This is a genomic window from Streptomyces sp. NPDC017936 (assembly GCF_044328485.1).
Lineage (GTDB): Bacteria > Actinomycetota > Actinomycetes > Streptomycetales > Streptomycetaceae > Streptomyces.
On the sequence record NZ_JBIRHK010000005.1, the window covers coordinates 386,201 to 443,871 of the forward strand.

45 protein-coding genes and 1 tRNA gene (1 of these 46 cut by a window edge) are annotated in these 57,671 nt (G+C 71.5%); 22 read left to right on the top strand and 24 right to left on the bottom strand.

Annotation, left to right across the window (positions count from 1 at the left end; all coding sequences use genetic code 11):
* Window positions 1-115: 115 nt before the first annotated feature.
* Window positions 116-3,598: a DNRLRE domain-containing protein gene (locus tag ACH4F6_RS13460; RefSeq protein WP_397960245.1), complete on the bottom strand. Its 3,483-nt coding sequence runs from the start codon at window positions 3,596-3,598 to the stop codon at window positions 116-118.
* Between the two features lie 512 nt (window positions 3,599-4,110).
* Between ACH4F6_RS13460 and ACH4F6_RS13465 the strand changes: the two genes are divergently transcribed.
* The 4 genes from ACH4F6_RS13465 (at window position 4,111) to ACH4F6_RS13480 (ending at window position 14,265) form a co-directional block, all read left to right on the top strand.
* Entirely contained in the window at window positions 4,111-11,862 is a 7,752-nt protein-coding gene (locus ACH4F6_RS13465) for a ricin-type beta-trefoil lectin domain protein (RefSeq protein WP_397960247.1), read from the top strand.
* A 28-nt stretch (window positions 11,863-11,890) separates the two neighbouring features.
* Entirely contained in the window at window positions 11,891-12,322 is a 432-nt protein-coding gene (locus ACH4F6_RS13470; RefSeq protein WP_397960248.1) for a hypothetical protein, read from the top strand.
* Window positions 12,323-12,413: 91 nt separating this feature from the next.
* Window positions 12,414-12,998: a hypothetical protein gene (locus tag ACH4F6_RS13475; protein WP_397960249.1), complete on the top strand. Its 585-nt coding sequence runs from the start codon at window positions 12,414-12,416 to the stop codon at window positions 12,996-12,998.
* Window positions 12,999-13,155: 157 nt separating this feature from the next.
* Window positions 13,156-14,265, top strand: a complete 1,110-nt coding sequence (locus ACH4F6_RS13480; RefSeq protein ID WP_397960250.1) for a hypothetical protein — start codon at window positions 13,156-13,158, stop codon at window positions 14,263-14,265.
* Window positions 14,266-14,292: 27 nt separating this feature from the next.
* Here ACH4F6_RS13480 and ACH4F6_RS13485 read toward each other — a convergent pair whose 3' ends face one another.
* Both ACH4F6_RS13485 and ACH4F6_RS13490 read right to left on the bottom strand, forming a co-directional pair.
* Window positions 14,293-14,496 carry a DUF397 domain-containing protein gene (locus tag ACH4F6_RS13485; RefSeq protein WP_397960251.1) on the bottom strand — a complete coding sequence of 68 codons (204 nt, stop codon included), beginning with the start codon at window positions 14,494-14,496 and terminating at the stop codon, window positions 14,293-14,295.
* Window positions 14,497-14,505: 9 nt separating this feature from the next.
* On the bottom strand, window positions 14,506-15,357 hold the full coding sequence (locus ACH4F6_RS13490) for a helix-turn-helix domain-containing protein (protein ID WP_397960252.1): 852 nt from the start codon (window positions 15,355-15,357) through the stop codon (window positions 14,506-14,508).
* A gap of 199 nt (window positions 15,358-15,556) precedes the next feature.
* Here ACH4F6_RS13490 and ACH4F6_RS13495 point away from each other — a divergent pair, with 199 nt between their 5' ends.
* Together ACH4F6_RS13495 and ACH4F6_RS13500 are read left to right on the top strand one after the other, a co-directional pair.
* Window positions 15,557-15,958, top strand: a complete 402-nt coding sequence (locus ACH4F6_RS13495; protein ID WP_397960253.1) for an ATP-binding protein — start codon at window positions 15,557-15,559, stop codon at window positions 15,956-15,958.
* A gap of 173 nt (window positions 15,959-16,131) precedes the next feature.
* Entirely contained in the window at window positions 16,132-16,443 is a 312-nt protein-coding gene (locus ACH4F6_RS13500) for a hypothetical protein (RefSeq protein WP_397960254.1), read from the top strand.
* A 551-nt stretch (window positions 16,444-16,994) separates the two neighbouring features.
* Here ACH4F6_RS13500 and ACH4F6_RS13505 read toward each other — a convergent pair.
* Both ACH4F6_RS13505 and ACH4F6_RS13510 read right to left on the bottom strand, forming a co-directional pair.
* On the bottom strand, window positions 16,995-17,369 hold the full coding sequence (locus tag ACH4F6_RS13505; protein WP_397960255.1) for a hypothetical protein: 375 nt from the start codon (window positions 17,367-17,369) through the stop codon (window positions 16,995-16,997).
* Between the two features lie 36 nt (window positions 17,370-17,405).
* Window positions 17,406-19,085 carry a sodium:solute symporter family protein gene (locus ACH4F6_RS13510; RefSeq protein ID WP_397960256.1) on the bottom strand — a complete coding sequence of 560 codons (1,680 nt, stop codon included), beginning with the start codon at window positions 19,083-19,085 and terminating at the stop codon, window positions 17,406-17,408.
* 131 nt (window positions 19,086-19,216) lie between these two features.
* Here ACH4F6_RS13510 and galT point away from each other — a divergent pair, with 131 nt between their 5' ends.
* The 4 genes from galT to ACH4F6_RS13530 all read left to right on the top strand — a co-directional run bounded on the left by galT (window position 19,217) and on the right by ACH4F6_RS13530 (window position 23,145).
* Window positions 19,217-20,278, top strand: a complete 1,062-nt coding sequence (galT, locus tag ACH4F6_RS13515) for a galactose-1-phosphate uridylyltransferase (RefSeq protein ID WP_397960257.1) — start codon at window positions 19,217-19,219, stop codon at window positions 20,276-20,278.
* Window positions 20,275-21,243, top strand: a complete 969-nt coding sequence (gene galE, locus ACH4F6_RS13520) for a UDP-glucose 4-epimerase GalE (RefSeq protein WP_397960258.1) — start codon at window positions 20,275-20,277, stop codon at window positions 21,241-21,243. The genes galT and galE overlap by 4 nt, the downstream gene beginning before the upstream one ends.
* Window positions 21,244-22,401, top strand: a complete 1,158-nt coding sequence (gene galK, locus ACH4F6_RS13525; protein WP_397960259.1) for a galactokinase — start codon at window positions 21,244-21,246, stop codon at window positions 22,399-22,401.
* 117 nt (window positions 22,402-22,518) lie between these two features.
* A complete protein-coding gene (locus ACH4F6_RS13530) occupies window positions 22,519-23,145 on the top strand; it encodes a Uma2 family endonuclease (protein WP_397960260.1) in 627 nt (208 codons plus the stop codon).
* Window positions 23,146-23,154: 9 nt separating this feature from the next.
* Here ACH4F6_RS13530 and ACH4F6_RS13535 read toward each other — a convergent pair whose 3' ends face one another.
* Window positions 23,155-23,610, bottom strand: coding sequence for a GNAT family N-acetyltransferase (locus ACH4F6_RS13535; protein ID WP_397960349.1), 456 nt, complete (start codon window positions 23,608-23,610; stop codon window positions 23,155-23,157).
* A gap of 260 nt (window positions 23,611-23,870) precedes the next feature.
* Between ACH4F6_RS13535 and ACH4F6_RS13540 the strand changes: the two genes are divergently transcribed.
* Window positions 23,871-24,644, top strand: a complete 774-nt coding sequence (locus ACH4F6_RS13540; protein ID WP_397960261.1) for a LuxR C-terminal-related transcriptional regulator — start codon at window positions 23,871-23,873, stop codon at window positions 24,642-24,644.
* 135 nt (window positions 24,645-24,779) lie between these two features.
* On the opposite strand, the gene ACH4F6_RS13545 is transcribed toward ACH4F6_RS13540, so the two are convergent.
* Window positions 24,780-25,277, bottom strand: coding sequence for a MarR family winged helix-turn-helix transcriptional regulator (locus ACH4F6_RS13545; RefSeq protein ID WP_397960262.1), 498 nt, complete (start codon window positions 25,275-25,277; stop codon window positions 24,780-24,782).
* 89 nt (window positions 25,278-25,366) lie between these two features.
* Here ACH4F6_RS13545 and ACH4F6_RS13550 point away from each other — a divergent pair, with 89 nt between their 5' ends.
* The gene (locus ACH4F6_RS13550) at window positions 25,367-26,173 is read left to right on the top strand and encodes a trans-aconitate 2-methyltransferase (protein WP_397960263.1); all 807 of its coding nucleotides are present in this window, start codon (window positions 25,367-25,369) and stop codon (window positions 26,171-26,173) included.
* 6 nt (window positions 26,174-26,179) lie between these two features.
* On the opposite strand, the gene ACH4F6_RS13555 is transcribed toward ACH4F6_RS13550, so the two are convergent.
* From ACH4F6_RS13555 to ACH4F6_RS13570, 4 genes are read right to left on the bottom strand one after another with little or no spacing between them, the layout of a single operon-like run.
* Entirely contained in the window at window positions 26,180-26,428 is a 249-nt protein-coding gene (locus ACH4F6_RS13555) for a type II toxin-antitoxin system RelE/ParE family toxin (protein ID WP_397960264.1), read from the bottom strand.
* Window positions 26,425-26,676 carry a type II toxin-antitoxin system Phd/YefM family antitoxin gene (locus ACH4F6_RS13560; protein WP_397960265.1) on the bottom strand — a complete coding sequence of 84 codons (252 nt, stop codon included), beginning with the start codon at window positions 26,674-26,676 and terminating at the stop codon, window positions 26,425-26,427. Before ACH4F6_RS13560 ends, ACH4F6_RS13555 begins: the two co-directional genes overlap by 4 nt.
* A gap of 40 nt (window positions 26,677-26,716) precedes the next feature.
* On the bottom strand, window positions 26,717-27,394 hold the full coding sequence (locus ACH4F6_RS13565) for a TetR family transcriptional regulator (RefSeq protein ID WP_397960266.1): 678 nt from the start codon (window positions 27,392-27,394) through the stop codon (window positions 26,717-26,719).
* Window positions 27,391-28,401, bottom strand: a complete 1,011-nt coding sequence (locus ACH4F6_RS13570) for an acyl-CoA desaturase (RefSeq protein ID WP_397960267.1) — start codon at window positions 28,399-28,401, stop codon at window positions 27,391-27,393. Before ACH4F6_RS13570 ends, ACH4F6_RS13565 begins: the two co-directional genes overlap by 4 nt.
* Before the next feature lie 292 nt (window positions 28,402-28,693).
* On the opposite strand from ACH4F6_RS13570, the gene ppc reads away from it, so the two are divergent.
* On the top strand, window positions 28,694-31,423 hold the full coding sequence (gene ppc / locus ACH4F6_RS13575) for a phosphoenolpyruvate carboxylase (RefSeq protein ID WP_397960268.1): 2,730 nt from the start codon (window positions 28,694-28,696) through the stop codon (window positions 31,421-31,423).
* A gap of 73 nt (window positions 31,424-31,496) precedes the next feature.
* On the opposite strand, the gene ACH4F6_RS13580 is transcribed toward ppc, so the two are convergent.
* The 8 genes from ACH4F6_RS13580 to ACH4F6_RS13615 all read right to left on the bottom strand — a co-directional run bounded on the left by ACH4F6_RS13580 (window position 31,497) and on the right by ACH4F6_RS13615 (window position 38,125).
* Window positions 31,497-32,192 (bottom strand): LPXTG cell wall anchor domain-containing protein, encoded by a 696-nt coding sequence (locus tag ACH4F6_RS13580; protein WP_397960270.1) that lies wholly within the window; start codon window positions 32,190-32,192, stop codon window positions 31,497-31,499.
* A 138-nt stretch (window positions 32,193-32,330) separates the two neighbouring features.
* Window positions 32,331-32,951, bottom strand: a complete 621-nt coding sequence (locus tag ACH4F6_RS13585) for a hypothetical protein (protein WP_397960271.1) — start codon at window positions 32,949-32,951, stop codon at window positions 32,331-32,333.
* A 42-nt stretch (window positions 32,952-32,993) separates the two neighbouring features.
* On the bottom strand, window positions 32,994-33,596 hold the full coding sequence (gene pth / locus ACH4F6_RS13590; RefSeq protein ID WP_397960272.1) for an aminoacyl-tRNA hydrolase: 603 nt from the start codon (window positions 33,594-33,596) through the stop codon (window positions 32,994-32,996).
* 82 nt (window positions 33,597-33,678) lie between these two features.
* Window positions 33,679-34,275: a 50S ribosomal protein L25/general stress protein Ctc gene (locus ACH4F6_RS13595; RefSeq protein ID WP_397960273.1), complete on the bottom strand. Its 597-nt coding sequence runs from the start codon at window positions 34,273-34,275 to the stop codon at window positions 33,679-33,681.
* A gap of 228 nt (window positions 34,276-34,503) precedes the next feature.
* Window positions 34,504-35,478 (bottom strand): ribose-phosphate diphosphokinase, encoded by a 975-nt coding sequence (locus tag ACH4F6_RS13600; RefSeq protein WP_397960274.1) that lies wholly within the window; start codon window positions 35,476-35,478, stop codon window positions 34,504-34,506.
* A gap of 135 nt (window positions 35,479-35,613) precedes the next feature.
* Window positions 35,614-37,062: a bifunctional UDP-N-acetylglucosamine diphosphorylase/glucosamine-1-phosphate N-acetyltransferase GlmU gene (gene glmU, locus ACH4F6_RS13605; RefSeq protein ID WP_397960275.1), complete on the bottom strand. Its 1,449-nt coding sequence runs from the start codon at window positions 37,060-37,062 to the stop codon at window positions 35,614-35,616.
* Between the two features lie 113 nt (window positions 37,063-37,175).
* Window positions 37,176-37,246: transfer RNA gene (locus tag ACH4F6_RS13610), tRNA-Gln, on the bottom strand.
* 6 nt (window positions 37,247-37,252) lie between these two features.
* On the bottom strand, window positions 37,253-38,125 hold the full coding sequence (locus tag ACH4F6_RS13615) for a helix-turn-helix domain-containing protein (protein WP_397960276.1): 873 nt from the start codon (window positions 38,123-38,125) through the stop codon (window positions 37,253-37,255).
* Between the two features lie 166 nt (window positions 38,126-38,291).
* Here ACH4F6_RS13615 and ACH4F6_RS13620 point away from each other — a divergent pair, with 166 nt between their 5' ends.
* Window positions 38,292-39,581, top strand: coding sequence for a sensor histidine kinase (locus tag ACH4F6_RS13620; protein WP_397960277.1), 1,290 nt, complete (start codon window positions 38,292-38,294; stop codon window positions 39,579-39,581).
* Window positions 39,582-39,623: 42 nt separating this feature from the next.
* Here ACH4F6_RS13620 and ACH4F6_RS13625 read toward each other — a convergent pair whose 3' ends face one another.
* Complete coding sequence (locus ACH4F6_RS13625; RefSeq protein WP_397960278.1) at window positions 39,624-40,118, bottom strand: SUKH-3 domain-containing protein; 495 nt, start codon at window positions 40,116-40,118, stop codon at window positions 39,624-39,626.
* Between the two features lie 61 nt (window positions 40,119-40,179).
* Window positions 40,180-40,692 carry a YwqJ-related putative deaminase gene (locus tag ACH4F6_RS13630; protein WP_397960279.1) on the bottom strand — a complete coding sequence of 171 codons (513 nt, stop codon included), beginning with the start codon at window positions 40,690-40,692 and terminating at the stop codon, window positions 40,180-40,182.
* 310 nt (window positions 40,693-41,002) lie between these two features.
* On the opposite strand from ACH4F6_RS13630, the gene ACH4F6_RS13635 reads away from it, so the two are divergent.
* The 3 genes from ACH4F6_RS13635 to ACH4F6_RS13645 all read left to right on the top strand — a co-directional run bounded on the left by ACH4F6_RS13635 (window position 41,003) and on the right by ACH4F6_RS13645 (window position 45,818).
* Complete coding sequence (locus tag ACH4F6_RS13635) at window positions 41,003-41,998, top strand: SMI1/KNR4 family protein (RefSeq protein WP_397960280.1); 996 nt, start codon at window positions 41,003-41,005, stop codon at window positions 41,996-41,998.
* A gap of 7 nt (window positions 41,999-42,005) precedes the next feature.
* Window positions 42,006-44,741: an SUKH-4 family immunity protein gene (locus ACH4F6_RS13640; RefSeq protein ID WP_397960281.1), complete on the top strand. Its 2,736-nt coding sequence runs from the start codon at window positions 42,006-42,008 to the stop codon at window positions 44,739-44,741.
* A 192-nt stretch (window positions 44,742-44,933) separates the two neighbouring features.
* Window positions 44,934-45,818 carry a cellulose-binding protein gene (locus ACH4F6_RS13645; RefSeq protein ID WP_397960282.1) on the top strand — a complete coding sequence of 295 codons (885 nt, stop codon included), beginning with the start codon at window positions 44,934-44,936 and terminating at the stop codon, window positions 45,816-45,818.
* Between the two features lie 31 nt (window positions 45,819-45,849).
* On the opposite strand, the gene ACH4F6_RS13650 is transcribed toward ACH4F6_RS13645, so the two are convergent.
* Window positions 45,850-47,451: an MFS transporter gene (locus ACH4F6_RS13650; protein ID WP_397960283.1), complete on the bottom strand. Its 1,602-nt coding sequence runs from the start codon at window positions 47,449-47,451 to the stop codon at window positions 45,850-45,852.
* A 441-nt stretch (window positions 47,452-47,892) separates the two neighbouring features.
* Between ACH4F6_RS13650 and ACH4F6_RS13655 the strand changes: the two genes are divergently transcribed.
* From ACH4F6_RS13655 to mfd, 3 genes are all read left to right on the top strand, one after another.
* The gene (locus tag ACH4F6_RS13655) at window positions 47,893-48,681 is read left to right on the top strand and encodes an ABC transporter ATP-binding protein (RefSeq protein ID WP_397960284.1); all 789 of its coding nucleotides are present in this window, start codon (window positions 47,893-47,895) and stop codon (window positions 48,679-48,681) included.
* Window positions 48,678-51,257: an ABC transporter permease gene (locus ACH4F6_RS13660; protein WP_397960285.1), complete on the top strand. Its 2,580-nt coding sequence runs from the start codon at window positions 48,678-48,680 to the stop codon at window positions 51,255-51,257. The genes ACH4F6_RS13655 and ACH4F6_RS13660 overlap by 4 nt, the downstream gene beginning before the upstream one ends.
* A 338-nt stretch (window positions 51,258-51,595) precedes the next feature.
* Window positions 51,596-55,129 carry a transcription-repair coupling factor gene (gene mfd, locus ACH4F6_RS13665; protein WP_397960286.1) on the top strand — a complete coding sequence of 1,178 codons (3,534 nt, stop codon included), beginning with the start codon at window positions 51,596-51,598 and terminating at the stop codon, window positions 55,127-55,129.
* A 137-nt stretch (window positions 55,130-55,266) separates the two neighbouring features.
* On the opposite strand, the gene ACH4F6_RS13670 is transcribed toward mfd, so the two are convergent.
* Window positions 55,267-55,830 carry a TetR/AcrR family transcriptional regulator gene (locus tag ACH4F6_RS13670; RefSeq protein ID WP_397960287.1) on the bottom strand — a complete coding sequence of 188 codons (564 nt, stop codon included), beginning with the start codon at window positions 55,828-55,830 and terminating at the stop codon, window positions 55,267-55,269.
* Window positions 55,831-55,941: 111 nt separating this feature from the next.
* On the opposite strand from ACH4F6_RS13670, the gene ACH4F6_RS13675 reads away from it, so the two are divergent.
* Complete coding sequence (locus ACH4F6_RS13675; protein WP_397960288.1) at window positions 55,942-56,862, top strand: hypothetical protein; 921 nt, start codon at window positions 55,942-55,944, stop codon at window positions 56,860-56,862.
* A 188-nt stretch (window positions 56,863-57,050) separates the two neighbouring features.
* On the opposite strand, the gene ACH4F6_RS13680 is transcribed toward ACH4F6_RS13675, so the two are convergent.
* A complete protein-coding gene (locus tag ACH4F6_RS13680) occupies window positions 57,051-57,242 on the bottom strand; it encodes an antitoxin (protein WP_397960289.1) in 192 nt (63 codons plus the stop codon).
* 202 nt (window positions 57,243-57,444) lie between these two features.
* On the opposite strand from ACH4F6_RS13680, the gene ACH4F6_RS13685 reads away from it, so the two are divergent.
* Window positions 57,445-57,671, top strand: the start of a protein-coding gene (locus ACH4F6_RS13685) for an HNH endonuclease family protein (RefSeq protein WP_397960290.1). The gene runs 526 nt beyond the window's last position; 227 of the gene's 753 nt are visible here — the first part of the coding sequence; the start codon lies at window positions 57,445-57,447; its stop codon lies beyond the right edge, outside the window.

Consider the following 57,671-nt stretch of genomic DNA (forward strand, 5'->3'; position numbering starts at 1 on the left):
GCCCCGGGGGGGGGGCCGGGGGGGGGGGGCGGGCCCCCCCCCCCCCGGCCCCGGGGGGGGGGGGGGGGGGGGGGGGGGGGGGGCGCGGGGGGGGCCCCCCCCCACCGCCCCGGCCTCAGCCGAACAGCAGCTTCGTCGTCGCCCACTCGCTGGACGCGCTGATCACCGCCGTTCCCGTACCGATCACCGACGCACCGCCCTTGTAGAAGTAGACGGCACCGTCGCTCCTGAGGGCCCACAGGTCGGGGATGCCGTCCTTGGTGACGTCCGGCGTGCCGCGCAGGTGCGTGACGGGGGTGGCCGTCGCGCCCCAGCCCTCGGCGTAGATCTCGTCCGCGCCCGTCCTGGACGCGGCCGCCGTCGCCAGGGAGGTGATGGTCGAGCCGCCCGCGCCGTCCTTGACGCCGTACCGCAGGTACAGGCGGTCGGAGGCGAGGGAGCGCCACAGCAGGTCGGGCGCGCCGTCGGCGTCGTGGTCACCGACCGAGACGAGGTCGCGGTCGGCCCACGCCGTCGAGGCGATCTTGGTGACGGTCAGGAAGGTCCCGCCGGTGTAGCCCTCGAAGGCCCACATCTCGCCGCCGGTGGCGGTGGCGAAGAGGTCGGCGCGGCCGTCCGCGTCGTAGTCGCCCACGATCATCTGGTCGAAGGTCGCCGGGTCGGGCGCCCCGGACGGCAGTCGCAGGGTCAGACGCCGGGCGATGTCGACGCTGCCGTAGCCGTCGCCGGGGTAGGCGTACAGCTTGCCGTCGGGCATCCGGGCGAAGACGTCGCCGACACCGTCGGCATCGATGACATCGCCGCCGTGGGTGACCAGCGCGGGCTTGCCGTCGCTGCCCCACCAGTAGCCGGGCCGGTGCTGCTCGCCGTCACGATCGGGGTCGGACAGCAGGCCGATGCCGCCGTCGTGGGCCGCGGAGAGCGAGACGTGCAGGTCGCCCGCCGAGGTGGACGGGTACATCCACAGGTTGCCGGCCGAGCTGATGGCGAGCAGGTCGGGAGTGGCGTCACCGGTCATGTCGCCCGGCTTGTCGGCGCTGTCGCGCGGGGTGACGTAGAACAGGTACTTCGTGCCGAGCGACGGGTTGCCCGCGCTGTCCTTGGCCCGTACGTACAGCACGTTGGGGCCGGCCATCGGCGGGGGCAGCGACACGGACGTGGAGGTGCCCGCGGTGACGTTCTTGCCGTCCGCGTACGTCGTGGTGTTGAAGGACCACTCGAACCGGGTGACGTCGGTGTCCTCGTCCGGTGCGAACGTGAAGGCGCCCGAGGTGCCGAACTTCACCGTCGACCAGACCGAGCCGTCGTCGTCGGCCGGCGGGAAGACGGTGGACGTCACGAGGGGCTCGTTGGGCTTGCTGCTGTCGTAGACGAACCGGCACACGTACGGGTCGGAGGTCGGCGCGTACGCCGAGGCGGCCCCGCTGGAGTCGATCGCGCGCACCCGCCAGGAGTAGGTGTAGCCGTTGGTGAACTCGCTCTTGAGGACCGTGGCCGACGCCTTGCCGGTGCTGCTCACCGTGACGTTCTTGTCGAGGATCTTGTCGTCGCCGTAGCCGGTGCGCCACAGCTCGAAGTCCAGGTACTTCAGGTCCTGCCGGGTGGAGGTGTCGTCCGGGTCGGAGGAGACCGCCGACAGGGTCAGGTCGCGCTTGCCGATGTGGAGGTAGGGCGAGGTCTTGTCGCAGGTGCTGCCGGGGGACTGGAGCACCGAGGTCGGCGTCTTCGGCTTGCGGTTGTAGACCAGGGTGAGCTTGGGCGCGCTGTCGCCCTCCGCCCGGAACTTCTTCCAGGAGTAGGCCGAGTCCTCGGTGCTGGCGCGCAGCCCGATGGTCATCGAGGACCAGCCGCCGTCGGCGGCGTCCTGGGCGACGGACTTGGCGTCGTAGCTGACGTAGGCGTCCGGGCAGGACGAGTTGTAGCCGTAGGCGAAGGACTTGGTGCCGATCTCCGTCTTCCAGTCCGGCTGGTTGTTCCAGGTGGTCTTGGAGGAGATGCCCCCGGTCAGCCACACCTGCATCTCGCGCGAGGAGCACGACCAGGAGTACGTCTCGCGCAGTTTGATCGAGGCCGAGGAGACGTGGGCGCCCTTGATGCTGGTGGACCAGCCGAGCTTGAAGAAGGACCGGGACAACCCCCAGGTCGTCGACTCGAAGCCGACGCGCGCCTCGGTGGTGCCGCTGTTGTAGTTGGCGCCGTCGTAGAAGCTGGAGGTCGGGTACTTCTTGTACGCCGTGGTCCAGTTCTTCGTCTTGCCGTAGATCGTGGGGTCGATGAAGACGGGGTAGACCGTGGTGTCGGCGGTCAGCAGCCCGGTGTCCGGCACGATGGACAGGCCGGTGGCGGTGGCGCCGGGCGCGCTCAACTCGGCGCCGGCGACGGCCAGGTGGGCACCCCGGTCGGGTCCGGCCAGGCCCGGCAGCGCGAGGACCTCGGTGTCGTCGAGGGCGGCCCGCGCGGCGGTGCGGTACGCGGCCTTGCCGTAGGCCGTCCCGCCGTACGACGTTCCGCGGTGGGCGACGGGATCGACGGCCGACTCCGCCTCCGCCTCGGAGGTGACGCCGTCGCTCCCGGAGTCGGGTGCGGCGGTGTCCACCGGCGGCACGCTCTCCTCGCCGACCGGCGCCCCCGGCTCCTCCGCGTACGAGGGCGTCGGCTCGGCCGGCTCCGTGGGCTCGGGGTCGGCGCCCTCGGTGACGGCCCGGGAGCCCGCCGAGTCCCACATGTACGGCGTGGGGGACACGGCGATCTCGTTGCCGTCGCGGTCCCGGCCGGCGACGACCTTGGTGACCGGGTCGAGGGAGAAGGTCAGGTCGGGGGAGGAGATCCCGTAGCTCAGCTCGGCCAGCGCCGGGTCGGCGGCGGCCTCGGCGCTGTGCACGATCAGCACGTGGCTGAAGCCGCTGGCCTGCGCGGTCAGCAGCAGGTCGACCCCGGTGAACACGTTCCGGTACAGCGCGCTCGGCCCGCTGATCACCGGCTCGGGCAGCGCGCCCGGCCAGCTCAGGGTGATCTCGTGGCCGCCGCTGGTCATGGTGGCCAGCTCGGCGTAGCCCTCGGTGGCGTCGGCGGCCTGCACGGCGCGGCCACCGCGCGCGACGGTGAAGACGGCCGGCCGAACGGTCGTCACGCGACCGTCGCCGCCGCGCGTGCCGGCCCCCCGGGCACCGTCGTCGCCCTTGCCGCCCCCGGAGAACACCACGGGATCGACCGCGGCCCTCGGCGCCCATCCGCCCCCGGCCGCCTTGGCCAGCGTCGTGTCGACGGGCTTCCAGGCGCCGTTCACCTTCGCCCGCACCGGTGCGCCGTACGCGACGAGTTCGAAGCTGCCGTCCGGTCGGGCGTACGTCGTGGACGTCTCGTCGCGCAGGGCGGTCACCTCGACGCGCTTGCCCGTGGAGACCGCCTTCTGCTGTGCGCCGTCCTGGGTCAGCGGGCCGGCGGCGGCCTTCTTCGTCCCGGCGGGGGAGTCCGCGGGGCCCGGATCGTCGAACAGCGGCACGGCGAGCAGCCCGAGGCCGAGCGCGCCGGCGACTAGGGCGCCCACCCCTGCCCGCCCGCGTCTGGACGCGGGCAGGCCGAAGCGACGACGTTCCATGGTGCTGCGTCCCCTCCCCCTGGAATTCCGGAAGCCCCGTGAATTCTGTGAACAGCTTGCGATCGCCCCGGGCTGTATTTCCGTGTCCAGTGGCCCGGGAAAGCGATCACAGAGCATGGCCGATGCGGCTCGATTGCGCCACACCGCTCGATGCCCTTTGCCTTTCCGTGACCTGGGGGAGGGAGCGGGCCCGCTCGCTCGTTCGTTCAACCGATACGGATGACCAGCGAGTTCACTTCCCGGGTGCACGGGGCAAACGATCACAATTTACCCGTCGTTGGCGGACGATTAACCTCCGTTTGGCCTGATCTTTCTGGTAAAAAACCGCCCGGATTGCATTTGTGGAAGGTCGCGGAAATTGCCCTCGTGACCTAGATCACCGGCCTTATTGGGCTTGTTGACTTTCCGTGAACGGGTGCCCGAGCATTCGTGCTCGTCAAGGGACGGAACTGTGTGCACCGGGGGCTGCCGCTGTGTGGGGATCGCTGTCGTGGAGCGGCAGGAGCAGGCGCGTGAGCACGCGCGCCGAGCGCCGCAGACGGGCGCGGATGCGCGCCGGTGTCGTCGGTGCGCTCGTGCTGGCGCTGACGGTGGGCGTCGCGCCCGCCGCATCGGCGCTGCCGCCGGGTGACGACCGCAGCGGCGTCGAACTGGTCGACCTCCCGGACGCCGAGCAGGCCGACGGCGAGGAGGGCGGCAGTCTCGCCGAGCTGACGACGGCCGAGGCCGAGCAGCCCGTCGAGTACGAGCCGACCGAGGTCACCGCCCCCGCGAGCGGCACCGCCACGAAGGACCTCACCGGCCTCACCCCCGGCGAGATGGTCCCGCTCACCCAGGCCGACGGCACCGCGCTGCCCGTCGAGGTCGGCGCGCCCGAGACCGCGACCCCGACCGAGGCCGCCGCCCTGGAGGGCGAGTGGCAGGTCACCCTCGCCGGCCAGGACGAACTCGCCACCACCGCGATCGAGGGCGTGGCCCTGACGGTCACCCCGCCCGCCGAGGCCAGCGGCGACGCCGTGATCGCCCTGGACTACAGCGACTTCTCCGAGCTGTACGGCGCCAACTGGGCCGACCGCCTGTCGTTCGTGCAGTACCCGGCGTGCTTCCTGACCACCCCGGACACCGAGGGCTGCTCCGAGCCGGCCGAGGTCACCACCGACAACGTGGTCGAGCAGACCGGCACCGACGCCGACGGCAAGCCGGTGTACGAGCGCCGCATCCTGGCCACGGTGGCCACCGAGGACCTGGCGGCCGGCGGCACGAGCACCGCGACCGCGGCCTCCACCGCCTCCGCCTCCGACGAGGGCACCGTCACCGACGGCGTGTACCGCGAGACGAAGACCGGCGGCGGCGCCCGCCCGGCCTCCCTCGCCGCCGCGACCGCCGACGGCTCCGGCTCCTCCGTCCTCCTCGCCACCGACTCCGGCTCCGGCTCCAAGGGCGACTTCGGCGCGACCCCGCTGGTCAGCGCCGGCTCCTGGTCCGCCGGCGGCAACTCCGGCGCCTTCACGTACTCGTACACCCTGCAGACCCCGTCCGTCCCCGGCGGCCCGTCCCCGTCGGTGTCCTTCGGCTACAACTCCCAGGTCGTGGACGGCCGCACGTCCGCCTCGAACAACCAGCCCTCCTGGATCGGCGACGGCTGGGAGTACAACGCGGGCTCCATCACCCGCACGTACACCTCCTGCCGCGACGACCAGACGAACGGCAACAACACCAAGAAGACCAGCGACCTCTGCTTCGGCTCGTACAACGCCACGCTCACCCTGGGCGGCACGACGACCGAACTCGTCCTGCCCGACGGCGCGAGCAGCCCGTACGGCGACAAGTGGGTCACCGCCAACGGCGACGGCTCGCGCGTGGAACTGCTGAAGGACGCCGGCCTCGGCAACGGCGACGAGGACGGCGAGTACTGGCGGGTCACCACCCGGGACGGCACGCAGTACTACTTCGGCCGGCACAAGCTGCCGGACTGGGAGAGCGGCGACCCGGTCACCAACTCCGTCCTCACGGCCCCCGTCGCCAGCAACCAGAGCGGCGAACCCTGCTACGAGGCGGGCGACTTCGCCGGCTCCTTCTGCGCCGAGGCGTGGCGCTGGAACCTCGACTACGTCGTCGACACCAACGGCAACGCGATGACGCTGTGGTGGGCGAAGGAGACCAACCACTACGCCAGGAACAACAAGTACAAGACGCCCGTCTCCTACGACCGCGGCGGCTACCTCAAGCGCATCGAGTACGGCCTGACCACGGCCGACCTGTTCGCGGCCCCGATCTCCAAGGTCACCTTCGACGTCGACGAGCGGTGCTTCAAGGAAGGCGAGATCGCCTGCACGGCGGAGGGCGACGCGAACGACAACTTCGCCTCCGGCGACTTCGCCAAGAACCGCATCTGGTACGACACCCCGGCCGACCTGTACTGCGCCGCCGGCAAGGAGTGCTACGTCCCCGTCCCCACCTTCTGGTCCCGCAAGCGCCTCGCGCAGGTGACCACGTGGACGCAGCGCACCCGGGGCTCCACCGAGCTGTCCAAGGTGGACAGCTGGACGCTCCAGCAGTCCCTGCCCGCCGACCTCACCGACGAGGGCACCGCCCTGTGGCTGGAGTCGATCACCCGCACCGGCTACGGCACCGACGGCGAGGCCATCGCGCTGAACCCGGTGGAGTTCCTCGCCAACAGCGTCTCGATGCCCAACCGCGTCAAGCGCAGCGCCGACGACCCCAACCCGGCCTTCGACCGGCTGCGCATCGCCCGCGTCGTCAGCGAGTACGGCGGCGAGACCGTCGTCACCTACAGGACCGACGCGTGCAAGGTGGACGGCTCCTTCCCGAAGCCCGAGGAGAACGTCGGCCTGTGCTTCCCGGCGTACTGGAACCCGGACCCCGACAAGGAGACCATCGACTGGTTCCACAAGTACGTCGTCGACCAGGTGCAGGAGCAGCCCGCCCTGACCGGCGTCGACCCGATCACCACGACGTACGAGTACCTCGGTGACGCCGCCTGGGCGCTGAACCAGGCCGAGTTCTCCAAGAAGAAGACCCGCACCTACGACCAGTGGCGCGGCTTCGCCCGGGTGCGCACCTACACCGGCGCCGACAGCGACACCGCGTACATGTCCACGAAGCGGGGCATGACGGAGACCCGCTACTTCCGCGGCATGGACGGCGACCCGCTGCCCGGCGGCGGCTCCCGCTCGGTCACCGTGAAGGACTCCGAGGGCGCCACCGTCGCGACGGACGAGGAGCCGTTCGCCGGCCGCGTCGCCGAGTCCCTCACCTACGCCTCGGCCACCGCCTCCACCTGGCTGACCCGCACGGTCGACAAGCCGAAGGCGGTCAAGCTCGCCTCCCGCAGCCGCTCCGGCGGCATCCCGGACCTCAAGGCCTGGCGGGTCCTCACCCCCGAGTCCCTCACCTACACCCGCTCCTCCGGCGAGGGCACCGACAAGCGCACCCTGCGCGTCCTGCGCACGGTCACCGAGTACGAGGACACCTACGGCCTGCCGACGCGGGTCACCGACTACAACGACTGGTCGTCGGACTCGACGGCCGACAACGCGGACGACGACACCTGCACGGTGATGACGTACGTCCACAACACGTCCAAGCACCTCATCGGCCTGGCCGAGCAGACCCTGACCACCGCCGGCACCTGCGCCGAGGCGTCCACGGCGACCGCCGCCGACTGGATCGACGGCTCCCGCGTCGCCTACGACGGCCTCGCCTACGCCGCCACCCCGACCACCGGCAACGCCACCACCACCTGGGCCGTCACCGGCACCGGCGGCGGCTGGGTGAAGGACGCCGAGGTCACGTACGACGGCTACGGCCGGACGACGTCCACGAGGAACGCGCTGGCGATCGCGAACAACGAGGACTCGAAGGACACCACGACCTACACCCCGGACAAGGGGCAGGTCTACGAGATCACCACCACCAACGCGCTGAACCACAGCGAGACCAGCACGATCGAGCCCGGCCGCGGGGTGGCCCTCACCGACGAGGACGTCAACGGGCGTGTCACCACGTACACCTACGACGCCCTCGGCCGCGCCACCCAGGTGTGGAACCCGAACCGCCCGACGTCCAAGTCGCCGTCGGCGAAGATGACCTACGACACCACGATCGGCCAGCCGGTGTCGATCACCACCGAGTCCCTGACCGACACCGGTGACTACGGCGTCTCCACCGTCATCTACGACGGCCTCGGCCGCGAACGCCAGAAGCAGGAGCCGGCGGTCGGCGGCGGACGCCTCATCACGGACACCCTGTACAGCGCCAACGGCACCATCAAGCAGACCAACAACGCGTACTACGACAAGGACGAGCCCTCCACCGTCCTGTTCGAGCTGGACTCGGACTACCAGGTCCCCAACGCGACGCTGTACGCGTACGACGGCCTGGGCCGCACCCTCACCGAGACCCCGTACCTCAACGGCACGGAGGTCCCGGCCAAGGCGACCCGCTACGAGTACGGGCTCGACAACTCGACGGTGATCAACCCGACGGGGGCTGCGGCTCAGCGGACGTGGTCGGACGCGCTCGGCCGCACGGCCCGCGTGGACACGTACACGGACGCGCTGCGCGCGGCCTACCGCTCGACGACGTACAAGTACGACGAGCGCGGCGACCGCGTGGAGGCGAGGGACTCCGAGGGGAACCTCTGGACCTGGACGTACGACGCCCGGGGCCGTGAGACCCAGGCCGTCGACCCGGACTCGGGCACGACCACGACCCGGTACGACGTCCTGGACCGGCCGGAGCTGGTCACGGACGAGAAGGCGGCCGTCTACACGGTCTACGACAAGCTGTCCCGCCCGGTCGAGCAGCACGAGGGCTCCGCCACCGGCACCCTGCTGGCGAAGACCACGTACGACACGCTGATCGGCGGTGTCGGCCTGGCCACTTCCCAGACCCGCTACACGGACGGTCTCGCCTACACCACGGCGGTGACGGGCTACACGACCGACTACCAGCCGACCGGCCAGAGGATCTCCATCCCCGAGTCGGTGGCGCTCTCCTACGGCCTCCAGAAGGAGTACGCGTACAGCTACGAGTACTCGGAGTCGGGCCTCCTGGAGGCGGTCAACCTCCCCTCCGTGGGCACCCTGCCCGCCGAGAAGGTGGTCGTCCGCTACAACGAGGACGGCCTGCCGGTCTCCACCTCGGGCCTGGCCTGGTACACCGCGCAGACCTCCTACTCCCCGTACGGCCAGGTCCTGCGCACGGTCAGCGGCGAGAACCCCAACCGGGTGTGGACGACGAACCTGTTCGACGAGGCGACGGGTGAGCTGACCCGGAGCATCGTCGACCGCGAGTCGACCAGCGACACCACGGCCGTCACCGGCCACCGGGTCAACTCCCGGACGTACGCCTACGACCCGGCCGGCAACGTCACCTCGATCGCCGACACCGCGAACGCGGTGACCGACCGCCAGTGCTTCACCTACGACGCGCTGGGCCAGCTCACCGAGGCGTGGACGGCTCCCGCGTCCTGCACCGCGACGGGCAAGACGACGGCGGCCCCGAAGTACTCGGACGGCACCACGAACGTCACGGCGGCGAACAGCGGCTACTGGCAGTCGTACACGTACGACGCGCTGGGCAACCGCAAGAAGCTCGTCGAGCACGACCCGGGCCTGGACACCACCAAGGACGCCACGACCGACTACACCTACGGCAAGGCGGACGGCACCCAGCCGCACACGCTGACCGGCATGTCCTCCACCTACAAGGCGGACTCCGGCGCCCGGGTGACGAAGGCGACGACGCTGACGTACGACGACGCGGGCAACACGCTCACCCGCACGTACGACGGCTCCGAGCAGGCGTTGTCCTGGACCTGGGACGGCCGGGTCGAGAAGGTCACCGGCTTCGGCGAGAACGGCGCCGGAGCGTGGAAGGGCCTGGCGAACAAGTGCCTGGACCTGGCCAACGCGGCGACGACGGCCGACACCCCGGTCCAGCTCTACACCTGCAACGGCTCCAAGGCGCAGAAGTTCCGCATCGACGCGGCGTCCTCCGCGGCCCCGTCGACGGGCGCGCTGAAGATCCTGGGCAAGTGCGTGGTCCCGAAGGCCGGCGGCACGGCCAACGGCACGCTGGTCGTCGTCGCGGACTGCACGGGCGCTGCGGCCCAGCAGTGGACGGCGACGTCCACCGGCACCCTGAAGCACGTCTCGTCCGGCAAGTGCCTGGACGTGCCGGGCTCCAACTCGGCCGACAGCACCGACCTCCAGCTGAACACGTGCGGGACCGCCGCGAACCAGCAGTGGGTGCCGGACAAGGAGACCAAGTACGTCTACGGCGGCGACGGCGAGCGCCTGATGGCGATCTCCGCCACCGAGCGCACCCTGTACCTCGGCGAGTCGACGATCTCCGTCAACGCGGCCGGCGGTCCCGCCTACACCGAGCGCTACTACTCCCAGGCGGGCGCGCCGACCGTGATGCGGCACGCGCAGGGCACGGGTACCGCGGAACTGTCGGTGCAGGTCACCGATCAGAACGGCACGGCGTACGTCAATGTGGCGCTGTCGTCGGGCAACAAGGTCAAGTTCTCGAAGACGGATCCGTTCGGTGTGGAGCGGTCGGAGCCGGGGACCTGGCGTTCGCACCAGGGCTACCTGGGCGGCGACGACGACGCGAGCAGCGGTCTGGTGCACCTGGGGGCACGCGAGTACGACCCGTCGACCGGCCGTTTCCTGTCCGCTGACCCGGTCCTGGACCTGGCCGACCCGGTCCAGATGAACGGCTACGTCTACTGTGAGAACAACCCGGTCACCTTCGCCGACCCGTCGGGTCTGGCGTCGGAGGGCGGCAGTTCGGAGTACGGAGGCCCGTCGGCGTCCGAGGAGGCGGCGGCGAAGAAGACGCTGAACACCTCGGTGTCGGACGTGATCCTGTCCATCGGCTGGGCGGCTCTGAAGGAGTTCGTCGGCTGGGACAGCGTGGTGGGCTGCTTCTCGCGGGGCGACATCTGGGCGTGCGGTGAGCTGTTCCTCAACGCCATCCCGTGGACGAAGGCGTACAAGGCCTTCGGCGTGGCCAAGGCGGCGTACCGGATCGCGAAGGCGATCAACGCGCTGATGAAGGCCAAGGAGAAGGCCCGCAAGGTCCTCGAACTGGCCCGCAAGGCCCGCGAGCTGGCCCGCAAGGCGGCCGAGGCCAAGAAGAAGGCCGCCGCCCTGGCGGCACAGCTGAAGAAGAAGGCCAAGGAGGCGGCCACCCGCCAGGCCAAGAAGGCCGCCCAGAAGACGGGTAACGCGGTCCAGAAGACGCGGAAGGCGGCGGCGAAGAAGTCGGAGCCGAAGCCTCGGCAGACGAAGGCCAAGGAGGAGTCGTCAGGGGGAGGCGGCAGCTGCTCGAAGAAGGAGGCCAACAGCTTCGTCGCCGGCACCCTCGTCCTGATGGCCGACGGCACCACCAAGCCGATCGAGGACGTCAAGAACGGTGACAGGGTCCTGGCGACCGACCCGGAGACCGGCGAGACCGCTGGCGAGACGGTCACGGCGGAAATCCTGGGCGAGGGCGTCAAGCACCTGGTCAAGGTCACCATCGCCACCGGAGACGGGGCGAAGGACGGCACCCACACCGCGGAGGTGACGGCCACCGAGGGTCACCCCTTCTGGGTCCCGGAGCTGGGCGAGTGGATCGACGCCACGGACCTGGAGGCGGGCGAGTGGCTGCGCACCAGCGCCGGCACGTACGTCCAGCTCACGGCGGTCGAACGCTGGACCACCCAGCGGGCCACGGTCCACAACCTCACCGTCAGCGACCTGCACACGTACTACGTGCTGGCGGGGGCCACTCCGCTCCTCGTCCACAACTGTGGCAACGCGACGCAGGTCGACTACGACAGCGGTGGCCTCGCCACGGAGGCGTTCGAGGCGCGCATGGACGCCGGATTCTGGGGAGCGGACCACAACGTCGCCGCCGCGACGGTCAGGGGCGCCGACGGAAACACGCGCGTGGTGCGCGGATTCAGCAGCGGCAGCCGACACGCTGAGGAGCACATCATCCAACAGCTCGGCAAGGACGACGTGGTCGAGGCCCTGTACACGGAACGCTCACCCTGTCCCGGGATATGCGGGCCCGCTCTGGCGAGCGACCCCCGTACCAAGAATGCGGCCATCACCTATTCGATGCCCTACGCTGATCCATCGACTCCGGACGGAAAATTCATGAACAAAGTCTGGACGGAGACACTCGGCGGCTGGATCAACCAAGCACGCGGACGGCGAGGACTTCCGGCGATGAGGCTCTGACGAGACTCGAGAGAATGTGGAGCAGGGAATGACCGGCACCGAAGACTCCAGTGGAGTTCCTCGGAGGTGTTCACCAGAGGCGGAACTGATCCTGGTGCGTGTCGCACTCGGCGTGACCGACGACCTGCGGCAGGCGGGAATCGCTGCGGTCTACGCCGGGAGCTCCTTCGACGGACTCAGCAGGGGGATCGCCGGAGCCGTTGTCTTCCATGCGCCGTACAGTGACGAATCGGCGGGCGTCTACGTCAAGTGGATGCCCAGCCAGGAGCTCATGCGACAGGTCGTTCGGCCGGAGGGGCCCGACCCTCGGGCACTTGCACTGGGCACTGCTGCACAGGAGGCCATGAACACGGCCCTCATCGGCATTCTCGGCGCTGCGGGCTGGGAGGCGTCGGATTATTTCAACTCCGTCACCGGAGAGAGCTGTCTCAAGGTTGCGAAGAGTTCCTCTGGCGATTAGTCCACTCCTAGTGAAACGAGAGAAAGCGTTGGGTGTGACCCGGGATCTCGCGACAGCAGCGCTGGCTGTCTGCCTGCTGAGTGGGTGCGGCGTGGCGAGCGGTGCCGGTGGGAGCGAGGACGGCCTGCTGAAGCCCACCGCCCGGCCGGGCGCCACGGCTCGGGCCGGGGGCCTCGGCGGCGCGGCCCTGGCCTCCCGGGACACGGCCGGCTTCACGGTGTCGACGCCGGCCGGCCCCCGCAAGGTCCAGGTCACCCGGAACGCCTGCGCACCGCTGGCCCACGCCCTGTCCGGCACGACGGTCGGCAAGCCGGCGTCCACGGTCGTGCGCGAGGCGTCCGGCGAGGGCGCCACCGTCACCGTGGTCCTCGCCGAGTACGCGTCCGACGAGGCTCAGATGGCGATGGACGCCATCGCCACCGCTCTCGACGAGTGCGCGGCCGGCTTCACGGCCACGGTCGACGGTGACGAGCACAAGGTCGGTGAGGTCGCCCCGGAGATCGCCCCCGAGGGCACCGACCAGGCGATGGGCGTGGGTGCGACGGTCGAGCGGGCCGGCAAGAAGGAGCCGGCCAAGGCCCTGATCCTCCGCTCGGGCACCACGGTGGCGTACCTCAGCGGCACCCCGTCGATCCCGACGGCCGTCGTCGACGCCCAGCTCGTCAAGCTGAGGTGACGCCCGCGCCGCCCGTGCGTATGCCGGCGAGAAGGTGAGCCAGGCCGGCGGAGGCGACGGCGTGGGCGTCCCCGCACCCCGCCGGTGCCGCGTGGGTGTCAGCGGCGCGTCGTACTGTTCGACGCTGTCAGTGATCCGCCGCATCCCGGAGTGTCCCGTGTCCGATGTCGTCGCCCGGCTCGTCGCCACCTTGTCCCCGCCGCTGTCGTCCGCGGACGGCGGCGTTCCGGAGCTGTCGCGGCAGGGGGGCCGGATCGTGCTGCGTCAGCGCGGGGACCGGGAGGCGCTGGTGTGCGCCCTGGACGGCACGTACGCACCGCGTACGGACGCGGGCTCGACGGTCAGGTTCCCGGCGCCGTGGCCGTCGCGCAGGGGGACCGTGTCGGTGGCGCCGGACGGCGGCCTCGCCGTCTTCGCGGGCGTGCACGCCGTGCGGGCCGTGGAACCCTCGGGAGCCGTCCGCTGGGAGATCCGGCACGGGTGCTGGTACGGCGCCTGCCGGGAGATGCACCGGTCCTACGAGGAGTACGCCGACCGGCCCGACCACAGGTACCCGGAAGGCGGTTCGGCCGGGTTCTCGTCGGACGGCCGGCTGGTGTGGGCGCACGTGCGGGGTCCGCTGCCGGAGGGCGAGCTGGGCGACGCCGTCGACGAGTGGCTGGTGGTCTCCGCCGACGACGGCCGGATCCTCGCCCGGGCCGACGCCCGCGCCGCGGCGGCCGGAAGCCATCACCTGGCCTCGCCGGACCCCCGGCAGATGGGGCTGAGCATCGGGGAGGGGCAGGACGGGGCACCCCTGCGCTGGGGCCGCTGGGACGGGCGGAACCTGACCGTGGACTACTTCGAGGGCCAGGACCTCGCGCTGACCGGCCTGAGCCCGTCGGGCGACCGCTTCATGACCGTGACCCACGACCAGGACAGGCTCGCGGTGCACGACACCGTCGACGGGTCCGTCCTGGCGGAGTGGGACGCCGGGTCCGACCTTCCGCGCCATCCGGACGCCGAACCCGACGACGACGAGCCGTGGACCGCCTGGGACTGGGCCGGCGGCTTCCTGGACGAGACGACCGTGATCGGCGGGACCGCGGAGAGCGACGAGGAATTCGGGGAGGGTCGCCACTGGCTCCTGACGACGACCGGCCGTCGGGCTCCCGAGCGGGTCACGTACCCCTTCGCCGTGACGAGCGCCCCCGAAGCCCTGGGCGACGGCACCTGGTACACGTACGACGAGGACCACCGCACCATCCGCATATGGACCCGCGTCTGAGCCGCGCCTTCGTAGGGGTTCAACTCGTCAGGCCCCGTTGATGGTTCCGCCGCCCGAGCGTATGCCTGCGAGCAGGTGGGCGAGGGCGGTCGGGGTGGTGGTGAGGTGCGTGGCGGGGGTGTCGCTCTCGCGGAGGTGGACGGCTGTGGAGGAAGCGGCGAGTTCGACGCAGTCGTTGCCCTCGCCGCCGCCGGAGAAAGACGACTTCTGCCATACGAGGCGGGTGGCCATGGCTGCTCCTCACAGTTCCTTGGTGAGCTGTTGAATGAGGTCGCGTGACTGTTCGGGTTCCAGCGAAGCCCCCTTCACCCTACGGAACAGCTTCCGGAAGTGCTCCAGTTGGGCTGCGGAGTCGATGAAAGCCGTCCCGTGCGGGGCATCGCGTACGACGGTGTCCAGGTGCGGCACGGCGCCGCCCAGGTAGACCATCGCGCTTCCGGCGCCCGCGAAGTCGTCCAGGCCGAACGGGATGACGCGCACCGTGATGTGCTCCGCCTCGGACAGTTCCAGGATGCGGGTGAGTTGGGCGCGCGAAGCGGCTCGGCCGGCCACCCTGATGCGAAGCGCTGCCTCGTGGATCACCGTCTCATAAGGAATCGGGTCGGGGCTCTCGATGACGGTCTTGCGTTTCATCCTGTGGGCCACCCGGTGCTCCACCTCGCTCTGGGGGAACTCCGGATTCATGTAGGAGAAAAGGGCGCGAGCATAGGCATCCGTCTGGAAGAGGCCGGGCACATGGATGACCGCCACGTCATGGCGGAATGTCGCATGGTGGTCCAGTTCGGAGAGATCCAGGTAGGCGGCAGGGAGGACACCTCGGTACTCCTCCCACCAGCCGCGTGTCCGGTCGGTGGCCATGTCGACCAGCGCGTCGATCAGATCGACGTCGGAGCAGGCGTAGTTGGCGGCGAGACGGCGCAGGCGCTCCTCACTCACGCCTGCGACGCCGGACTCGATCTGGCTCATCTGGACCGAGTTCACTCCCAACAGGGTCGCGGCCTCGGTCGCCTTCAGCCCTGCGGCATCCCGAAGTCTGCGCAACTCGGTGCCGAGACGTACCTGTCGGGCGGTGGGATGTCGTCGCGTTGCCATGTACAGGTCCTCAACATGCGGGCTGTAGTGCCTCGTTCGGGCGTCAGAGTACGCGAACGACTTGCACGGTCATAACTTTCAGACCTACCGTCGGTGACGCGACGTTCACGCTGCGGAAGCGCACCGCTCCGTCCTGCCACGACGGCTGCGGCACTGCCACCGCGCCCTCGACCACCCCTCCACCGACCGGAGTTCCGTCATGTCCGAAACCTGGGAGTACTCCCTCCACATCCCCAACGACCCCAGAGCCGTCCCGGTCGCGCGCCGGACCCTGCGGCTGATCCTCACGCTGCACGGGCTGATCCACCTCGTCGACACCGCCGAGCTGATCGCCGCGGAGCTGGTCGCGAACGCCGTGCGGCACACGGACGGCCCCGCGATGCTGCGCGTCCGTTACTCCGGTGGAGTGCTGCGGGTCGGGGCCTGGGACTCCGACCCCGAACCCCCCGACCCGCCCGCGAAGTTCGACGAGCTGACCGACGCGGAGGACGGCCGGGGTCTCGCGCTGGTGCGGGCCTGCGCCGACGTGTGGGGCTGGCAGCCGCTCTCCCGGTTCGGCCGGCGGGGCAAGTACGTGTGGGGTGAGCTCGCGGTGGTCTAGGGGGGTGGCGGGTTCCGCCGGACGGGGTCATCGATCCCCCGAAGGAGGTTCGTTCAGTTGCGGGGGCCGATATCGGCGTGGTGTGGTGCGAAAGGTGCAACCGCAACATACGGTGCACAAACGTAACGCCCCGTGATCAAGCGGGACGTGCGAACCTGACGGAAAGGTATGCAATGCGCAAGCTTCGCAAGGCCGCTCTCGTGACCGCCATGATCGGAAGCCTCAGCATGGCGGCCGCTGGCGCCGCTTCTGCCACCGACTACGGCAAGGACGGCAAGGACCAGCCCGGCTTCTGCGTGAACAACAACGAGACGGACGCCAGCGTTTCGGGCCTGATCCCGATTCTCAACAACGTCAACCTCTCGCTCCTCGGCGGTTCGGCGCCGGTCAACGCGACCCAGCAGTCCTGCGTCGTCGGTGACAACAGCTTCAGCGGGAACCACGGCGAGATCGAGTCGGACAACGACCTCCTGGACCTCATCTGAGAACCGGTGGCTCCGGGACCCGAAGGCTCGGGTCCCGGAGCCGCTTCATGTCCGGCCCTCCCCGCACGTCCCCTCGGCCCTCGGCCGACCCCGCCCCGCCCGTGGTCCCTCTTCGCACCGCTCCCGGCAGGCGGACCGGTACGAGGGCCCTCGCCGGCCGCCTGAGGCCCGCCGGCACCCCCCGCACCCGCCTCCCGGACGGCTCGCGGCCCGCCCACGCGATCGGCGACGCCCCCGTCGACGCCCTCCGCCCCGGCGACCGGCCCCGGGGGCACTCCCGCGCACGACACCGGCGCCTTCGTCGCCCGTAGCGCCCGAAGCCGCCCGCCCGCGTCGCCGCCGCCCACGGCCGCACCGTCGAGCCGGACCCGCTCTCACGTCGCCGCCGCACGCGTACAGCGATCCGCCCCGGCACCTGCCCGAGCCGGGCACGCCGCCCGCGCCCCCGTCCGGACCCGGTCCGGCACCGTCGCCCGACGTCCGCCGGGCGAACAGCCGACGGGGCCGGATCCGCGCCCGCGGACTCCGGCCCCGTACGCCCCCGGCGGGCGTCACTCCGGCCGCTTCTCCTCCACCGCCTCCGGCGGCAGCGTCGGCGTCGGGTGCGCCGCGGGCCGCAGCTTCAGCCACACGAGGAAGAAGATCCCCAGCAGCAGCATCCCCAGGCCCGTCCAGAGGTTGATGTTGATCCCCTGGGCCTTGTCGATGGCCGCCTGGTCGTCCAACAGGCCGGTGATCGTCACGATGACGCCGTAGACGACGAACAGGCCGCCGATGATGCGGCGCAGGTCGAAGATGCGGGCCGCGGTCTCCGACCTCTCCTCGAGCTCGGTGACCTCCTGCTGGACCTCGGCCTCGGAGAAGCCCGCCCGGTGCAGCCGCTCGGCCGCCTCGGCGTGCTTCTCGGGTTCGAATTGCTCGGACATGGTGTTTCCCTCCTCCCGCGATCGGCGTCGACGGGCTCAGAACGAGAACGGGATGTAGCAGGCGGCGGCCAGGACGATCGCGCCCCAGCCCAGCAGGGCCGGCTTGCGGTACCAGGCCTCGTCCCCGGGCGCGGGCGGCTCGGCCATGCCGGGGGAGCGGGTGCCGTAGACCAGGCCCTGGAGTTCCTCCGCCGGCTTGGGGGCGGTGAACAGCGACACCGCGAACATCACCACGGCGCCCGCCACGAAGCCCGCGATCGCCGAGACGAAGTTGGCGCCCTGGTCGGTGGGGATGTCGATGATCCCCTGCTTGTAGATCCAGAAGTAGTTGACCATCGCCGCCGTGGTGCCCGCGAGCAGTCCCCAGAAGCCCGACTTCATCGACGCCCGCCGCCAGAACATGCCGACGATGAAGACGACGAACATCGGGACGTTGAAGAAGGAGAACAGCGTCTGCAGGTACGCCATGATGTTCGAGAACGACGACGCCAGGAACGCCGTGCCGATCGACGCCAGCACGCCGATCGCGGTGATCAGCCGGCCGAAGCGGACGTAGTAGCCGTCCTCCCGCCCGGTCACCACGTACTTCGCCCAGATGTCGTTGGTGAACACCGTGTTGAAGGACGAGACGTTCGCCGCCATGCCCGCCATGAACGCCGCCAGCAGACCCGTCACCGCGATGCCCAGCACGCCGTTGGGCAGCAGCTGCTCCATCAGGTAGGGGATGGCGTCGTTGTACTGGAGGTCGGACTCGGCGGTGCCGATGTTCGGGACCAGGGCCGCCGCCACCAGGCCCGGGATCATCACCAGGAAGACGATGAAGATCTTCGGGAAGGCGGCGATCAGCGGCGTGCGCTGGGCCGCCGACAGGTTGCGCGCGGACAGGGCGCGCTGGACCTCGGCGAAGTTCGTCGTCCAGTAGCCGAAGGAGAGGACGAAGCCGAGGCCGAGCACGATCGTCAGCCAGTTCGCGCCGAGCGGGTTGTCGCTGCCGATGCCGGTGCCGCCCCACGCCGTGACGAAGTTGTCGCCGTGGGCCTTCGTCAGGGTGTCGCTCAGACCGTCCCAGCCGCCGGCCCGCTTCAGGCCCAGCACGGTCAGCGGGATGAGGGCCGCCAGGATCACGAAGAACTGGAGCACCTCGTTGTAGATCGCCGAGGACAGACCGCCCAGCGTGATGTACGCCAGGACGAAGAAGCCCGCGACCACGATCGCCACCCACTGCGGCCAGCCCAGGAGCGCCTCGACGACGATCGCGAGCGCGTACAGGTTCACGCCCGAGATCAGGATGGCGGCGAACGCGAACAGCAGCGAGCTCAGCAGGTGCGCTCCCCGGTCGAAGCGCAGCAGCAGGAACTCGGGGACCGAGCGGACCTTGGAGCCGTAGTAGAACGGCATCATCACCAGGCCCAGGAAGACCATGGCGGGGATGGCGCCGATCCAGTACCAGTGGACCGTGTAGGCGCCGTACTGCGCGCTGTTGGCGGCCATGCCGAGGATCTCCGTCGCCGCCAGGTTGGCGGAGACGAAGGCGAGGCCCGTGATCCAGGCGGGCAGGGAGCGGCCCGAGAGGAAGAAGTCGAGGCTCGTCTTCACCGAACGGCGGGCGGCGAAGCCGATGCCCAGGACGACCACGAAGTAGATCGCGAGGATCGTGTAGTCGAGCCAGTTGGTCGGAAGCCTTAGCTCGGCCGCGAGATACGTGGGGGTTCGCATGCTGCTCACTTCGCTTGGGGGACTCTGTTTGGTTGTGGTGGTGACTCGCGTGGGGGTTTATGGTTTTATGTGTTTGGTTCTGTTTGAAGCGTTGTTTGGTGCTGCTGCTAGGGCAGGGATGGAGCGTCGCGGTGAAGAAGACCTCGACCCGCTTGGCCGACGGTCGTGAGCTCATCTACTACGACCTGCGGGACGACTCGGTGCGCGACGCGGTGGACCGCCGTCCGCTGGAGCCCACGGTCACCACTTCGGAGGTACGCCGGGACCCGCTCCTGGGTGACTCCGTCGCCGTGGCCTCGCACCGGCAGGGGCGCACCTACCACCCGCCGGCCGACGAGTGCCCCCTGTGCCCGTCCCAGGGGGACCGGCTCAGCGAGATCCCGGACTCCTCGTACGACGTCGCCGTCTTCGAGAACCGCTTCCCCTCGCTGGCCGGCGACTCCGGGCGCTGCGAGGTGGTCTGCTTCACCTCCGACCACGACGCCTCCTTCGCCGACCTCACCGAGGAGCAGGCACGGCTGGTGCTGGACGCGTGGACGGACCGGACGTCCGAGCTGTCGCATCTGCCCTCCGTGGAACAGGTCTTCTGCTTCGAGAACCGGGGTGCCGAGATCGGCGTGACCCTGGGTCACCCGCACGGGCAGATCTACGCCTACCCGTTCACCACCCCTCGCACCGCCCTGATGCTGCGTTCTCTCGCGGCCCACCAGGACGCCACCGGCGGCGAGAACCTCTTCGACTCCGTCCTGGAACGCGAGCTCGCCGGGGAGCGGGTCGTCCTGGAGGGCGAGCACTGGGCCGCCTTCGTGCCCTACGCGGCGCACTGGCCCTACGAGGTGCACCTCTACCCCAAGCGCCGCGTCCCCGACCTGCTCGGCCTCGACGAGGCGGCACGCACAGAGTTCCCCCAGGTCTACCTGGAACTGTTGAGGCGCTTCGACCGGATCTTCGGCGAAGGTGAACCGCCCACGCCGTACATCGCCGCCTGGCACCAGGCGCCGTTCGGCCAACTGGAGGACTTCGAGGGCGTCAACCGCGACGACTTCGCGCTCCACCTCGAGCTTTTCACCATCCGCCGGACCTCCGGCAAGCTGAAGTTCCTCGCGGGTTCCGAATCCGGCATGAACGTGTTCATCAACGACGTGCCGCCGGAGCGCGCGGCCGAGCGACTGCGAGAGGTAGCGAGTTCATGAGCGGCAAGTATCTGGTCACGGGCGGCGCGGGGTACGTCGGCAGCGTGGTCGCCCAGCACCTGCTGGAGGCGGGTGACGAGGTCGTCGTCCTCGACAACCTCTCCACCGGCTTCCGCGAGGGCGTCCCGGCCGGGGCCTCCTTCGTCGAGGGCGACATCCGCGACGCCGCCAAGTGGCTCGACCCGTCCTTCGACGCCGTCCTCCACTTCGCCGCGTTCTCCCAGGTCGGCGAGTCGGTGGTGAAGCCCGAGAAGTACTGGGACAACAACGTCGGCGGCACCATGGCCCTGCTCGGCGCCATGCGCGAGGCGGGCGTGCGCAAGCTGGTCTTCTCCTCGACGGCCGCCACCTACGGCGAGCCCGCCGGCACCCCGATCACCGAGACCGACCCGACCGCGCCCACCTCCCCGTACGGCGCCTCCAAGCTCGCCGTCGACCACATGATCACCGGCGAGGCCGCCGCCCACGGACTGGGCGCCGTGTCCCTGCGCTACTTCAACGTGGCCGGCGCGTACGGCGCGTACGGCGAGCGCCACGACCCCGAGTCGCACCTCATCCCCCTGGTCCTCCAGGTCGCGCAGGGCGGGCGGGACGCGATCTCGGTCTTCGGCGACGACTACCCGACCCCCGACGGCACCTGCGTCCGCGACTACATCCACGTCGCCGACCTCGCCGAGGCCCACCTGCTCGCCCTCGGGGCCGCCACCCCGGGCGAGCACCTCATCTGCAACCTCGGCAACGGCAACGGCTTCTCCGTCCGCGAGGTCATCGAGACCGTCCGCCAGGTCACCGGCCACCCCATCCCCGAGGTCGTGGCCCCCCGCCGCGGCGGCGACCCCGCCGTCCTGGTCGCCTCGGCGGCCACCGCCCGCGAGCGGCTCGGCTGGAACCCGTCCCGCGCGGACCTCGCGGGTATCGTCGCCGACGCGTGGGAGTTCACGCAGAAGATCGCAAGGGAGCGGTAAATGGGGGCAGAACAGCAGGTCGCGGAGGGCTTCGTCGAGCTGTACGGAGTCCCGCCCGAGGGCGTCTGGTCGGCGCCCGGCCGCGTCAACCTCATCGGCGAGCACACCGACTACAACGACGGCTTCGTGATGCCGTTCGCGCTGCCGCACACCGCGGTCGCCGCCGTCTCGCGCCGCACGGACGGCCGGCTGCGCCTGCACTCGGCCGACGTCGAGGGCGGCGTCGTCGACCTGGCGCTCGACGACCTCGTCCCGGAGTCCGACCGCTCCTGGACGGCGTACCCGGCCGGCGTGGTGTGGGCGCTGCGCGAGGCCGGCCACCCCGTCACCGGCGCCGACGTCCACCTCGCCTCGACGGTCCCCTCCGGCGCGGGCCTGTCGTCCTCGGCCGCCCTCGAGGTCGTCGTCGCGCTCGCCCTGAACGACCTGTACGACCTCGGCCTCCAGCGCTGGCGGCTGGCCCGCCTGTGCCAGCGCGCCGAGAACGTCTACGTCGGCGCCCCCACCGGGATCATGGACCAGACCGCGTCCGCCTGCTGCGAGGCCGGCCACGCCCTGTTCCTCGACACCCGCGACCTGTCCCAGAAGCAGATCCCCCTCGACCTGGCCGCGCTGGGGCTGCGGCTGCTGGTCGTCGACACCCGGGTCAAGCACGCCCACAGCGACGGCGAGTACGGCAAGCGCCGCGCCGGCTGCGAGAAGGGCGCCGCCCTGCTCGGCGTCGACGCCCTGCGGGACGTCCCCCACGCCGACCTGGACGCGGCCCTGGCCCGCCTCGGCGACGAGGAGGAGGTCCGCCGCCTGGTCCGGCACGTGGTGACCGAGGACGAGCGCGTCGAGCGCGTCGTCTCCCTCCTGGAGTCCGGCGAGACCCGCGCCATCGGCCCCGTCCTCACCGAGGGCCACGCCTCGCTGCGCGACGACTTCCGCATCTCCTGCCCGGAGCTGGACCTGGTCGTCGACACCGCCCTCGCCACGGGCGCCCTCGGCGCCCGGATGACCGGCGGCGGCTTCGGCGGCTCGGCGATCGTCCTCGCGGAGGCCACCGACGTCGACACCCTCACCAAGGCGGTCGAGGAGGCCTTCGCGGCAGCGGGCTTCACCGCCCCGCGCGTCTTCGAGGCGGTGCCCTCGGCGGGGGCGCGGCGGCTCGTCTGACCGTCCACGAGCCGAGCGGCCCGTACCGTCCTGGGACGGCACGGGCCGCTCACTCTTTGTGATGACGATCATCGCTCCCGGCGGCTACCGTGGACGGGCAGGCCGAGAATCCCGTCCATGGGAGGAATCATGACCGCCGAGCCCCTCGCCGAGCCGACCGCCGCGTCAGGCTGCCGCTGGCCGGTGCCGCCCCAGGACGGATACACCGTGGACGACCTGTTCACGCTGCCCGACCTCCCGCCGCACACCGAGCTGATCGACGGGAGCCTGGTTTTCGTGAGTCCGCAGCGGCGCTTCCACGCCAAGATGATCGAACTGCTGATGAACGGCCTGCGCCGCACGATTCCGGAGGACCTGAAGGTCGAGCGTGAGATGACCATCGTCCTCGACCGTCGCAACGGTCCCGAGCCCGACCTCTCCGTCGTGCGGGCCGAGGCCGTCACCGGGCTGGAGCAGACCCGCTTCGAGGCCGCCGACGTCCTCCTCGCCGTCGAAGTCGTCTCCCCCGACTCCGAGGCCCGCGACCACGAGACGAAGCCCCGCAAGTACGCCGCCGCGGGCATCCCGCACTTCTGGCTGGTCGAGGCGAGCGGCACGGGCCGGCAGCCCGTGGTCCGCACGTACGAGCTCGACCCGGTGTCCAAGGCGTACGCCCCGACCGGCGTCCACCGCGACCGGCTGAAGCTGTCCGCCCCGTACGACCTCGTCATCGACGTCTCGGCCGACGCGCTCGACGAACTCTGACGCCCCGGGTCAGCCCAGCCGCTTGGTCAGCGTGTACTCCGTGAGGCCCGGCGGATAGTCCTCGATCACGCACACCACCTCGTAGCCGAGCTTCCGGTAGAACCCCGGCGCCTGGAAGTCCCAGGTCTCCAGCCGCACCCGCCGGCAGCCCCGCTCCCGGTGCGCGAGGCGCTCGGCCTCCGTCAGCAGGCGGGTGCCCAGGCCCGCGCCGCGGTGGCGTTCGTCGACCCAGAGGTAGGTGACGTGCAGCCACGCGGTCCAGGTGTGGCCGACGAGCCCGCCGGCCAGCTCGCCCGCGCGGTCCGTCGCCCACACGTGCAGCGGGGCCTCGCGTTCGGCGGGCGTGCCGCGCAGGGCGCGCAGGATCGGGGAGGCCGCCGTGTTCGCGTCGAGGAGCCGCAGCCGGAGCTGTTCCCGCCGCGTCCTGTCGACTTCTGTCTCAAGACGAAACATGCGGCACACCATAAACGCGCCGGGCGGCCAGTTCTGCAAATTGCCTTCCGCTACGGGCCCACAGCCCTACCCTGTGAACAGCGCCGGTGGGGGCCGGTGCTGATCAGGGGGCGAGACAGTCGGGTACGGCGCCCGCGGTGGGGGTATCGATGTCAGCACGGCGGCGGCCGTGCGACGCGCACCGCCCCGCGGGCGTCGTGCCCGCGCCGGTCGTCGTTCTCCGGACCTGGGGTATCCCCTGCTCCGTGGAGGAGCCTGGGGAAGGGGGTTTCGTGGTTCGCATCCGAGTCCTGGTCGTCGACGACCACCGTATCTTCGCCGAGTCGCTCGCCGCCGCACTGGCCGCCGAGCCCGACGTCGACGTCTCCGCCGCCGGCAGCGGCCCGGCGGCCCTGCGCAGCCTGGAGCGCGCGACCGTCGAGGGACGCCGGTACGACGTGCTGCTCGTCGACGCCGATCTGGGCGGCCGTCCGCCCGGCGCGCGGCCCGCCGTGCCCGTGCCGGACGCGGGCGAGGACGGGCTGGTCGACGGCATATCCCTGGTCGCCGGGGTCCGCAGCGCCCAGCCGCACGTCCGGGTCGTCGTCCTCGCCGAGAAGGACGACCCGCGCCGGGCGGCGCTCGCCCTGCAGGCCGGGGCCTGCGGCTGGGTCGCGAAGGACTGCTCGCTGTCGCGGCTGCTCACCGTCATCCGCGGGGTGCTGCGCGAGGAGACGCACCTGCCGCCCGCCCTGCTGACGGGCGTGCTCAAGGAACTGACCGCCGCGCGCAAGCACCGCACCGAGAGCGAGCGGCTCGTCGAGTCCCTCACCCCGCGCGAGCGGGAGGTGCTGCGCTGCATGGTCGCGGGCCTGGGCCGCAAGGCCGTCGCCGAGCGGCTGTTCCTCTCCCCGCACACCGTCCGCACCCACATGCAGAACGTCCTCGGCAAACTGGGCGTCCACTCCACCCTGGCCGCGGTCGCCCTGGCCCGCAGGGCGGGCGTGGGGCCGGTGGACCTGGGGCCCACCGGACGGATCATGCCGGAGGCGAGCAGCAGCGCCTGATCCCCGCGGGCGAGGCGGGTGCGGGTGCGGGTGCGGGTTCGTCGTGGCCGGGCGCGCCGTTCCCCGCGCCCCTGGGCGCCTGCGGCGGCCCGGCGCCCACCGGGGGGCGTCGCCGTACGCCCGGTGTCCGCGGCCTCAGCCGGGGATGTTGTCGAACGGCGCGGTCAACAGGCGGAGCAGACCCGCCAGTTCGCCGCGCTGCGCGTGGGACAGCTCGGCCAGGATCGCCCGCTCCTGGTCGAGCAGCCCGGACAGCGCCTGGTCGGCGCGGTCCTTGCCGTCGTCCGTGAGGCGCACCAGCACACCGCGCCGGTCGCTGGGATCCGGCAGCCGCTCCACCAGGCCCTTCTTCGCGAGCCGGTCGATGCGGTTCGTCATCGTGCCCGACGTGACCAGGGTCTGGGTCAGCAGCTGCCCCGGCGACAGCTGGTACGGCACCCCGGCCCGCCTGAGCGCCGTCAGGACGTCGAACTCCCAGGGCTCCAACTGGTGTTCGGAGAACGCCAGACGGCGCGCCCGGTCCAGGTGCCGGGCCAGCCTGCTCACCCGGCTGAGCACTTCCAGCGGCTCCACGTCGAGGTCCGGGCGCTCCCGGCGCCACGCTGCGACCAGCCGATCGACCTCGTCCTCCATGACGATCAGTGTAGTGGTTGTGTCGACATGAAGTCTCTTGATGTCAAGTCTCTTGACGTCGAGAGAAATGGGGGAGGAGAGTGGAGGACATGACCAACCCCACCTGGGACCCCGCGCAGTACCTCCGTCACGCCGACCACCGCGCCCGCCCCTTCGCCGACCTCCTCGCCCGCGTCCCCGAGGTGCCCGCGAAGCCGCCCGCCGGGCCACCGCGCATCGCCGACCTCGGCTGCGGCCCCGGCAACGTCACCGCCGTCCTCGCCGACCGCTGGCCCACCGCCCGCGTCACCGGCTACGACAACTCCCCGCAGATGCTCGACCGCGCCCAGGCGTACGCCGGCCCGCACCTCGACTTCGCGTACGCCGACCTCACCACCTGGACGCCGGCGGAGACGTACGACCTGATCGTCTCCAACGCGGCCCTCCACTGGGTCCCCGGCCACCTCGACGCCTTCCCCGCCTGGCTCGACGGCCTCGCCCCCGGCGGCACCTTCGCCTTCCAGGTCCCCCACAACCTCGACGCGCCCCTGCACGCCCTCCTGCGCGACCTGGCCCGCACCCCCCGCTGGAAGGACCGCCTCGGCTCCGTCCCGCGCCCCGAGGACTCCGTCCACGCCCCCGGCGTCTACCTCGACCGGCTCGCCCGCCTCGGCTGCGCGACCGACGTGTGGACGACGACGTACCACCACGTCCTCGCGGGCGAGGACCCCGTCCTCGACTGGGTCAAGGGCACCGGACTGCGGCCCGTCCTCGACGCCCTCGCCGACGACCCCGACGCCCGCGACGCCTTCGTCGCCGAGTACCGCGACCTCCTGCGCCGCGCCTACCCGCGCCACGACTACGGCACGGTCCTGCCCTTCCGCCGCCTGTTCGCCGTGGCCGTGAAGAAGGGGTGAGGCCGCCTACGGCGTGCGACCCGGATGGGTGACGAGAACGCGGATCACGTCGTCGTCGACGAGGTGGAGGACCCGGTAGTCGCCGACGCGCAGGCGGCGCGTCTCCGGCCCGTAGGCGAAGGAGTTGGCGGGGCGTGGTTCCTCCGCCAGCTTGTCGACGGCCTCGTAGACGGAGGCGAGTCCGGCCGGGTCGTCCTTGAGGAAGCGCAATGCCTGATCCGTGGCGGCCGGCTCCCAGATGATGCGGTAGGTCACGGACGCAGCCCCAGCATGCGCCCGACCTCTTCGTGGGGGATGCCCTCGGTGAGGGAGCCCTCCGCCTTGCGCCGCCGGTGGTCGGCGACCGCGAGGGCGTCTTCGAGATCCTCTATGACCTGTGGGGAGACGAGGAGCGCCGCCACGTGGCCGTGGTCGGTGAGGGCGATGGTCTCGCGTCCGTGGGCCGCGCGGCGCACCAGATCGCCGAGCTGGGAACGGGCTGCGCTGATCGCGATCTCAGTCATGCGCACATGGCGTCACAAGATGAACCTTGTGACATCTTCCTCAGCTCTTGCGGTGCCCTATCAGCCGGGGCTTCTGCTCCAGGCCGTCCAGGCCGTGCCACGCCAGGTTCACCAGGTGCGCCGCCACCTCCGCCTTCTTCGGGCGGCGCACGTCCAGCCACCACTGCCCCGTCAACGCCACCATCCCCACCAGCGCCTGCGCGTACAGCGGCGCCAGCTTCGGATCGAAGCCGCGGCTCTTGAACTCGCGGCCCAGGATGTCCTCCACCTGGGTGGCGATGTCCGAGATGAGGGACGCGAAGGAACCCGTCGACTGCGGGATGGGCGAGTCCCGCACCAGGATGCGGAAACCGTCCGTGTACTCCTCGATGTAGTCCAGCAGCGCGAACGCCGCCTGCTCGCACAGCTCCCGGGGATGCCCGGCCGTCAGCGAACCGGTCACCATGTCCAGCAGCCGGCGCATCTCCCGGTCCACGACGACCGCGTACAGCCCCTCCTTGCCGCCGAAGTGCTCGTACACCACCGGCTTGGACACCCCGGCCTTCGCCGCGATCTCCTCCACCGACGTGCCCTCGAACCCCTTCGCCGCGAAGAGGGTGCGACCGATCTCCAGCAACTGCTGGCGGCGCTCGGCACCGGTCATCCGGGTGCGACGCGCTCGCCGCGGCTTCTCATCGCTCGGGTTACTGCTGGAGTCGGTCGCCACGGCGTCCATCATGCCGCTTCAGCGGCCGCCTTCCGGCGTCGGGAGCCGTCCCCGCCCGTGTTCCGGCGCGAATCGATACGCGAGCGTGACGGCCAGCGCACGTCGTACGCCCAGCCGAGCATCTCGAACCAGCGGATGAAACGCGCCGACGAGTCCACCTGCCCGCGCTCCACCCCGTGCCGCGCCGACGTCGGATCGGCGTGGTGCAGGTTGTGCCACGACTCCCCGCACGACAGCACTGCCAGCCACCACACGTTGCCCGAACGGTCCCGCGACTTGAACGGCCGCTTGCCCACCGCGTGGCAGATCGAGTTGATCGACCACGTCACGTGGTGCAGCAGCGCCACCCGCACCAGCGAACCCCAGAAGAACCCGGTGAACGCCCCCCACCAGGACATCGTGACCAGCCCGCCGATCAACGCCGGCAGCGCCAGCGACACCGCCGTCCACAGCACGAACTGGCGGGAGATCGCCCTTATGGCCGGATCCTTGATCAGGTCGGGTGCGTACTTGTCCTGCGGTGTCTGCTCCTCGTCGAACATCCAGCCGATGTGCGCCCACCACAGGCCCTTCATCAGCGCCGGGACCGTCTCGCCGAACCGCCACGGCGAATGCGGGTCGCCCTCCGCGTCGGAGAACTTGTGGTGCTTGCGGTGATCGGCCACCCACCGCACCAGCGGACCCTCCACCGCCATCGACCCCATGATCGCCAGCGCGATCCGCAGGGGCCGCTTGGCCTTGAAGGAACCGTGCGTGAAGTACCGGTGGAAACCGATGGTGATGCCGTGGCACCCGAGGAAGTAGAAGAAGACCAGCAGACCGAGGTCCAGCCAGCTCACCCCCCAGCCCCACGCCAGCGGAACCGCCGCCAGCAGCGCCAGGAACGGGACGGTGATGAAGAGCAGCAGCGTGATCTGCTCGATCGAGCGCTTCTGTTCGCCACCCAGCGTGGCGGAGAGCGCGGAGGAGTCGTCAGGCGCCTTCGAAGGTTCTTCGATCACGTCGGAGCTTGTGGTCATGCGCGTCCCCTGTGGGGTCGTGGAATCGAGACAGAAGCCGGGACGGCAACCGCCGGGTCACTTCCTACGGTTCCGTAACCTACGGCGTCGTAAGTATGGCAGTGCGGTGCCCGGCGGCAAGAGCCCGAGAGCCTGCGCGTCCACATGGACACCTATCCTTGGAGACGGTCGGACAGCGCGGTCCGCTCTGATGTCTTCCCTGACGTCCGGCCCGTATGCGGCAGCCGCCGCCCGGCCCGGTCTGACGGGTTCCCCTCCCGGACGAGCTTCAACACTGCAAGGAGCCGCACCTGTGAGCAGTGCCGACGACCAGACGACGACCAGCACCGAGCTGCGCGCCGACATCCGCCGACTGGGTGACCTCCTCGGGGAGACCCTCGTCCGGCAGGAAGGGCCCGAGCTCCTCGACCTGGTCGAAAAGGTCCGCCGCCTCACCCGCGAGGACGGCGAGGCAGCCGCCGAACTGTTGCGCGGCACCGAACTGGAGACCGCGGCCAAGCTGGTCCGCGCCTTCTCCACCTACTTCCACCTGGCCAACGTCACCGAGCAGGTCCACCGCGGCCGCGAACTGCGCGCCAGGCGCGCCGCCGAGGGCGGCCTCCTCTCCCGCACCGCCGACCGCCTCAAGGACGCCGACCCCGAACACGTCCGCGAGACCGTCGGCAACCTCAACGTCCGCCCCGTCTTCACCGCCCACCCCACCGAGGCCGCACGCCGTTCCGTCCTCAACAAGCTCCGGCGCATCGCCGCGCTCCTGGAGACCCCCGTCATCGAGTCCGACCGCCGCCGCCACGACACCCGGCTGGCGGAGAACATCGACCTCGTGTGGCAGACCGACGAACTGCGCGTCGTCCGCCCCGAACCCGCCGACGAGGCCCGCAACGCCATCTACTACCTCGACGAACTCCACGCGGGGGCCGTCGGAGACGTCCTGGAGGACCTCACCGCCGAACTCGAACGCGTCGGCGTCACCCTCCCGGAGGGCACCCGCCCGCTGACCTTCGGCACCTGGATCGGCGGCGACCGCGACGGCAACCCCAACGTCACCCCCCAGGTCACCTGGGACGTCCTCATCCTCCAGCACGAACACGGCATCAACGACGCCCTGGAGATGATCGACGAACTCCGCGGCTTCCTCTCCAACTCCATCCGCTACACCGGCGCCACCGAGGAACTCCTCGCCTCCCTCCAGGCCGACCTCGACGCCCTCCCCGAGATCAGCCCCCGCTACAAGCGCCTCAACGCCGAGGAGCCCTACCGCCTCAAGGCCACCTGCATCCGGCAGAAGCTGGAGAACACCAAGCAGCGCCTCGCCAAGGGCACCCCCCACGTGCCCGGCCACGACTACCTCGGCACCAGCGAGCTGCTCCAGGACCTCACCCTGATCCAGAGCTCCCTGCGCGAACACCGCGGCGCGCTCTTCGCCGACGGCCGCATGAACCGCACCATCCGCACCCTCGCCGCCTTCGGCCTCCAGCTCGCCACCATGGACGTCCGCGAGCACGCCGACGCCCACCACCACGCCCTCGGCCAGCTCTTCGACCGCCTCGGCGAGGAATCCTGGCGCTACACCGACATGCCCCGCGAGTACCGCACCAAGCTCCTCGCGAAGGAACTCCGCTCCAGAAGGCCCCTGGCCCCCACCCCGGCCCCCGTCGACGCCGCCGGCGAGAAGACCCTCGGCGTCTTCCTCACCGTCAAGCGCGCCCTGGAGGTCTTCGGCCCCGAGGTCATCGAGTCCTACATCATCTCCATGTGCCAGGGCGCCGACGACGTCTTCGCCGCCGCCGTCCTCGCCCGTGAAGCCGGCCTCATCGACCTGCACGCCGGCTGGGCGAAGATCGGCATCGTGCCCCTCCTCGAGACCACCGACGAGCTCAAGGCCGCCGACACCATCCTCGAGGACATGCTCTCCGACCCCTCCTACCGCAGGCTCGTCGCCCTGCGCGGAGACGTCCAGGAGGTCATGCTCGGCTACAGCGACTCCTCCAAGTTCGGCGGCATCACCACCAGCCAGTGGGAGATCCACCGCGCCCAGCGCCGCCTGCGCGACGTCGCCCACCGCTACGGCGTCCGCCTGCGCCTCTTCCACGGCCGCGGCGGCACCGTCGGCCGCGGCGGCGGCCCCTCCCACGACGCCATCCTCGCCCAGCCCTGGGGCACCCTCGAAGGCGAGATCAAGGTCACCGAACAGGGCGAGGTCATCTCCGACAAGTACCTCATCCCCTCCCTGGCCAGGGAGAACCTCGAACTGACCGTCGCGGCCACCCTGCAGGCCTCCGCCCTGCACACCGCCCCCCGCCAGTCCGACGAGGCCCTCGCCCGCTGGGACGCCGCCATGGACGTCATGTCCGACGCCGCCCACGCCGCCTACCGCAGGCTCGTCGAGGACCCCGACCTGCCGACGTACTTCCTCGCGTCGACGCCGGTGGACCAGCTCGCCGACCTGCACCTGGGCTCCCGGCCCTCCCGCCGCCCCGGCTCCGGCGTCTCGCTCGACGGCCTGCGCGCCATCCCCTGGGTCTTCGGCTGGACCCAGTCCCGGCAGATCGTCCCCGGCTGGTTCGGCGTCGGCTCCGGCCTCAAGGCCCTGCGCGAGGCCGGCCTCGACACCGTCCTCGACGAGATGCACGAACAGTGGCACTTCTTCCGCAACTTCGTGTCCAACGTCGAGATGACCCTCGCCAAGACCGACCTGCGGATCGCCCGCCACTACGTCGACACCCTCGTCCCCGACGAGCTCAAGCACGTCTTCGACACCATCCGCGCCGAACACGAGCTGACCGTCGCCGAAGTCCTCAAGATCACCGGGGAGCGGGAACTGCTGGACGCCCAGCCCGTCCTCAAGCAGACCTTCGCCATCCGCGACGCCTACCTCGACCCCATCTCCTACCTCCAGGTCACCCTGCTCAAGCGGCAGCGTGACGCCGCGGCCGCCGGCCAGGAACCCGACCCCCTCCTCGCTCGCGCCCTCCTCCTCACCGTCAACGGCGTGGCAGCCGGCCTGCGCAACACCGGCTGACCCCCACCGCGCACACAGGGGTGCCCCCGGGCTCCGTACGAGCCCGGGGGCACCCCTGTCGTCACATCCGGCGTCAGGCGCGGCGCCGCCGCACCACCAGGTAACCGCCCGCGCCCAGCAGCGCCGCCGAGACGGCCGCCAGGACACCGACCGGAACACCGTTGCCCGTCTCGGCCAGATCGCCGCCGCCACCCTGCGCGGTGGCCGCCGACGACGGGGTCGCACCCGTGGAACCCGACGGCTCCACGGACGCCGGGGCCGAGGAACCCGGCGAGGGCGACGACGAAGCGGACGCCGACGGGGACGCGGAGGCGGAAGCCGAGGCGGAACCCGACGGCGACGCGGACGAACCGCCGCCGCCCTCCTGACCGCAGTCCACCTTGAACACCTTGTGCTTCGCGGCCCCCTTCTCGCCGTCGAAGTTCCAGAACAGCTTGTACTGACCGTCCGCCAGCGACAGGTCCTGCGTCCGGCCGTGACCGTCCGCGTCCAGCGTGATCGAACCCGTCCCGACCGTCACGCCCTTGTCGACCTCGTTGTCCGCCCAGGCCTCGATGCGCCAGTCGACCCGCTGCAGGCCGTCGAAGTGGAAGGCGTCGAGATAGAACGAGCAGACCTTCGGCTCGTCGCGCTGGTCGAACTCGTCGGTCGTGGAGCTGTGGGTCTTCACGTCGCCGTTGTCGCCGTTCGTCGCATGAGCGACGGGAGCCAGCAGCAACGCCGCCGAGGAAGCGACGGCGACGACGCCGGCCCGAGTGAGGGTACGCATGGGGCAGTCCATCTTCGAGTGACGAAAGGGGAGGAAGCGGAGGGGGCGGCTCAGCATCCATCCCGCACTGACCCAAGGTCAATCACGAACAGGCAACACACACATCCCGCACAGATCCCCACCGGAACGCCCGGCACCTCAGATCGTCGCGAACACCGCCGTCAACAGCGCCACCCCCGAACCCGCCAGCACCCACCCGGCCCGCGTCCGCCCCAGACCACCCGCGACCACCACCGACGCCAGCAACAGCGCACCCCCCATCGGCACCCACGAGTACAGCACCCCCGCCGGACCCGACCGCACCACCTCGTCGCTGTCCGGCTTGATCACCACCGTGTACGTCTCACCCGCCCGCACGGCCACCGTTTTCTCGATCACCACCCGCGCCCGCGCCGTCGACCCCGCCGACAACGGCGTGTACGGGCCCGTGCACGACGCGGCACCGCACCGGGCCACCTCGATCGTGCCCTGCTCCCGCCCCTTCGTCAGCATCACGTGCTGCGCCGTCCCCCACGACCCCCACACCCCCGCGAGCAGGATCAGCAGGGCCACCGCGCCCATCGCCGCCGACCGGCCCCACCGCAACGCGACGGCCGAGGCCGCACGGCACGACCCCGCGGACGCCCCCTTGCGGGACGCACCTCTACGGGACACCCCCCGGTGGGACGGCGCCCGACGGGACGGCGCCCGGCGGGACGACGCCCGAGGAGACGACGCCCGAGGGGAGGAAGCGGCAGTGGCAGGCATGGCGGGGATCATTGGCCATGCCTGAACGGTCCGTCAACCTCCCCGGGGGACGCATCAGGAGTTGTACGTGCTCTGCGCCCGCTCCAACCCCTCCAGCACCAGACACTCCACCGCATCCGCCGCCCGGTCCACGAACCAGTCCAACTCCTTGCGCTCCGCCGACGAGAAGTCCCGCAACACGAAATCCGCCACCTGCATCCGCCCCGGCGGCCGCCCGATCCCGCACCGCACCCGGTGGTAATCCGCGCCGAACGCCTTCGTCATGGACTTCAGCCCGTTGTGCCCGTTGTCCCCGCCCCCCAGCTTCAGACGCAGCGTCCCGTAGTCGATGTCCAGCTCGTCGTGCACCGCGACCACGTTCCCCACCGGCACCTTGTAGAAGTCCCGCAACGCGTTCACCGGCCCGCCCGACAGATTCATGTACGACATCGGCTTCGCCAGCACCACCCGCCGGTTCGCCGGCCCCGGCGGACCCATCCGCCCCTCGACCACCTGCGCCTGCGCCTTGCCCGCCCGCTTGAACCTCCCCCCGATCCGCTCCGCCAGCAGATCGGCCACCATGAACCCCACGTTGTGCCGGTTCATCGCGTACTCCGGACCCGGATTGCCCAGCCCCACGATCAGCCAAGGGGCACTGGCATCGCTCGCCACGTCCATGTCTCCTTGATACGCGCCAGCCGCCGTCCCCGCGCACGACACGCGGGAACAGCGGCTGACGAACGAACGACGACGGTGGGGATCAGGCCTCCGCGGCCTCTTCGCCCTCGACGGCCTCGCCCTCGGCGGCCTCCTCGACCTGCGCGGCCAGGACCTGCAGGACGACCGCGTCCTCGTCGACGGCCAGGGTCACACCGCTCGGCAGCGCGATGTCCTTCGCGTGCACCGACGCACCGGCCTCCAGACCCTCCACCGACACCGTGACGGCCTCGGGGATGTGCGTCGCCTCGGCCTCCACCGGCAGCGCGTTCAGGACGTGCTCCAGCAGGTTCCCGCCGGGAGCCAGCTCACCCTCGGTCTGCACCGGGATCTCGACCGTGACCTTCTCGCCCCGCTTGACCAGCAGCAGGTCCACGTGCTCCAGGAAACCCTTCAGCGGGTCACGCTGCACCGCCTTCGGGATCGCCAGCTCGTTCGACTTGCCGTCGATGTCCAGCGAGATCAGCACGTTCGGCGTGCGCAGCGCCAGCAGCAGGTCGTGGCCCGGCAGCGTCAGGTGCACCGGCTCCGTGCCGTGACCGTACAGAACACCCGGAACCTTGTTGTCGCGACGGACACGGCGCGCGGCACCCTTGCCGAACTCGGTGCGCGTCTCGGCGGCGATCTTCACCTCGGACATGTGGATCACTCCTCGTAGGAATGGGAACGGACGTGGTCACCCGGCCACGAACGGCCTGCTACGAAGAGCGCGTCGATAACGGACCGCCGCCACCGTCACGAAAACGGCAACGGCCTCCCTCGCCGAGCAACTGCAACAGTCTACTCGGCGAAGGAGGCCACAGAGAAGTCGACCATGAACACCCGGCACGGGCGGTCAACCGGAGGAGCTAACAGCCCCTCCAGCCGCTCACTGCTCGTCGAACAGGCTCGTCACCGAACCGTCCTCGAACACCTCACGCACCGCACTCGCGATCGTCGGAGCGATCGACAGCACCGTGATCTTGTCCAGCTCCAGCTCCGACGGCGTCGGCAGCGTGTTCGTGAACACGAACTCGCTCACCTTCGAGTTCTTCAGACGGTCCGCGGCCGGCCCCGACAGCACACCGTGCGTCGCCGTCACGATCACGTCCTCCGCACCGTGCGCGAACAACGCGTCCGCGGCCGCGCAGATCGTGCCACCCGTGTCGATCATGTCGTCGACCAGGACGCACACCCGGCCCTTGACCTCGCCCACGACCTCGTGGACCGTCACCTGGTTCGCCACGTCCTTGTCGCGCCGCTTGTGCACGATCGCCAGCGGCGCGCCCAGCCGGTCGCACCAACGGTCCGCCACCCGCACACGGCCCGCGTCCGGAGACACGACCGTCAGCTTCTCCCGGTCGACCTTCGCGCCCACGTAGTCCGCCAGCAGCGGCAGCGCGAACAGGTGGTCCACCGGACCGTCGAAGAAGCCCTGGATCTGGTCCGTGTGCAGATCCACCGTGAGGATCCGGTCCGCACCCGCCGTCTTCATCAGATCCGCGATCAGCCGCGCCGAGATCGGCTCACGACCCCGGTGCTTCTTGTCCTGCCGCGCGTAACCGTAGAACGGCACGATCACCGTGATCGAACGGGCCGACGCCCGCTTCAGCGCGTCGATCATGATCAACTGCTCCATGATCCACTTGTTGATCGGAGCCGTGTGGCTCTGGATCAGGAAGCAGTCCGCACCACGGGCCGACTCCTGGTAACGGACGTAGATCTCACCATTGGCGAAGTCGAAGGCCTTCGTCGGGACGACCCCGACACCCAGCTGGTGGGCGACCTCCTCGGCAAGCTCGGGGTGGGCGCGGCCGGAGAAGAACATCATCTTCTTCTCGCCGGTCGTCTTGATCCCGGTCACAGCACTGTCTCCTCAGAGGTGTCTCAGCCGACTGTCCACCGACCGCGCCACTGGGCGCGACGCGGCCGTCTCAGCTGGTGGGGTGCGGGTTGTGCACTTATCACGGTACGCCGTGTTCGACGCGACCGTTCCCGGTCAGTCCTCGCCACCGCCCTGCCCGGAAGCCGCCTCGGCCGCCTTCGCCGCCGCACTGCCCGGACGCTTGCGCGCCACCCAACCCTCGATATTCCGCTGCTGACCACGGGCCACGGCCAGCGAACCGGGCGGCACGTCCTTCGTGATCACGGACCCCGCGGCGGTGTACGCGCCGTCCCCGATCGTGACAGGAGCCACAAACATGTTGTCCGAACCCGTACGGCAGTGCGACCCCACCGTCGTGTGGTGCTTGTCCTGCCCGTCGTAGTTCACGAACACACTCGCCGCACCGATGTTCGAGTACTCGCCGATCGTCGCGTCACCCACGTACGACAGATGCGGAACCTTCGTCCCCTCACCGATCGACGCGTTCTTCGTCTCCACGTACGTGCCGATCTTGCCCTTCGCCCCCAGACGCGTCCCCGGACGCAGATACGCGAACGGACCCACGCTCGCCTCCGGACCGATGTGGGCGCCGGTGGAGACCGTGTTGTCGACACGGGCCCCCGCACCGACCACCGTGTCCTTCAGCCGGCTGTTGGGGCCGACCTCCGCACCCTCACCGACCTGCGTGGCCCCCTGGAGCTGCGTCCCCGGATGCACCACCGCGTCCTGCCCGAACGTGACGGTGACGTCGACCCACGTCGTCGCCGGGTCCACGACCGTCACACCCGCCAGCATCGCCTCGGTCAGGAGACGGTCGTTCAGGATCCGACGAGCCTCCGCGAGCTGCACCCGGTTGTTGATGCCGGCGATCTCCCGGTGATCGGCCGCCACGGAAGCACCCACGCGGTGCCCCGCCTCGCGCAGGATCCCCAGGACGTCCGTCAGGTACTCCTCACCCTGACTGTTGTCCGTGCGGACCTGCTTCAGCGCCTCCGCGAGGAGCTGCCCGTCGAACGCGAACACACCGGAGTTGATCTCACGGATCCCCCGCTGCGCCTCCGTCGCGTCCTTGTGCTCCACGATCGCCGTCACGGCCCCCGAGGCCCCGTCCCGCACGATCCGGCCGTACCCCGTCGCGTCCGGCACCTCCGCCGTCAGCACCGTCACCGCGTTGCCGTCCTCCTGGTGGGTGGCGGCGAGCCGGGCGAGCGTCGCACCCGTCAGCAGCGGGGTGTCACCGCACACGACGACCACGGTCCCGTCGACCGCGCCGCCGAGCTGCTCCAGCCCCATCCGGACGGCGTGCCCGGTGCCGTTCTGCTCCGCCTGGACCGCGGTGCGGACGTCCGGGTCGATCTCGTTCAGGTGCGCGGTGACCTTCTCCCGCGCGTGACCGATCACGACGACCAGGTTCTCGGGGTCCAACTCCCGGGCGGCGGCCAGGACGTGACCGACGAGGCTGCGGCCGCAGATGTCATGCAGGACCTTCGGTGTGGCCGACTTCATACGGGTGCCCTCACCCGCTGCGAGAACGACGACGGCTGCCGGGCGAATGGCGCTCACGGAATTGCCCTTCGGCTGTGTAGGGGTGGAGACACCCGAAGGATACCGGGGCGTTTCTTGGCAGACATGAGAGTGGGCCCTGACCTTGCTGTCAGGGCCCACGTTCACTCGGGCTCCCGGGGAAGGATTCGAACCTCCATAAGCGACACCAAAAGACGCTGTCCTGCCCTTAGACGACCCGGGATCGCCCTTATGTCCGGTTCGATAGATCGCCCGGACAGGCAGCCCCTACTATGCCGTACCAGGCGCCCTCGATGCGACGGTACAGATCGGCCCCTTGTCGGACTTTGATGCCGAGGCAGCCCCGATAGGTGTCTCCCGTGTTCTTGCGCACGGTCGTCGGCTTGTGCTTCTTGAGAACCGTCTTGCCCAGGGCTGACCTGTCGATACCCACGAGATCGGCCCAGTAGCGTTCGGCAGCGGCGACGTCTGCAGTCTCGTGGATCATGACGCGACAGTGCAGTCGATCGCGACTCACCTCGAAAAGATCCAGCCAGGCGAGGAAGACGGTGATCATTCCGGGGTCGCTGTTGACGAACTCCACGCACTCACGGCGGGCATGAGGCTTGTCCTTCGTGCCCTCCGCCCAATAGAGGGCGACGCCCAGAAGGAACAACTCCCGGCCGGAGAGGTCACCGATTGCTGCAGCTGCTTCCCGTTTGGTTTCCGTCCTCTCGCGGTCCTGGGAGGCGCGCAGCCGCGCGAGGCCTGCGTTCATGCGGGCTCGTTGTTCTTCGGGTGCGCACTTGGGCTCAGGGCGGGGCAAGTCCCGTACCCAAAGCGACACCGAGCTCTTCGAACACCCCAGCTCGGCCTGGATCTGGTTGTACGTCCAGCCCTGCTGTCGTAGCTCACGCGCCCTCTGCCGGAGGTCGTCCTTCGCTCGTGGCCGCTTCGTCCACTCCGGGGGCGGCTCGCCCTCGACGAGGCGCTGGAGGGTCTCCTTGTTGTGGACCTCGAGTTCGTCGCGGATCTGCCGGAGGCTGTGGCCCGCCCGTCGCAGGGCGACCGCCCGCTCCCGCAGTCCCTCGAAGTCCGCGTACTTGCCGTGGGAATGTGCCATGGGCATACCGTCCGGGCGGAATGGAGGGTTCCGGGGTCGAACGCGTGTGGTTCAGCCGTTCGAGGGATACCGGGGGGTTTCGGTGTTGTTCGGTTGCGGGGGGTGGTGTGGGGCGGTCGTGGAAACTCGCCGGAAAAGCCGGGGGGCGCGCCCGTAGGCTGGGGGCATGACCACGACGGGGGAAGAGCACGCGACGGCTCGGGGAGGGCCGTTGTGGTGGAGCAGGCGTCGCAGCGCGGTGTTCGACTGGAGCCTGGCGGCGGTGTCCGCCGTGGAGTGCGCGGTGGAGGGGGTTCCGTTCGCGCGGGACGCGGGGATCCCGGTGGCGGCGGGGGTGGTTTTCGGGCTGCTGGCGGGTTCGGTGCTGTTGGTGCGCCGGCAGTGGCCGATCGCGGTGGTGCTGGTGGCGATCGCGATCACGCCTGCCCAGATGGGTTTCCTGATGGGCATCGTGGGGCTGTACACGCTGGCCGCGTCGGAGCTGCCCCGGCGGATCATCGGGTCGTTGGCGGGGATGCAGCTGGTGGGGACGTTGATCGTGACGTTCGTGCGGGTGCGGCAGGACATGGTGCGGGGGGATCTGGACCTGGGGGACTGGTTCGTCCCGTTCGCGTCGATCACGACGTCGTTGGGGTTGACGGCGCCGCCGGTGTTGCTGGGGCTGTACGTGGGGGCGCGGCGGCGGTTGATGGAGAGTCTGCGGGAGCGGGCGGACAGCCTGGAGCGGGAGCTCCAGTTGCTCGCGGAGCGGGCGGAGGAGCGGGCCGAGTGGGCGCGGGGCGAGGAGCGGACGCGGATCGCGCGGGAGATGCACGACGTGGTGGCGCACCGGGTGAGTCTGATGGTGGTGCATGCGGCGGCGTTGCAGGCGGTTGCGCGCAAGGATCCGGAGAAGGCGGTGCGCAATGCCGCGTTGGTGGGGGACATGGGGCGGCAGGCGTTGACGGAGCTGCGGGAGATGCTGGGGGTGTTGCGCAGCGGTGGTGAGGGGGAGCGGCGGGCGTCGGTGGCGGCCGCGGCGGTGACGGTGGTGGCCGCGCGGGCGGTGGAGGAGGGTGAGGGGCCGTGTCTGTCGGAGTTGGAGGAGTTGGTGGGGCAGTCGGCGGCTGCGGGGATGGTGGTGCGGTTGTCGGTGGAGGGGGAGGTGCGGTCGTACGCGGCGGAGGTCGAGCAGACGGCGTACCGGGTGGTGCAGGAGGCGTTGACGAACGTGCACAAGCACGCGGCGGGGGCGAAGACGCACGTGCGGTTGGCGCATCGGGTGGCGGAGATCGCGATGCAGGTGGAGAACGAGCCGCCGCCGGAGGTGGGGTCGGCTTCGTCGGCGCGGTTGCCGTCGGGGGGCAATGGGTTGGTGGGGATGAGGGAGCGGGTGGTGGGTCTGGGCGGGGTGTTCGTGTCGGGGCCGACGGAGGCGGGGGGTTTCCGGGTGTCGGCGGTGATTCCGGCGGTGTAGGCGGGCTGGGGGGGTGCCCGGGGGTGCCCGGGGCGGGTCCGGTCAGCCGGCGGTGAGGCGTACGGGGGTGATGCCGGAGATGAGGGCGCCGAGGGCTTGGTCGACGTCGGGGCCGAGGTACCAGTCGCCGGTGTGGTCGAGGGCGTAGACGCGGCCTTCGGTGTCGATGGCGAGGAGTGCCTGGGTGTCGGTCTCGGTGCCGAGGGGGCTGACGTCGGTGTCGAGGGCGCGGCCGAGGTCGGCGAGGGTGCGGGCCATGTGGAGGCCGTGGAGGGGGTTGAGGTCGAGGGCGAGGGGGGCGATCTGGCGGCCGGGTCCGGTGGGAGCGATGTGGAGGCCGCCGAACTCGGCCCAGGCCTCGACGGCCGCGGGGAAGACGGCGTGGCGGTGGCCGGCGGGGGAGGTGTGGTCGCGGAGGGTGTCGGCCCAGATCTCGGCTTGTTTGATGTCCCAGCGTCCGGGTTGCCAGCCGGCGGCGCGCAGGGCGGCGTCGACGGGTACGGGGAAGCGGGTGGTGGAGGTGCGGTCGGGGTGCATCTGCCCTTCGTTCGTCGAGATGTGCGGTCTGTGCTGTGGGTCCGGGTGGGGCGGGGGTGTGTCAGTCGTTCGTGGTGGGGTCGACGATGCGGACGCCGAAGTGGGCGCTGAGGGCGGTGCAGGCGCGGCAGGGGGTGGCGAAGCTGCCGTGGAGGGGGTCGCCGTCCTCGCGGATGCGGCGGGTGGTGAGTTTGGCCTGTTTGAGTGATTTGCGTGCTTCGCCGTTGGTCATGGGTCTGCGGGCGGCGCGTTTGCTGCGGGTGGCGTCGGTGGTGGCGAGGTGGCGGGAGATGAGGAGTGCTTCGGCGCAGCGGCCGGTGAAGCGGTCGCGTTCGCCGCTGGTGAGGGTGTCGAGGAAGTCCTGGACGAGGGGGTGGAGGGCGGGGGGCCGGTCGCCGCGGGCGGCGGTGCCGGTGAGGGTGGTGCCGCGGACGGAGAGGGCTGCGGCGACGGTGGGGAGTATGCCGTCGCGGCGGTGGCGGAGGGCGGGGGTGTGGGGGGTGTCGTCGGTGCTCCAGCCGATGCGGGGGTCGCCGGAGCGGCTGGTGTGCGGCCCTGTCTGTGTTGCGTTCATGATCGCCTTCCCCTCCTGTGCATCCCCCGCCGGACGGTCACAGAGTGCCAAACGGCGAGGCGGCTGGGGAAGCTGGGGCGGTGCGACACGCCCTGTTCGGGGCGGGCTGTCACGACGGGGTGACGGCTGGTCACGGAAGTGGAGGGCCGGTGACCGGTGTCGTCGTACCGCATAGGCTGTCGGCACCGCCCGGCGCGCGGTGGACGCGCGGGGGAGACCGTTGGAGACAGTCGAATACGGAGTGTGGTGGCCGGAGCCGTGTGGGGCCGGTCGTCGGGGTCCGTACAGAGTGCCGCAGGGGGCAACCGCCATGACGACAGGTCGGCTCGGGCAGCAAGCCGCGCCGCCGAACGCGGCCTACGCCGGGCAGGTCGTGCACTTCCCGGATCCGGTTCGGGCCGCGCGTCACCCGAGGGGGGTACGGGTGGACGAGCGGGGTCACCCCGATTTCTCGCCGTACGCGCGGGCGGCGGCGGAGATCGCCGAGCCGCCGGAGGGTTTCGGGGTCGACGAGTTGCGGCTGACGGACTACGTGTCGGCGAACGCGGCGCTCGCGGCGTCGGGCCACGCGTTGTGGGACACGGTGGCGAGTGTGGCGACGCCGCACGGCTGGACGTGGCATCACGTGGCGGGTTCGCGGCGGCTGGAGCTGGTTCCGGTCGAGGTGAAGGCGTTGTTGCGGCATCACGGGGGGATCGCGACGGCGGCGGTGGACCAGTCGAAGCGGGGGACGCGTCCGTTGCAGGAGACGCGTCCGGCGCACTTCGGGCTGCCGAAGTCGGGTGTGGCGGTGACGGAGTCGCAGGTGCAGGGGGTCGAGGAGGACCTCGGGTACCGGTTGCCGGGTGCGTACCGGTCGTTCCTGAAGGCGGCGGGTGGGTGTGCGCCGGTGGGGGTGGCGTTGGACGCGGAGCTGGGGCTGCTGGTGGACCAGCCGTTCTTCACGGTGCGGGACGAGGCGGCGGTCAACGACCTGGTGTACGTGAACAAGTGCCTGCGCGACCACCTGACCAAGGACTACCTGGGGGTCGGTTTCGTGCAGGGTGGTCTGCTGGCCGTGAAGGTGAAGGGCGACCGGATCGGTTCGGTGTGGTTCTGCGCGTACGACGACGTGCGGGACGCGGATCCGGCGTGGTCGCCGGCGGAGCGTGTGGAGCGGTTGCTGCTGCCGTGCGGTGAGGACTTCGACGTGTTCCTGTCGCGTCTGGCGGGCCGGCCGCCGGAGTTGGAGACGGTGGCGAATCTGATGGTGGACGGCGGGTTCGCGCGTGTCGTGTCCGTGTCGTCCGTGGGCGCGGGGGAGTGATCCGGCGATGGTGACGTTCGCGCAGGCGCAGGAGCGCGGTGAAGAGTGGATCAACGGGGACGTTCCGGCGTACCAGCATCGTGAGGTGCGGGTGCGGGAGTTCGGGCTCGGGTTCGTGGTGTGGGCCGAGGACCGGGCGGAGGGGCCGCGTTCGGACGGGGGTGCGCAGCGGCTGGTGCTCGCCCGGGACAGCGGGGAGGTCTCGTTGTGGCCTTCGCTGCCGGTGGGTGAGGTGATCCGCCGGTACGAGGAGGAGTACGGGCGTCCGGAGGGCGAGGCGGCCGAGCCGGCGCCGGCGCCCGCGGCCCGGGTGGACCTGAACCAGACGTCGTTCCTGCTGACGCCGCCGGAGTGGTTGCAGGAGGCTGCGGACAGGCTGGGGATCGGGGAGGAGCGGGGGGAGCCGGAGGCGGGCTCGGGTGGGTCCGTCGCGGCGTCGGGTCCGGCCTCCGGGCCGGGTCCGGTCGGTTCCGTGACGCCGGATCCCGCTCTGCCGCAGACGCAGGCGGGGGTGCCCGTGGGCGCGGGCGCCGGTGCGGGTCCGTCCGCGGGTGCGGGCGTGCCGGCGGCTGCCACGCCGGTCGGGGCCACGCCCTGGACGGGCACGGACACGAACGCCGACGCGGGCGAGGACCGTTCGGTGCCCCTTCCCGCGACCGTGTTCGCGCCGCCGTTGAGCGGCTCCGACGACGATGTGCCGCCGTCCGTCCCGTCGGACGCCAAGACGGCCCTGATGTCGGGTGGCAGCGGGCTTCCGCGCACGGCGGTCGCGCCGGCGCTCGCCGATCCGGTCGTGCCGGGTGGCCCGGGGGGTTCCCAGGGCGGGAACACGCCCGCGGCACCGTCCGCCGCGGGTGCGCAGGGCCACACGCCGCCGCCCGCGCAGTCCTACGGGTACCCGCAGGGGCCCGGCGCTCCGGGCGCCCCGGGCGGGCCGGGGACTCCGCCTCCGGGCGGTCCGCAGGGCACGCCGCCGCCCGGTGCGTCCTCGTACGGCTACCCGCAGGCTCCGGGCGCCGCGGGCACGCCGGGTGCTCCGGGCGGTCCGGCGCGGCCGCTCGCGCCGAACGCCGGTGACATCGCCGACGCCGCGACCAGCAAGGCGGCGCCGCCTCCTCGTCGTGGGCGCGGTGGCGGGGCGACCCCGCCGCCCCCGCCGGGTGCGCCGGGTGCGCCGGGCGCGCGGCCGGGCGGCACGCCCCCGCCCGCGCCGTCCTCCGGCCCGGGTGCGCCGGCGGGCGGTTACGTGCCGACGCAGCTGGTGTCGGCGCTCGGTCCCGAGGGTCCGCAGGCGCCCGGTGCTCCGGGTGCCCCGGGTGCTCCCGGTGTGCCGCACGCGCCGGGCGCCCCGGGCGTTCCGGGCGGCACTCCGCCCGGCGGTGCCCCGCACGCGGCCACGATGCTGGCCGGTCCCGGGGGCGGCGCGCCGCAGCCTCCGGGTGCTCCCGGTGTGCCGCACGCGCCCGGTGCTCCGGGCGTCCCCGGCGCGCCGGCTCCCGCGGGTGCTCCCCACGCTTCGCACGCTCCCGGCGCTCCCGGCGCGCAGGGTTCCCCCGGCGGGGGGCAGCGGGCCGTTCACCACGCCGAGACGATGCTGGCCGCGCCGCCGACGGGCGGTCCGGGCGCGCCCCCGCCGCCGGCTCCCGGTGTGCCGGGTGCCCCGGGGATGCCTCCGGGCACCCCGCAGCCGATGCCGCCGGGTGCGGTGCCGCCGCCGGGCGGGCCCGTGCCGGGGCAGCCGCCGGCGTACGGGTATCCGCAGCAGGGGCAGCCGACGGTGGGACCGGGCTACCAGGCGGTGCTGCGCTACCGTGCGCAGGACGGTTCGGAGCAGCAGCTGATCCGGCGTTCGGCGCCGGGCACCCCGCACCCGGAGTGGCAGATCTTCCACGAGCTGCGGGCGATGAACGTGCCGCCGGACCAGGTGCTGGAGCTGCACACGGAGCTGGAGTCGTGCGAGCTGCCGGGTGCGTACTGCGCGCGGATGATCCGGGAGCAGTGGCCGCAGGCGCGGATCACGAGCATCGCGCCGTACGGCACGGACCACGCGAGCCGGCAGCAGGGCATGGGGCAGTTGCTGGCGCACCAGGGCGAGCTGCACCAGGTGGCCGACGGTCCGGCGCGGCCCGCTCCGGTGCGGGCGCCGCTGCCGCCGGTTCCGCCGCTGCCGCCGGTTCCGCCGGAGGCGGTCGCGCAGGAGCTGGCGGCGGTGTTCGGGCCGGGGATGTTCCGGTTCGAGCAGGCGGCGGTGTCCCGGCAGGGGGTGCCGCCGGTCGTGGCGCACACGCTGGTGGTGGCCGGTCTGCCGATGGACATGGGGCCGTTCTTCTGGGCTCAGGCCCAGCCGGGGCGGCCGGTGCCGACGCTGGCGGAGCTGGCGGCCGAGCGGGGGGTGCAGCCCGCGTCGGACGCGGGTTCGTACCTCGTCATGGGCAGCGATTTCGGCAAGGCGATCTGTGTGCAGTACGGGACGGCGAACATCGTCGCCGTGCCGGTGGAGGCGGGGCCGGGCGGTGCGCCCGTGCCGCCGCAGTTCGTGAACACGGGGCTGCCGGAGTTCGCGCGGTGCCTGGCGCTGCTGGGGCGGATGTGGCGGCTGCGGTTCGGGCTGAACCAGGAGCAGGCGGGCCGGTGGACCGTCGACTTCCAGGCGCAGTTGGCCGCGCTGGACCCGGCGGCGCTGGGGTCGCCGGAGAGCTGGTGGTCGGTGCTGCTGGAGCAGATGTGGGACGGGCTGCTGTGAGGCGCTGACGCCGCGGGTGTCGAGGGCCGGGCCGGGTCGTGTGACCGGGCCCGGCCCTTTTGTGTCCCGTTCTGTCTTCCGGTTGCCCACGGGTGGTGCGCGGAGTGTCGCGTTGTGAACCCATAAGTCCGATACATCAAGATATGCACGAAATCATTATTTCGTGTCTGTCTGGTGGAGAGGGGCTGCAGGATGAGCATCGCCAACGTGTCGGCGCCGGGGTTCGTGACTGTTCGCGGACGCGGCTACCGGCCCAAAGAGGTCGACGTGTACACCGCCGCGCTCTCCGCCGAACGCGACGCCGCCTGGGAACGGGTCGCCCGGCTCACCGTGCTCGTCAAGGAGATGGCGACGGAGGCCGAGCGGCTGCGGGAGGCCGTGGCGGGGCTCGGGCCGCAGACGTACGAAGCGCTCGGGGAGCGCGCCCGGCGCCTGTTCGAGGTCGTGCAGGAGGAGGCGAGGGACGTGCGCGAGACGGCCCGGCGCGAGGCGCGGGAGCACGTCGCCCTGGCCGAGGAGCGCGCCCTCGACCTGCGCCGGCAGGCGCACGAGGAAGCGGACGAACTGCGCGCGGAGGCGAAGGAGTACGCCCGCCGGCGGCTGCTGGCCGCGCGCGCCGAGGCGCACGGCATCCGCGTCAGCGCCCGCCGCAAGGTGAAGGACTTCCGCGGCGAGGCGCTCTCGGAGCTGCGCGACGTGCGGCAGCGCACCGCCGGCCTGCTCGTCGATCCGAAGCGGGAGCACGCCGAGCGGATGGCCGCGCTGGAGCGCGAGGCCGCCGAGAAGGCGGCCGCCCTCGACGCGCAGCACGCCCGGGAGGTGGCCCGCGCCGAGGAGGCCCTGGCCCAGGCGCAGCGGGAGCTAGCCGAGGCCCAGGCGGGCATCTTCACCTGCCAGGACGAGGCGCGCGCGCACGCCGCCGAGATCATCGCCGAGGCCCGCCGGCAGGAGGAGCGCATCGCCCGGGAGACCGAGCGGGTGCTGCGTGAGCACGGCGAGCGCTGGGACGAGGTGCAGTCGCACATGGACCAGATGCGCGAGAGCCTCAAGTCGCTCACGGGACGCGCGGTGGAGTGACCGCCGGCCGGGGACCGTGGCGCCCCCGCCGTCAGTCCTTCAGCACCGGGAACCGCCGGGGCGCCACGCACAGCAGCACCAGGAAGGCGGCCGCCGCCGCGCACGACGCGCCCAGGTACACCGCGTGCACCGCCTCCGCGACCGCCCGGCGGGTCGTCTCCGGGACGGTTCCGGCGTCCAGCGCCCGTGTGACGGAGTCCAGGTCGCCCGCCCCGCCCAGCCGCGCCGCCAGCACCCCGTTGGCGACGGCGCCGAAGACGGCCGCGCCGACGGTCTGCCCGGTCTGGCGGCAGAACAGCACGGACGCGGTCGTGGTGCCGCGCTCGGACCAGCCGACCGTGGACTGGACGCCCACGAGCAGCGGGAGCTGGAAGAGACCCAGGGCGGCGCCCAGCAGGAGCATCAGCACCGCCGGCTGCCAGGCCTCGCCGGGGTACGGCAGGAACGGGAACGCCAGCAGCACCAGCGTGGCCGCGCCGATGCCGAGCAGGGCCGTGTCGCGGAAGCCGATGCGCCGGTAGACGTGCTGGCTGAGGGCGGCCGACAGCGGCCAGCTCAGCGTCCACACCGACAGCACGAACCCGGCGGACACCGGGTCCAGCTCCAGCACCGCCTGGGCGTACGTCGGCAGGAACACCGTGGGGGCCACCATCAGCAGCCCGAGCGCGGCCAGCGCGAGGTTGACCGCCGCGATCGTGCGGCGGCGCCAGACCCAGCCGGGGATGATCGGCTGCGCGGCCCGGCGTTCGACGACCACGACGAGGGCGGCCAGCGCGAGGCCCGCGCCGAACAGGGCGAGCGACGGCGCCGACAGCCACGGCCAGGCCACCCCGCCCTGCACCAGCGCCGTCAGCAGCACCCCGCCGCACGCGAACACCGCCAGCGCGCCCGCCCAGTCGACGTCCCCACGCGCGCGTGCGGCGCGTTCCGGTCCGGCGTCCTCCCGCGCGTGGACGGCCGGGCTCGTTCCGGCGTCCCCGCGCGCGGGTGCGGCCTGCCCCGCGGCCTCGTCACGCGCGCGTGACTCCCTTTCCGGCTCGCGCAGGTGACGCACGATCAGCCACAGCGCCACCGCGCCGACGGGCAGGTTGACCAGGAAGATCCACCGCCAGTCCGCGTACGCGGCCAGCAGCCCGCCGACGGCGGGGCCCGCGACCGCCGACACCGCCCAGACCGTGGACAGCTTCGACTGGATCTTCGGACGCTCCTCGAGCGGGTACAGGTCGGCGGCGAGCGTCTGCACGGTGCCCTGCAACGCCCCGCCGCCCAGGCCCTGCACGACGCGGAACGCGATCAGCGCGCCCATGTTCCAGGCCAGGGCGCACAGCAGCGAGCCCAGCAGGAACACGGCGGCGCCGGCCACCAGCACCGGCTTGCGGCCGAAGGTGTCGGAGAGCTTGCCGTACACGGGCAGGGTGACCGTCACGGCGAGCAGGTAGCCGGAGAACAGCCAGGAGAAGACGGAGAACCCGCCGAGGTCGCCGACGATCTGCGGGACGGCCGTGGAGACGACGGTGGAGTCGAGGGCGGCCAGCGCCATGGACAGCATGAGCGCGGCGACGACCGCGCCCCGCTTCCCCGTCGCCGTGCGCCGCTTCATGGCCTCGCGTGTCGCGGGTCTCGTGTCCCCCACCGGACGCCCTCCCTGCCGTCTCCCGTGCCCCTTGCACGTATCCGCCCGACGACAGCTTCCCATCAGCCCCCCGCACCGGGGGAGGCCCGGCCTTCACCCGACGGGAGGGCGGGGCCCGACCGGGCCGGAGGGCGGAGTCCGCCGGGGCCGTACGGCGGAGCGAACCCCGAGAGGCGCTCACCCGGAGGGGGAGGGCCCCTAGGGGTATCTCCGTACCGGGGTTCGGGGAGGGGTCGTACCGGCGGAGGACGAGACGCGCCGGGTCCCGTCCTTAACCTGGCTTTACGCCGCTGGGGGGCGGCTCACCCCGTCGGCCGAGGGTGGGGTTAACCCCCCGAGAAGAGGGGTCCCGGCACCAGCGCGCCGGACCCCCTCCCGCCGACAGACTCTTCGACACGGCGCTTGCCGCCGCTCACCCACTTCCGACGGAGGAGACGTACCGTGACTTCGGCTGTGACCATTCCCAGGCACGGGGGCACTGGAGGGCGTACGGCCGTTGCCGCACGGGCGCGGCAGGTCGTCAAGGCGTACGGGTCCGGGGAGACCCGGGTCGTCGCCCTCGACCACGTCGACGTGGACATCGCCCGCGGCCGGTTCACCGCGATCATGGGCCCCTCGGGGTCCGGCAAGTCCACGCTGATGCACTGCCTCGCCGGCCTCGACACCGTGACGAGCGGTCAGATCTTCCTGGACGAGACCGAGATCACCGGCCTGAAGGACAAGAAGCTCACCCGGCTGCGCCGGGACCGGATCGGGTTCATCTTCCAGGCGTTCAACCTGCTGCCGACGCTGAACGCGATCGAGAACATCACCCTGCCCATGGACATCGCCGGCCGGAAGCCGGACAAGGAGTGGCTGGACCGCGTCGTGGAGACCGTCGGGCTCGCCGGGCGGCTCAAGCACCGTCCCACGCAGCTCTCCGGCGGCCAGCAGCAGCGGGTGGCCGTGGCCCGGGCGCTGGCCGCCCGCCCCGAGATCATCTTCGGCGACGAGCCGACCGGAAACCTCGACTCGCGCGCCGGCGCCGAGGTGCTCGGCTTCCTGCGCCGCTCGGTGGACGAGCTCCACCAGACGATCGTGATGGTCACCCACGACCCGGTGGCCGCCTCCTACGCCGACCGCGTGCTGTACCTCGCCGACGGCCGGATCGTCGACGAGATGCACAAGCCGACCGCGGACGCCGTGCTCGACCGCATGAAGGACTTCGACGCCCGGGGGCGCACGTCATGACCGTCATGAAGACCTCGATGCGCAACTTCTTCGCGCACAAGGGCCGCATGGCCCTGTCGGCGGTCGCCGTGCTGCTGTCGGTCGCCTTCGTGTGCGGGACCCTGGTGTTCACCGACACGATGAACACCACCTTCGACAAGCTCTTCGCGGCCACCTCCTCGGACGTGACCGTCAGCGCCGAGGACGCCTCGGACACCGGTGAGACCACCTCCGACAACGGCAGGCCGCCGGTCGTCCCGGCCTCCGTCCTCGACGAGGTCCGCAAGGCGCGGGGCGTGGAGTCGGCGGAGGGGACCGTCTTCTCGACCTCGGTCACCGTCGTCGACGCCGACAAGGACAACCTCTCGCCCTCCAGCGGCGCGCCGACCATCGTCGGCAGCTGGAACGGCCAGGACGCCCGCACCATGAAGATCACCTCCGGTGCCGCGCCCGAGAACTCCCGGCAGGTCATGGTCGACGCGGACACCGCCGACAAGCACGACCTGGAGCTGGGCGACGAGATCGGCGTGATCAGCGCGGTCGGCACCCACACCGCGAAGGTCTCCGGCATCGCCGCCTTCCAGGTCACCAACCCCGGCGCCGCCCTCTTCTACCTGGACACGAGGACGGCACAGCAGTGGCTCGTCGGCGAGACCGGCGTCTACACCAACGTCAACGTCACGGCCGCCGCCGGCGTCACCGACGCCCAGCTGAAGAAGAACGTGGTCGCCGAGGTCGGCGGCGCCTACAAGGTGCAGACCGCCAAGGAGACCGCCGACGCCAACCGCAAGAACGTCGGCGACTTCCTGAACGTGATGAAGTACGCGATGCTCGGCTTCGCCGGGATCGCCTTCCTCGTCGGCATCTTCCTGATCATCAACACCTTCTCGATGCTGGTCGCCCAGCGCACCCGCGAGATCGGCCTGATGCGCGCCATCGGCTCCTCCCGCAAGCAGGTCAACCGCTCCGTGCTCGCCGAGGCGCTGCTGCTCGGCGTCGTCGGTTCGGTGCTCGGCGTCGGCGCGGGCGTCGGCATCGCGGTCGGCCTGATGAAGCTCATGGGCATGGCCGGCATGAACCTGTCCACGGACGACCTCACGGTCACCTGGACCACCCCGGTGATCGGCCTGGTGCTCGGCGTCGTCGTCACCGTCCTCGCCGCCTACCTCCCGGCCCGCCGCGCCGGGAAGGTCTCCCCGATGGCCGCGCTGCGCGACGCGGGCGCCCCGGCGGACGCCAGGGCGGGCTGGATCCGGGCCGTCCTCGGCCTGGTCCTCACCGGCGCCGGCACCTACGGCCTCTACCTGGCCGCCACCGCGGACACCGCCAAGGACGGCTCGCTGTGGCTGGGCCTCGGCATCGTGCTGACCCTCATCGGCTTCGTCGTCATCGGCCCGCTGCTCGCCGGCGGAGTCGTCCGGGTGCTGGGCGCGCTCCTGCTGCGGATGTTCGGCCCCGTCGGACGCATGGCCGAACGCAACGCCCTGCGCAACCCGCGCCGCACGGGCGCCACGGGCGCCGCCCTGATGATCGGCCTGGCGCTGGTCGCCTGCCTGTCCGTGGTCGGCTCCTCCATGGTCGCCTCGGCCACCGACCAGCTCGACAAGTCCGTCGGCACGGACTTCATCATCCAGAGCGACACCGGACAGCTGGTCACCCCGCAGGCGGTCCAGGCCGTCAAGTCGACGCCGGGCCTGGAGCGGGTCACCGAGTACAAGATCCTCGACGCCGACCTCACCACCCCCGACGGCACGACGTCGAAGAAGGAGACCATCAACGCGGCCGACCCGACGTACGCGACCGACCTGCGCACCGAGACGGTGGCCGGCAACCTCGCGGACGCCTACCGGCCCGACTCGATGTCCGTCTTCGAGGGCTTCGCCGAGGACCACGGCATCACCGTCGGCTCCAAGGTCGAGGTCGCCTTCCGGGACGGCGCGAAGGCCTCCCTCACGGTCCGCGCGATCACCAGCGACGACGTCGTGATCGACAAGGGCGCCATGTACGCCTCGATCACCACCGTCGCCAGGTACGTGCCCGCCGACAAGATGCCCCTCGACCAGCTGGTCTTCGCCTCGGCCGAGGACGGACGGCAGGACGCCGCGTACAAGGCGCTGAAGTCGGCGCTGCACGACTACCCGCAGTACACCGTCCGCGACCAGACCGACTACAAGGAAGCGCTGAAGGACCAGGTCGGCCAGCTGCTGAACATGATCTACGGCCTGCTGGCGCTGGCGATCATCGTGGCGGTCCTGGGCGTGGTCAACACCCTCGCCCTGTCGGTCGTCGAGCGGACCCGGGAGATCGGCCTCATGCGGGCCATCGGCCTCTCCCGCCGCCAGCTGCGCCGGATGATCCGCATGGAGTCCGTGGTCATCGCCCTCTTCGGCGCCCTGCTCGGCCTCGGCCTGGGCATGGGCTGGGGCGCGACGGCCCAGAAGCTCCTCGCCCTGGAGGGCCTGACCGTCCTGGAGATCCCCTGGCCGACGATCACCGGGGTCTTCATCGGCTCGGCCTTCGTGGGCCTGTTCGCCGCCCTCGTCCCGGCGTTCCGCGCCGGCCGGATGAACGTCCTGAACGCCATCGCGACGGACTGACCGCCGTCGCGACGGACTGATCGCCGTCGCGACGGACCGACCGCCGTCGCGACGGACCGACCGCCGTCGCGACGGACCGACCGTCCGCGACGGCGGAGCCCGGCACCGAAGAGCCACGGGGGACTCTTCGGCGCCGGGCCCTTCGCCGTGGGGAGGCGGGCGAGCCGAACGGCTCACGGGGCGCCCCGCGACCCCGGCGTCGTCCACAGCCCCCGGCACGCGACACCGCCCCGTCGTACTCTGGACACCCCCGGCCCGTGACACGCGTCGGGTCCTTCGCGTTGCCCACCCCGGACCCCGGCGTCCCGCGCCGCGGTCCCTCGGACGGAAAGCCCTCCATGAGCCTGCACGGTCTGCTCGACGCCGTAGTCAAGGACACCGCCCTCGCGGAAGCGATCCCGGCCGCCGCAGACGGCAACCGCATGCACGTCGACCTCGTCGGCCCCCCGGCGGCCCGCCCCTTCGCGATCGCCGCCCTGGCCCGCGAGACCGGCCGCCCGGTCCTGGCGGTGACGGCCACCGGCCGCGAGGCGGAGGACCTCGCCGCCGCCCTGCGCTCGCTGCTGCCCCCCGACGGCGTCGTGGAGTACCCCTCCTGGGAGACCCTCCCGCACGAGCGCCTCAGCCCCCGCAGCGACACCGTCGGCCGCCGCCTCGCCGTGCTGCGCCGCCTGGCCCACCCCAGCTCCGACGACCCGGAGACCGGCCCGGTCTCCGTCGTCGTCGCCCCCGTGCGCTCGGTACTGCAACCGCAGGTCAAGGGCCTCGGCGACCTGGAGCCGGTGGCCCTGAGGAGCGGTCGGACCGCCGATCTGGACGACACCGTCGAAGCCCTCGCCGCCGCCGCGTACGCGCGCGTCGAGCTCGTCGAGAAACGCGGCGAGTTCGCCGTCCGGGGCGGCATCCTCGACGTGTTCCCGCCCACCGAGGAACACCCCCTGCGCATCGAGTTCTGGGGCGACGACGTCGAGGAGATCCGCTACTTCAAGGTCGCCGACCAGCGCTCCCTCGAGGTCGCCGAGCACGGCCTGTGGGCCCCGCCCTGCCGCGAGCTGCTCCTCACCGACGACGTCCGCACGCGCGCGCGTGCCCTCGCCGAAGAGCACCCCGAACTGGGCGAGCTGCTCGGCAAGATCGCCGAGGGGATCGCGGTCGAGGGCATGGAGTCCCTGGCGCCGGTCCTCGTCGACGACATGGAGCTGCTGATCGACGTCCTCCCCAAGGGCGCGATGGCCGTCGTGTGCGACCCGGAGCGGGTCCGCACGCGTGCCGCCGACCTCGTCGCGACCAGCCAGGAGTTCCTCCAGGCGTCCTGGGCCGCCACGGCCGGCGGCGGCGAGGCGCCCATCGACGTCGGCGCGGCCTCCCTGTGGTCCATCGCGGACGTACGGGACCGCGCGCGCGAGCTGGACATGATGTGGTGGTCGGTGTCGCCGTTCACCGCCGACCTCGAACGGGAGGCGGACACCCTCCGGCTCGGCATGCACGCCACGGAGACCTACCGCGGCGACACCGCGAGGGCGCTCGCCGACACCAAGGGCTGGCTCGCCGACGGCTGGCGCGTCGTCTTCGTCACCGAGGGCCACGGCCCGGCGGCCCGCACGGTCGAGGTCCTCGGCGGCGAGGGCGTCGCGGCCCGCCTGGACGCCGACCTCACCGAACTGTCCCCGTCCCTCGTCCACGTCTCCTGCGGCTGCATCGACTACGGCTTCGTCGACCCGGCGCTGAAGCTCGCCGTCCTCACGGAGACCGACCTGTCGGGCCAGAAGGCGGCCGGCAAGGACGGCGCCCGCATGCCCGCGCGCCGCAGGAAGACCATCGACCCGCTCACCCTGGAAGCGGGCGACCACATCGTCCACGAACAGCACGGCGTGGGCCGCTACATCGAGATGGTGCAGCGCACCGTGCAGGGCGCCACCCGCGAGTACCTGGTCGTGGAGTACGCGCCCGCCAAGCGCGGCCAGCCCGGCGACCGCCTCTACATCCCCACCGACCAGCTGGAGCAGATCACCAAGTACGTCGGCGGCGAGGCGCCCACCCTGCACCGCCTGGGCGGTGCCGACTGGACGAAGACCAAGGCACGCGCGAAGAAGGCCGTGAAGGAGATCGCGGCCGACCTGATCAAGCTGTACAGCGCGCGGATGGCCGCCCCCGGCCACGCCTTCGGCCCGGACACCCCCTGGCAGCGCGAGCTGGAGGACGCCTTCCCCTACGCGGAGACGCCCGACCAGCTCACCACCATCGCCGAGGTCAAGGACGACATGGAGAAGACGGTCCCCATGGACCGGCTGATCTGCGGCGACGTCGGCTACGGCAAGACGGAGATCGCGGTCCGCGCCGCCTTCAAGGCCGTCCAGGACGGCAAGCAGGTCGCCGTCCTCGTCCCGACGACCCTGCTGGTGCAGCAGCACTTCGGCACCTTCAGCGAGCGGTACGCGCAGTTCCCGGTGAACGTGAGGGCACTGTCCCGCTTCCAGAGCGACACGGAGGCGAAGGCGGTCCTGGAGGGCCTGCAGGAGGGCTCCGTGGACGTCGTCATCGGCACCCACCGCCTGTTCTCCTCGGAGACCAGGTTCAAGGACCTGGGCCTGGTCATCGTCGACGAGGAGCAGCGCTTCGGCGTCGAGCACAAGGAGCAGCTGAAGAAGCTGCGGGCCAACGTCGACGTCCTCACGATGTCCGCGACCCCGATCCCGCGCACCCTGGAGATGGCGGTCACCGGCATCCGCGAGATGTCGACGATCACCACCCCGCCGGAGGAGCGCCACCCGGTGCTCACCTTCGTCGGCCCCTACGAGGCGAAGCAGATCGGCGCCGCCATCCGCCGCGAACTGCTGCGCGAGGGCCAGGTCTTCTACATCCACAACCGGGTCGAGTCGATCGACCGCGCGGCGGCCCGGCTGCGGGAGTTCGTCCCCGAGGCGCGGATCGCCACCGCGCACGGCCAGATGTCGGAGGCGGCGCTGGAGAAGGTCGTCGTCGACTTCTGGGAGAAGCGGTTCGACGTGCTCGTCTCGACGACGATCGTCGAGTCCGGCATCGACATCTCCAACGCCAACACCCTGATCGTCGAACGCGGCGACACCTTCGGCCTCTCCCAGCTGCACCAGCTGCGCGGCCGTGTCGGCCGTGGCCGCGAGCGCGGCTACGCCTACTTCCTGTACCCGCCGGAGAAGCCCCTCACGGAGACCGCCCACGAGCGGCTCGCGACCATCGCCCAGCACACGGAGATGGGCGCGGGCATGTACGTCGCGATGAAGGACCTGGAGATCCGCGGCGCGGGCAACCTGCTGGGCGGCGAGCAGTCGGGCCACATCGCGGGCGTCGGCTTCGACCTGTACGTCCGCATGGTCGGCGAGGCCGTCGCCGACTACCGGCGGCAGCTGGAGACCGGCGAGATCGAGGAGGAGCCGCCGCTCGAGGTCAAGATCGAGCTGCCCGTCGACGCGCACGTCCCGCACGACTACGCCCCCGGCGAGCGGCTGCGGCTCCAGGCCTACCGTGCGATCGCCTCCGCGAACTCGGAGGAGGACGTCAAGGCCGTGCGCGAGGAACTCGTCGACCGCTACGGCAAGTTGCCCGAGCCGGTGGAGAACCTGCTGCTGGTGGCCGGGCTGCGGATGCTGGCGCGCGCGTGCGGCGTCGGCGAGATCGTCCTCCAGGGCAACAACATCCGCTTCGCGCCGGTGGAGTTGCGCGAGTCGCAGGAACTGCGGCTGAAGCGCCTCTACCCCGGCAGCGTCATCAAGCCGGCGGCCCACCAGGTCCTCGTGCCCCGCCCGAAGACCGCGAAGGTCGGCGGCAAGCCGCTGGTCGGACGCGAACTGCTGGGCTGGGTCGGGGAGTTCCTGGCTTCGGTCCTGGGGTCGTAGGGGACCGGGGGAGCGGGGCGCCGGTTTCCTCCGGCTTTCGGCCGGCGGCCGGGTCGTTCCCGCCGGCCGCCGGCCCGGCTGTCCCGGCCCGGTTGTCCCGGCCCGGCTGTCCCGGCCCGGGGGCCGGAGTTGAGGGCTCAGGGCCGGGGGAACAGCGTCATCGGCAGCTCCCGGAAGACCTCCTCGGGGTTCTCGTCGCCCAGGAGGCGGTCGAGGTTGTGGCCGAGCAGGAGCGTGGCGAAGCCGTGGGCCAGCGACCAGACGGCCATGCGGGCCAGCCGGGCGTCGGTCTCCTCGGGCCCGGACGCGGCGGCGGTGACCGTGTCCGTGAGGGCGGCGGCGGAGAGGCCGCGCGCGGTGGTCAGTTCGAGGTCGTCGGCGCGCAGCAGCTCCGGCGAGAACATCACCTGGAAGTGGGCCGGGTGCTCCCGGGCGAAGCGGACGTACCGCGCGCCCGCGTCCCGCAGGTCCGTGGAACGGGCGAGCGCGGCGGCCAGCAGGCCGTGCCCCTCCGCCGCGATCGCCGTCAGCAGGCCCGTGCGGTCCCTGAAGTGGTGAGCCGGCGCCGCGTGCGAGACGCCGGCCCGGCGGGCGAGGTCGCGCAGGCTCAGCCCGGAGGGGCCGTCGGCGGCGATGACGTCGAGGGCGGCGGCCAGGATGGCGCGCCGCAGGTCGCCGTGGTGGTAGGGGCGGTCGCTCATGGACAGCAGCGTACGCCGGATCTAGGCATTGACAAGTTCGTGCGGACGAGGCAATCTTGTCAGTGTCAAGTTATGGCGGGTGAGTGCTGAACGGGGCAAGGGGGACAGGTCATGTCCGAGCGCACGGAGAAGCGGGCCGCAGGCCCGGAGGGAAGCCGGGACGAGGGGCTGGTGCAGTCGGCTCAGGCGCGCCGCCTCTGGCATCTGCTGGAACCGCTGCACGCGGTGCTGTACTACGCGCCGGAAGTCTTCGAGGAGGCGGGCGCTCTCGGCTACCCGGTCGAGGACCGCTGGCCCAGCTACTTCCCGTTGCGCGCCGCGCCGTTGGGCCCGGTCGGCGGCAAGGCGGTGGCCTCCGCCTTCTACAGCTTCCAGCCCGGCATGGTCGCGCGGTACGTCGACGACGCCTGGCGGACCGCCGACCCGCAGGCGGTGCTGGCGGCGAGACTGCGCGGTGTCGACCGGACGTACCGCGCCCTGTTCGGTGACCGCACCGGCAGCCCCGAGCTGGTGGAGGCCGCCGCCCTCGCCCGGCGCGCGGCCGAGGCGGCCGACCTGGCGGGACGCCCCCTCGCCGCGGCCAACGCCGCGCTGGACTGGCCCGCCGAGCCCCATCTCCAGCTCTGGCAGGCGACGACGATCCTGCGTGAGCACCGCGGCGACGGCCACCTCGCCGCCCTGCTGACCGCGGAACTGGACCCCGTCGAGGCGTTGGTGTCCTTCGCCGCGGTGGGCGCCGCCTCCGTGGAGCGCTTCGCCAGTCGTGGCTGGACGCCGCCGGAGTGGGAGGCCGCGCGCGAACGTCTGGTCGCGCGCGGCCTGGTCGACGCCGCGGGCACGGCCACCGAGGCGGGCCGTGAGCTGCGCCACCGTGTCGAGCAGGACACCGACCGGCTCGCACTCGGCCCCTGGCGGGCCCTCGGCCCGGAGGGCGTCGAGCGTCTGGCCGCCCTGCTCGGCGACTACTGGGTCATGGTGATCGGTTCCGGTCTGCTGCCCTCGGAGTCGACGCTGGGCATCGGCAAGGTGTGACACGGGGCGCCTCCGCCGTGGCGCCTGTGCCGGCCGTCACCGGGCCCTGCCACGGGGACCGTTGAAGTCTCCGGCGGCCGGCCCGCCCGGTGCCCGCCCGGCGCCGGCGGCGCGGGACACGCCGAGGCCGCCCGCGGGCGGTCGGCCTCGCGGACGGTCTTCTGCGCGCCCCCTGGTGAGTCGCCGGGCTATGGCTGCTGCTCGGGCCGGTCGGGCGGGCCCTCGTCCATGCCGAGCCGCCGGTGCGCCTGCTGCTGGCCCGTGTCGATCTGGGACTCGTACTTGTTGCCCGTCTTCTCGTTGGCCTTCTGCTCCGCGGCGTCGGACATGTGCTTGGCCTTGTCCCGCCCGTGGCTCTTGAACTTGTCGAAGATGCCCATCCAGAACACTCCTTCCGGAGGTGACTCATCATCGACGATATGCACGATTCGACCCGGATGCCCACTTTGGGCAGGTCTGGTCTGGACCTCCCGCCCACCCCGTCCGCTCCCTCGCCTACGGTGTACCGGAGCCCGACGGGGGAAGCCGTCCTGTGCGGGATGGCGACGGTCGGCAGGACCTCGGGCAAGGAGAGGGGCGCGCGTGAGGCGTCTGAGGGGCGGCGCGGTGGCCGCCGCCGTGCTGGTGTGCGCCGTGGCCGGCTGCGCCGACCGGATCACACCGGCGCCGCGGGGCACGGACTCGGCGGGGGTCCCGGACGGACACGCCGTCAGCCCGTTGAAGAACCCGGACGGCACGAAGCCCGGGCTCGCGCCCGTGACCACCGAGACCGACCGGGCCGCCGCACGCGAACTCATCGAGGGCCTGGC

Bases quoted from the DNA above. Each gene is read 5' to 3' on its own strand.
- ACH4F6_RS13550 (WP_397960263.1), top strand. From the start codon at position 25,367: ATGACCAACCCCACCTGGGACCCCGCGCAGTACCTCCGTCACGCCGAC.
- ACH4F6_RS13595 (WP_397960273.1), bottom strand. From the start codon at position 34,275: ATGTCCGAGGTGAAGATCGCCGCCGAGACGCGCACCGAGTTCGGCAAG.
- ACH4F6_RS13635 (WP_397960280.1), top strand. From the start codon at position 41,003: ATGACGACAGGTCGGCTCGGGCAGCAAGCCGCGCCGCCGAACGCGGCC.
- ACH4F6_RS13630 (WP_397960279.1), bottom strand. From the start codon at position 40,692: ATGAACGCAACACAGACAGGGCCGCACACCAGCCGCTCCGGCGACCCC.
- ACH4F6_RS13560 (WP_397960265.1), bottom strand. From the start codon at position 26,676: ATGACTGAGATCGCGATCAGCGCAGCCCGTTCCCAGCTCGGCGATCTG.
- ACH4F6_RS13620 (WP_397960277.1), top strand. From the start codon at position 38,292: ATGACCACGACGGGGGAAGAGCACGCGACGGCTCGGGGAGGGCCGTTG.
- ACH4F6_RS13510 (WP_397960256.1), bottom strand. From the start codon at position 19,085: ATGCGAACCCCCACGTATCTCGCGGCCGAGCTAAGGCTTCCGACCAAC.
- ACH4F6_RS13505 (WP_397960255.1), bottom strand. From the start codon at position 17,369: ATGTCCGAGCAATTCGAACCCGAGAAGCACGCCGAGGCGGCCGAGCGG.
- ACH4F6_RS13545 (WP_397960262.1), bottom strand. From the start codon at position 25,277: ATGGAGGACGAGGTCGATCGGCTGGTCGCAGCGTGGCGCCGGGAGCGC.
- ACH4F6_RS13615 (WP_397960276.1), bottom strand. From the start codon at position 38,125: ATGGCACATTCCCACGGCAAGTACGCGGACTTCGAGGGACTGCGGGAG.
- galE (WP_397960258.1), top strand. From the start codon at position 20,275: ATGAGCGGCAAGTATCTGGTCACGGGCGGCGCGGGGTACGTCGGCAGC.
- ACH4F6_RS13490 (WP_397960252.1), bottom strand. From the start codon at position 15,357: ATGGCAACGCGACGACATCCCACCGCCCGACAGGTACGTCTCGGCACC.
- mfd (WP_397960286.1), top strand. From the start codon at position 51,596: ATGAGCCTGCACGGTCTGCTCGACGCCGTAGTCAAGGACACCGCCCTC.
- galK (WP_397960259.1), top strand. From the start codon at position 21,244: ATGGGGGCAGAACAGCAGGTCGCGGAGGGCTTCGTCGAGCTGTACGGA.
- ACH4F6_RS13625 (WP_397960278.1), bottom strand. From the start codon at position 40,118: ATGCACCCCGACCGCACCTCCACCACCCGCTTCCCCGTACCCGTCGAC.
- ACH4F6_RS13645 (WP_397960282.1), top strand. From the start codon at position 44,934: ATGAGCATCGCCAACGTGTCGGCGCCGGGGTTCGTGACTGTTCGCGGA.
- ACH4F6_RS13670 (WP_397960287.1), bottom strand. From the start codon at position 55,830: ATGAGCGACCGCCCCTACCACCACGGCGACCTGCGGCGCGCCATCCTG.
- ACH4F6_RS13460 (WP_397960245.1), bottom strand. From the start codon at position 3,598: ATGGAACGTCGTCGCTTCGGCCTGCCCGCGTCCAGACGCGGGCGGGCA.
- pth (WP_397960272.1), bottom strand. From the start codon at position 33,596: ATGGACGTGGCGAGCGATGCCAGTGCCCCTTGGCTGATCGTGGGGCTG.
- ACH4F6_RS13640 (WP_397960281.1), top strand. From the start codon at position 42,006: ATGGTGACGTTCGCGCAGGCGCAGGAGCGCGGTGAAGAGTGGATCAAC.
- ACH4F6_RS13585 (WP_397960271.1), bottom strand. From the start codon at position 32,951: ATGATCCCCGCCATGCCTGCCACTGCCGCTTCCTCCCCTCGGGCGTCG.
- ACH4F6_RS13680 (WP_397960289.1), bottom strand. From the start codon at position 57,242: ATGGGCATCTTCGACAAGTTCAAGAGCCACGGGCGGGACAAGGCCAAG.
- ACH4F6_RS13500 (WP_397960254.1), top strand. From the start codon at position 16,132: ATGCGCAAGCTTCGCAAGGCCGCTCTCGTGACCGCCATGATCGGAAGC.
- ACH4F6_RS13570 (WP_397960267.1), bottom strand. From the start codon at position 28,401: ATGACCACAAGCTCCGACGTGATCGAAGAACCTTCGAAGGCGCCTGAC.
- ACH4F6_RS13485 (WP_397960251.1), bottom strand. From the start codon at position 14,496: ATGGCCACCCGCCTCGTATGGCAGAAGTCGTCTTTCTCCGGCGGCGGC.
- ACH4F6_RS13470 (WP_397960248.1), top strand. From the start codon at position 11,891: ATGACCGGCACCGAAGACTCCAGTGGAGTTCCTCGGAGGTGTTCACCA.
- ACH4F6_RS13530 (WP_397960260.1), top strand. From the start codon at position 22,519: ATGGGAGGAATCATGACCGCCGAGCCCCTCGCCGAGCCGACCGCCGCG.
- ACH4F6_RS13495 (WP_397960253.1), top strand. From the start codon at position 15,557: ATGTCCGAAACCTGGGAGTACTCCCTCCACATCCCCAACGACCCCAGA.
- ACH4F6_RS13660 (WP_397960285.1), top strand. From the start codon at position 48,678: ATGACCGTCATGAAGACCTCGATGCGCAACTTCTTCGCGCACAAGGGC.
- ACH4F6_RS13675 (WP_397960288.1), top strand. From the start codon at position 55,942: ATGTCCGAGCGCACGGAGAAGCGGGCCGCAGGCCCGGAGGGAAGCCGG.
- ACH4F6_RS13535 (WP_397960349.1), bottom strand. From the start codon at position 23,610: ATGGTGTGCCGCATGTTTCGTCTTGAGACAGAAGTCGACAGGACGCGG.
- ACH4F6_RS13580 (WP_397960270.1), bottom strand. From the start codon at position 32,192: ATGCGTACCCTCACTCGGGCCGGCGTCGTCGCCGTCGCTTCCTCGGCG.
- ACH4F6_RS13565 (WP_397960266.1), bottom strand. From the start codon at position 27,394: ATGATGGACGCCGTGGCGACCGACTCCAGCAGTAACCCGAGCGATGAG.